The sequence below is a fragment of the Pseudovibrio flavus genome (assembly GCF_009711345.1).
GTDB lineage: Bacteria > Pseudomonadota > Alphaproteobacteria > Rhizobiales > Stappiaceae > Pseudovibrio > Pseudovibrio flavus.
Map to the genome: position 1 here is coordinate 1 of NZ_SMMA01000044.1, position 44,227 is coordinate 44,227.

A 44,227-nucleotide genomic window follows, 5' to 3' on the forward strand; every position below is an offset into this window, starting at 1 on the left:
GGATTTTATCGCTCCCCAGATCAACTTAGGGCCTTTTCACTCTTCCTAAGCTGACCGTAAACGGGTGCGGGGGATATTTTTAAAATGACAAAGACTTTTGAGAGCCCTGCAATCTCCATTGGCGAGGTGCAAGAGGCGCTAAAACGTATTCTTTCTTCCGACGGGTTCACACGCTCACCAAAGATTTCTCGGCTACTCACGTTTCTGGTTGAGGAGACACTTGCTGAACGCCACGAGGGCCTTAAGGAAATCACGATTGCAATCGAAGTCTTTGACCAGCCGACATCGTTTAACCCGCGCGTGAACCCGATTGTGCGGGTGAATGCCTCCCGCCTACGCAATATTTTGCGGCTCTACTACAGCGAAGCTGGCTCCAGCGACCCTGTTCAGATCAAGATGGCGGATGTTGGTTATGTTCCTGTCTTTCAAAGGAACATGCAGTTCATTCAAAATGATCTCAATGTCGCCGCAGAAACCCAGAGCCTGCAAGCAGCTCCAGCACAGCCGGAACAGGCTGCTTTGGCTGATACTGCAACCATAGCCGAGGCACAAACGCCAAGTGCCCCAACCGCCCAGCCTAACGAGCAAGGGGCACTTGCTAACGAAGTCGCTGATGCGATTGACCAAGCCGTAGCGCGCCACGCCCGCGCCGTTCCTCAGGCGCGAGGTCTCTCCGCGCCAGCTTCCGTTGCCGTGGTGCTTTCCTTCGGGCTTATCGTAGTGGTTGCACTTGCTTGGCAAAATATAACGAACCAAGGCGGTATCAACGTGCTGCAGCCGGGTATTCCGCATGTCTCAGCTGCTGGGACAGACTTTATGCTGCTCTCCTGCACACAGACAAATGAGGATGCAGAAGAGACCATCAAGCTGGAGTGCCATTCACTTGGTTTAAACGGGGCGAACTAAACGCCCCGCCACCTTTGCCTTGCCGCAGGTTTACGCGTTCAGCACCTCTGGTTTTTGCCCACCATAGACCCAGTCCAGCAGTTCAACAGTATGGATCACGGGTACATCCATTGCCGTTCCCAACTGTGTGATGCAGCCAATATTGCCTGTTGCTACCGCCTGCGGCTGGGTAGAGAGAATGTTCTTCGCCTTGCGGGCTTTCAACTGCTCGGCAATCTCCGGCTGCAAAATGTTATAGGTGCCTGCTGATCCGCAGCAAAGGTGCCCTTCTGGAACGTCTTTGACATTGAAGCCTGCCGCCTTCAGAAGCGACTTTGGTTCCTTGGTGATTTTTTGCCCATGCTGCATAGAACATGCGGAGTGGTAGGCAAGGGTCATATCCGGTTCAACTACAGGCTCACCAAGGTCAATCGAGCAAAGGAACTCGGAGATATCCTTAGCCAGCGCCGCTACCTGCTCAGCTTTTTTAGCATAAGCCGGATCATTCTTCAGCATGTGGCCATAGTCTTTTACCGTTGTTCCGCAGCCTGAAGCGGTAATCACAATGCCATCCAGCTTCTTGCCATCCTTCTCAGAAAGCCAAGCGTCGATATTCCGGCGGGCACTTTCCAGCGCGGCTTCTTCTTTGCCCATATGATGAACGAGCGCCCCGCAGCACTCCTCTGCTTTTGCAAAAACAACCTCATAGCCCTGACGGGTGAGAAGGCGAACAGTGGCATCATTGATTGACGGCGAGAGCACCTTTTGGGCGCAACCCTGCATCAGCAGAACGCGGCCCTTACTCTCCTGCAGGGGCGTAATCTCATGCTGATCAGCGTAAACGGAAGGTACCGGTACCTTTGACGGAGCAAGAGCCAGCATGGCTGACAAGCGACGGAACGGCCCACCAAGGGACTTAAGAGGACGCGCCAACGGCTTAGCGTAATGTGCCGCAATCAATGCCCAACGAAAGCGTTTTGGGTGCGGGAAAATGAACGCCAGTAATGCGCGTAAAACGCGATCATGTAGCGGGCGCTTGTAAGTCTTTTCGATATGCGCACGGGCATGATCCACCAGATGCATGTAATGCACGCCGGATGGACATGTGGTCATGCAGGCCAGACAGGATAGACAGCGATCTATGTGTTTGACCACGCGAGCGTCTGCCGGACGATCATTTTCCAACATATCCTTGATGAGATAGATGCGCCCTCGCGGGCTATCTAGCTCATCACCCAGTAGCGTGAAGGTTGGACAGGTTGCGGTACAAAACCCGCAATGAACGCACTTACGCAGAATTTGTTCAGCATCTGCAACACCGGGGTCTTCAAGCTGTTTTGCAGTAAAGTTCGTTTGCATTTCAAACCCCTACGTACATACGACCGGGATTGAGAATCCCTTTTGGATCAAGCTGTTTTTTCAAAGAGCGGGTAAGCAGTGCTAATGCTGGATCTTGCGGCTGAAAGACCTCTATCGAACCGCGATCCGAAGCCGATCCCCTAATAAGCGTTGCGTGGCCTCCGCCTGCTTGCGCAATGGCTTGGCGGATTTCCAAAGCAGGATTATCACCGCCATTAAACTCAGCGATCAACAGCCCCCCAGCCCAGTCGCGCAGCACTTTGGAAGCACCCAGTTGCTGTAAGCGTTGCACAACGCTTTCTGAGTGGGTTGGTGCAACAGATATGCGCCATAGCGGCGCTTCCCCGCCCTCTTCAAAAGCTTCAAGACGGCGAATGGAACGCCAAAGGGCCCGTGAGCCCTCGTTCTTTAAGACATCAATGCTTCCAAATGGCTTTAGCAAGGAGCGTAGTGTCTCGACACGGTAGTTGACGGACTTCTCAACACCTTCCAAACGAAGAACTGTCAGCGTCTTATCTATCGCGCCAAGTTCCGCAGAAAGCCGATCATCATACTGCAGTGGAAGGAAAGCAGCGGATGATACTTCCGCTGAAGAGCCCATTGCAGCGGACATTGCTTCACTCGCCTCAGCGCCGCTAAGTCCCTTAACCACGACAGTCTCTTCAAGAGCGGCAGCAGGCATCACCTTTAGTGTCAACTCACTGGCAACGCCCAGTGTTCCCCAAGATGAACAGAAGGCGCGAGCGATATCGTAGCCGGTCACGTTTTTCACCACACGGCCACCGGCTTTGAATATCTCGCCGCGTCCCGATACTCCGTGAATGCCCAGCACATGATCGCGAGCTGCACCAGCTTTCAAGCGGCGCGACCCTGCCAAGTTGGTGGCGCATACGCCTGCAAGCGTGCCCTTACCGTAGCCGGTTCCCAAAACACCGCCATAATCTACCGGTTCAAAGGCAAGCTCCTGTCCATGCTCAGAGAGTAGAGCTTCAATTTCAGCAATTGGAGTGCCTGCTTTTGCGGTTAGCACCAATTCCGCAGGCTCATAATCGACAATGCCGCTCAGGTTCTCTAGTGAGAGCGTATAGGCAACCTGCACTGGCCTGCCCAGCTGGCGCTTGGAACCAGAACCAATTATTTCCATTGGTGTTTCTTCAGCCGCCGCCCAGCTTAGAACCTTAGCCAGTTCATCTTGGGTTTCGGGTTTAAAGCAATCGCTCATGACGTCCGTTTGCCCCTAATTTCGTGCGCTTATGCGCTCATCTTGTTGTTCCCCAGCACTCTTCAATTCTAGAAGCGAGGAATATCCGGAAATGGCAAAGCGCCTTTGTGAACGTGCATTTTGCCCAGTTCTGCGCAGCGATGGAGGACTGGGAATACCTTGCCCGGATTGAGAAGATGCTTCTCGTCGAAGGCGCACTTAACGCGCTGCTGCAGCTTCAAATCATCTTCCGAGAACATCTCGCCCATGAGGTCTCGTTTCTCGATGCCAACGCCGTGCTCGCCTGTCAGAACGCCGCCAACCTCTACGCAAAGCTTGAGAATATCAGCACCAAAGTCCTCGGCAGCTTGTAGTTCGCCCGGCTTGTTCGCATCGTAAAGGATGAGCGGGTGCAGGTTTCCATCTCCAGCGTGAAAGACGTTGGCACATCTTAGGCCGTGCTTCAGCCCAAGTTCCTGCATGCGCCCCAGCACTTCTGGTAGAGCCTTGCGGGGAATTGTGCCATCCATACAAAGATAATCCGGTGAGATGCGACCAACTGCGGGGAAGGCTGACTTACGCCCAGCCCAGAAGGTTGCCCTCTCCTCCTCGCTATTGGAAACACGAAGGTAGGAGGACTGGTTTTCTTCTGCGATCTTGGCAACGGCTGCCAATAGGTCGTCAACTTCAGCTTCCGGTCCGTCCAGCTCGATAATCATCAAGGCTTCAACGTCCTTGGGGTATCCAGCATGAACGAAGTCTTCCGCTGCATCGATGGCAAGCTTATCCATAAGCTCCATACCGCCGGGAATGATGCCCGCCCCGATAATTTGGGCAACGCACTGACCGGCCGCTTCTGAAGAAGGAAAGCCTACTAGAGCCGCCCGCGCTGTTTCCGGCTTTTGCAAAATACGAACGGTGACTTCTGTAACAACGCCAAGCAGGCCTTCTGACCCCGTCATCAGTGCGAGGAAATCATAGCCTTCACTGTCTAGGTGCTTGCCGCCCAAGCGGATAACCTCGCCGGTGATCAGAACCATTTCCAGACCCAGAACATTGTTGGTCGTCAGGCCATACTTCAGAGAGTGAACGCCGCCAGAGTTTTCTGCGATGTTACCGCCGATGGAGCAAGCGATCTGCGAGGATGGGTCCGGAGCGTAGTAAAATCCTTCGTGCTCAACGGCCCGTGTAATGCCCAAGTTGGTTACACCCGGCTGCACCACAACTGCGCGATTGGCAAAGTCGATATCCAGCACGCGATTGAACTTCATCATGGAGATCAGTACGCCATCTTCCAAAGGCAAAGCTCCACCAGACAGCGAGGTTCCAGCTCCACGCGGCACGACCTTAACATCGTTGTCGTAACAGTATTTCAGCACTTTGGAGAGCTGCTCTACCGTTTCAGGAAGCACAACAACCAGAGGCATTTGCCGGTAGGCGGTTAGGGCATCAGTCTCGTAAGGGCGAAGCTCCGTGTCATCATGAATTACCCCTTCACCCGGCACGATCTCTTGCAGGGCGCGGATAATCGCAGCTCTGTTAGCGAGCGTCTCCTGTGAGGGTTTGGGCATTGCTATGCCTGACATAAAGCAGTCTCCCAGCTTCCTTATGCACTACGCACGCAATATGTACGCAGTTCTCCATTTGGATGATTTGACTATATGTGACACAACCGCTTACCAATCGAAATAGCAATAATGTTGTAGAACCTTTTCCGCCGAGGCAATAATGAGCCCAGTTACCGAAATGGAGATTTTCGCCCGAGTGGTGAGCGCAGGTGGCATGTCATCTGCAGCCCGTGAGCTTGGCATTTCTCCTGCGGTTGTTTCCAAGAAGATGCGACGACTTGAAGAGCGGCTTGGAACGAGGCTGTTGCAGCGAACAACGCGCCAAATTGCGCTCACAGAAGCTGGCCAAGGGTACTACGAGCGGGTTCGCACCATTTTATCCAGCATCGAGGAAGCAGAGGCATTTGTTGCTACGGGCTCCGCGCAGGTGAGCGGTACTTTGCGTGTTTCCGCGCCAACATCCTTTGCCCGCATGCACATTGCTCCGCATCTCACGCGCTTTATGGAGGAGCACCCGCTCGTCCACATCGATCTGGACCTTTCAGATACCTTTGTCGATATCGTTGGCGAGGGGTACGACCTTGCAATTCGCATTGGGCAACTGCCGGATTCCAGTCTGGTTGCCAAAAGACTTGCACCAATACACCGCGTTTTGTGCGCAACCTCCCAATATCTGGAAAGGCATGGACCGGTTCATTCCCTGCAAGATCTTTCTGAAAACCACGCGTGCCTCGCTGCACGTCAGCAAGATACATGGCACCTTGAAGGCCCGGACGGCGACATGACTTTTCAATGTGTTGGCAGGCTGAGAACAAACTCCAGCGAAGTGGTTCGTGAGGCCCTACTTGCTGGAATGGGTGTAGCGCTCCGTTCTACTTGGGATGTCGGCGATGAACTGCGCACCGGAAAGCTGCAAGTGGTGCTACCCGACTACAAAGCAACAAGCCGCACCGGCCTTTACGCCGTTTATCCTTCCCGCCACCTGACACCGCCAAAGCTGCGCGCGTTCGTTGACTTTCTTGCATCCACCTATGGATCTGAGCCGTATTGGGACAAAGACCTTGAAGCTCGAGACTGAGTACAGCTGCTGCGGTGCGACAGATTGTCCACACAAAAGTGTAGCAAATCCAAATACAAACCATAGAGTGTATATTATAGGTCTTATTACCTAAATTCCACGGAGGTCCGCCTCTGATGAGAAAAATGAAAGAGGGTCGCCATGAAACTTTTTAGCGCTGTTGCTGCAGTTGCGCTGCTTATGTCTGGTTCGGCTGCTTTAGCTGACGCAGACCTGAAAGCCGGTCAGAAGGTTTTCAAAAAATGTAAGGCCTGCCACGCTGTTGGTGAGAAGGCGAGAAACAAGGTCGGCCCTCAGCTGAACGGGGTAGTTGGCGCCGATTGGGGCCACATCCAAGGCTATAAATACTCCAAAGCGCTGAAAGCTGGCAAAGAAGAAGGCCGCGTCTGGGATGATGAGACACTTGCAGCATACTTGCGCAAGCCTAAGGACGTGATCCCTAAAGGCAAAATGGCATTTGCCGGCCTGCGTAAGGACAAGGATATCGTCAACGTGATTGCCTATCTTGAGCAGTTCAACGCAGACGGCACCAAGAAGTAAGGCACTGCCTACTTTTTGAAGAGTTTGAAGGAGCGACCAATGGTGGCTCCTTTTTCTATTAGAGCTGTTAGGTTTGGCCGAAGGCGCTTCCTGCGCTTTTTGATCTTGCCGATTATGGTCGCAGCGCTATAGATCAAAGATCGACTATTTACGTGAATGCTCTGTTTCTATGGCTTCCACTCCCCTTCCCCAGACAGTCGGCATTTTTTCAGGATGCTTGACCAGCCTTTACAGACCACAGGTGATAGAGGCTACGGCCCTGGCTCTCACCCGTTTGGGGTTTGATGTTGATGTTCCCATGGTTCAAAGCTGCTGCGGCCGAGTAGCTGCACAAAGCGGTGATACCGCAGAAGCCCTGCGCTTGTCGGAAGAGGTTATCGACCAGTTCTCGCGTTACGATGCGGTTGTTTCTCCCACCCCCTCCTGCGCTTTGACGATGACGGGCTACGCCGTTCAACAGCCAAGTAATTCCAGCTGGCAGCGTCGATGTAGAAAGCTGGCCCGCAAAACCTATGATCTAGCAAGTTTTTTGGAGCTAGCTCTTCGCAACCGTCCTGAGCAGGCATTTAGATACCATGGCCGCGTCGCCTTGCTGCAGCAACAGGCTGTGCCCTCATTACTTGGTAGCGACTCGCCGCTTCGCCGCTTGTTGGAAAAATCGAATGGCATTGAGGTTCTCCCGCTTCGGGACATGCTTCCTCACGCTGGTCTGACAGCTCATTCACAGGCAAATTCAATGACTTCGTTAACACCAAACCTCATAGAATCCATAAGAGAGTGTGGTGCAGGTCTGGTAACTGGTGATGAAATTGGCCTGCTGATTGAACTCAAAAGCGCCTTAAGGAGAGTTGGCTCCGGCGTGGAGGTTATGCATTTTTCCGAAATACTCTGAACCATTAAATCGATTTAACTACATAGTTCAAATGGATTTGACCAGAAATACTTTACTGAAGTTGCGCAAGGCGCCTCATTGGAAACATAGATTTCGCTGATACTTATCGATTCCAGAAATAAGCATGACAGCGTTGCTACGTATTATCTGAATTAACAACGTGTTCGCACAAAAGACACTTGTATTATTACGAGACAATAGGTTAGGCATCACCCAGATGCCAGAATACGGCACATAACCACCTTGGCAAAGTAGCAGCCGATTGGGGAATACACCCTCCGATGTGGCGCAGACTGAATATGGGAGCCCTGTAAACTAATGGTCAAGCTCAAACCTGGCGTTGTCTTCGGGGAAGATTATAAAGCACTGTTGGAAGCATGCCGCGATGGCAAATATGCCCTTCCAGCTGTCAACGTGGTTGGTACCAATTCTGTAAACGCTGTTATGGAAGCGGCTGCGGCCAACAAGACCGACATTATCATCCAGCTTTCTAACGGCGGTGCCCAGTTTTACGCGGGACAAGGCATGAGCGATAGCTTTGAAGCTAAAGTTCTTGGTGCCGTTTCCTGCGCCCAGCACGTACACCTTCTGGCAGAGCATTACGGCATTGCCGTTGTTCTCCATACCGACCATGCAAACCGCAAGCTCATTCCTTGGGTTGAAGCGCTGATCAAGCATGGCGAAGACTTCTACAAAAAGAACGGAAAGCCGCTATTCACGTCTCACATGCTCGACCTTTCCGAAGAGTCTCTTGAGGACAATCTCTCCGAGAGCGAGCGCATGCTTAAGCTGATGGCGCCGCTGCAGATGAGCCTCGAAATCGAGCTCGGCGTAACCGGTGGTGAAGAAGACGGCGTTGGTTCCGACGACGATATCTCTGCTGACAACGCGAAGCTCTACACGCAGCCGTCTGAGGTTCTTGAAGCGTACAAGCGCTTGAAAGATCTGGGACACTTCTCCGTTGCAGCATCCTTTGGCAACGTGCACGGCGTTTACAAGCCGGGCAACGTGAAGCTTCGCCCTGAAATCCTACGTGAGAGCCAGAAGCTGGTTGCTGAAACCTATGGCCTTGGCGAAAATCCTGTACCGCTCGTCTTCCACGGTGGCTCTGGTTCCGACAAGGACAAGATTGCAGAAAGCCTGAACTACGGCGTGTTCAAAATGAACATCGACACCGATACACAGTTCGCTTTTGCCGAGCCAATCGGCAAGTACGTTGACGACAACCCCGCCGCCTTTAAGCACCAGATCGACCCAACAACCGGCGCTCCTTACAAGAAGCTCTACGATCCGCGTAAATGGCTTCGTGCCGGCGAAGTTGGCATTCGTGAGCGTCTCGCTGAAGCCTGTCAGGATTTGCAGTGCACCGGCAAGACGCTGGTTGGCTAATCGCCTGCTCTTGAATTCAAAAAGCCCGACTTCGTTAGCCGGGCTTTTTTATTGTCCACTCTAAGCAGCTGTATCGTGGCTATTGCGTTTTAGATGCCGCTCTAGCCCTCGAACACAGAGCGATAAGCTCATCGTCATGGTTAGGTAGAGATAGGCGACCACATTGTAGGTCTCAAAAAACAGGAATGTAGAGGCCGAATAGATTTTGCCGAGCTGGGTAATATCTTGAACGCCCAAGACTGAAACCAGAGCACTATCTTTGATCATCGCAATGAAGTCATTGCCAAGCGGCGGCAGCACATTCTTGAGTGCTTGGGGCCAGACAACCAACCGGAACGTTTGCCATTTGGATAGCCCCAGCGCCATTGCACCTTCCACCTGTCCTCTCGGAATACTCTCGATACCGGCTCGAAAGATCTCTGCAATAAACGCTGAGTAGCAAAGGGTCAGCGCTAAGATCGCCCGCGCTGACATGGAAAAGTCGCGCACTCTGATTTTATCTAGCCAGCCAAGCTCGATCGCCCAGCTAAACACCAAATTGTAGAGAGCGACCAACTGTGGCGCGCCTACAAAAGCGATGTAGAACAGAACCACCAGAATAGGCAGACCGCGCATAACCTCTGTGTAGAAGCTTGCAAACTCTCTAAAAAGGCGCCTTTCGGATGTTCGGGCCAAAGCAATGCCTAGACCAAGAGCGCAGGCACAAAAAAACGAGACGAATGCCACGATCAAAGTGGTCCAGATGCCTCTGGAGAGGTTTAGGAAAATCTGGTGGTAGTCGCCGTCAACGGCAATAAACCAAGCAAAGAGGACTGCAATGACGCCCGCAGCTAGCAACCAGTATGGAAACTCTCTGCGCGCCTTTTGAGCTTGCCGCATTAAAAGTCCGTTCAAAATAATGGAAAAGGGGCGAGCTATAGCCCGCCCACTAGAAATTAGTTCTGGGATTTATATTCAAAGAACCACTTCTGGTTCAAAGCATCCAGAGTTCCGTCTTCACGCATCTGGTCCAGAGCAGCGTTTACAGGGCCAACGAGATTAGAACCCGGAGTGAAGATGAAGCCAAAGTCTTCCGAACCAAGCGGGCCGCCTACCACTTTGAAGCTATCAGGTGACGCCCCCATGTAGCCGCGTGCAGAGGTTGCGTCCATCAAAACGGTATCAACATCACCAGAGCGCAGAGCCATCACAGAAGCGCCAAAGGTTTCGAACAACTGGATGCGCTTATTGTTTTCATCTCCGTCCAGCATGTCATAGACAGCTACATAAAAATTCGTTGTACCCGGCTGCGCACCGACCAGCAGATCATCATCGCCCGCAAAGCTTTTAGCGTTGTCAAAGCGGTCTTCATCAGCGCGAACAAGCATGAACATTTCAGAGGTCATATACGGATTGGAGAAGTCAATCTGCTTGGCGCGCTCTTCATTGATGGTAATGCCGTCCATGCCCACTTCAAACTGGCCCTGACGCACAGCCTCAATCATGGTGTCCCAAGACGCAAGCTTCCAATCAACTTTGAAGTTCAGGCGTTTGGCGATTTCATTGAACGCATCGTATTCCCAGCCGATGCCCTCACCTGTTTTAGGATCAGCAAAGTTCAATGGGGTGTAGGCGTTTTCTGTAACGGCAACGACAGTACGTCCGCCCAGATCAGGTAGCTCGCTTGCACTTGCGATGTTCACCGTGGCAATAGCGGCAAGAAAAGACATGCCAAACTTAAATAACTTCATTGATCGGCCCTCGCTCTGATTCCGAAAATAAACTCTGATCTTAAAAAATAAGTCGCTGATTCAAATCGGGCGCATGTTGACAGCGCACACGCCAAGTAGCAATAGAAAGCCGAAACTGATTTAGCGAGGCCGACTTCTGGCCTAGAAAAAACAGGTAGCGCATACTCTACGAAAAGAGGTAAAACCTGCGCGATACATGCAACACGGTTTGGTCTAGCCTTTTCTCGAAGCATAAGAGAAGGCGATTGTCTTCTTGGTCTGACTAGCAACAACTGCGGAATAGCAATGAATTCTTACGACAACGGGAAATCAGAGGATGCGCTTGGCGTTGCCCTTTTGAATTGGGTTTCCGTTGCATTTCTTGCGTATCTTTTGTTCTGCGCAGTTGGGTTGATTGAAGTTGGGTTTGAAACGCTCTCCAGCACCAAGATCGACCTTATCATGCAGTTCGCGACCAATCCGGTCGCCGGTGTACTAGTTGGGGTTCTGGCAACTGCTCTTGTTCAAAGCTCTTCTGCAATTACCGCTGTGTTGGTTGGCATGGTTGCCGGTGGTCTTCCTCTTTCCATCGCTATTCCAGTTGTGATCGGTGCAAACTTTGGCACGACGATCACCAACAGCATTGTTAGCCTCGGCTTTGCCCGAAACAAAGCAGACCTCAAGAGAGCGTTTGCTGCTGCAACTGTTCACGACGCCTTCAACCTGCTGTGCCTCTTCATCTTCCTTGGACTGCAGATTTCCTTTGGCGTTTTGGAGAAGCTAACTGCTGTATTGGCCTATCAAATCGATAGCCTTGGCATCTACGGTGAAGCCTCTTTTATTCCGGGCGCATTGCAAGCTATTACGCATCCGTTTGTTGCCAAGATTCAGAAGCTAACATCCTCGTTTTCTCCAGAGGCTTCTGGCGCAATTTTATGTCTAATCGGTCTCGCGTTGATCGTCTTCAGCATGTCGATGATCGGTCAGTTGCTGCGTTCGCTCCTTGTCGGCAAAGCGCGCCGCGTAGCGCAGGCAATTGTTGGGAAGAACCTTTGGTCTGGCATTGGCTCCGGCCTCGGGGCCACTATGCTATTGCAGTCATCCTCTTCGACAACGTCCTTTGTCATCCCTCTGGCGGCCTCCGGCGCGGTAAGCACAAAGGGCATCTATCCGTTTACTATTGGCGCGAATATCGGCACCTGTATCACCGCCATACTTGCAGCGTTTGCAGTGGTTGGCGACCAGACCGAAGCCCTTGAACTCGCTCTGGTTCACCTTTCCTACAACGTCTTTGGCGCGCTCATTATTTTGGCTGTTTCGCCTCTGCGCTATTTACCTGTACGCCTTGCCGAGAAACTTGCCGATGTCATCGGCACCAATGTTTTCGCCATCATTGCCTACATCATCTGCGTATTCCTAGTAATTCCCGCAGCAGGAATCTGGATTTTCAGCAGCTAGGCACTACTCGGCCGCTTCTTGCACCTGACCCATATTGCCGATGGAGGCGATGATATGATCTGCCAATATCTGGTGGATCTTTTCAGAGGCAGCATCAGAACGGATCAACGTGATCTGGCAGTCTGGAAGTAGCGGCATTCCATCATTCACGCCTAGAATTCGGTGGTCGGTGCGCACTGCACTTTCCGGCAGAACACCAATGGCAAGATCAGCATGGATAGCGCCGGAAAGAGCTGTCGCGCTGGCGCTTGTATAGACAACTGTATGAGGGATTTTCGCCTTATCCAGAGCGTGGATAGCCTTTGCCCGCCAAGAGCAGGAGATATCGCCCGCAGCAACCCTGACAGGACGCTCCATATGCAGCGTGGTCATGCCCGAACCAACCCACAAAAGCTGTTCTTGCCGGATCACCTGCCCATCGACACCGGAACAATCACCTGATGTGACAATACCAAGGTCCAGCTCACCCTTTTTAATGCGCTTGCCGACAATGGCGCTGCTAGAGCATTCCACTTCCACGCTAATGAATGGATTGATGCGGTTAAATGAGGCCAAGACTTGCGGCAGGAGTTTTTCAGCATAGTCATCTGGTAGGCCGATGCGGACATTGCCAGCAATGTTGCCTTGTTCGAAGGCAGTCAGCGTTTCATCATTCAACGCAACGATACGGCCAGCGTATTCTCTCAGCTTCTGCCCTTCTTTGGTAAGGCGGGAGTTGCGCCCGTCCTTCACAAACAATGGCTGACCGACGCGCTCTTCCAATTTACGCATCTGCATGGAAACAGCGGACTGGGTTTTATGAACCACCTCGCCCGCACGGGTGAAGCTACCCATTTCCGAGATAGCCAGAAATGTTCTCAGCTGATCAATGTCCAATGAATGCGCCATCCGGTTCCCTCCCTGAGAGCGTCAATACATCACAGTCTTTGATTGATTTACATCAAAAACATTCGTTTGTGAAATTACTAACCTATAGGCATATTGGCTGCAAGCAAGCGAGAGCAAGATCTCTCCAAGTTACCCCATAACAATTAGCAGCAATCGTAGCGAGACGAGGTGCATCAATGGCCTGCGTGAACGAGATGAATGAAGTAACAATAAAAACAATCGCTGGAGCAACAAATAGCGCCGGTTTTTCAGATAGTTCTCCACTACGCCACATCTTGAGTGCGTTTAGAAAATGGAGAAATAGACGCGCAATTCAACGCCTTGCACGGCTCGATGATCGTATCCTGCACGACATTGGCGTAACCCGTGGTGACGTTATGAGCGCCCTTTCTACCAGCCGGAGCTGTGATGCTTCTCTGGACCTTGCAGCGCGTGCTGAAGAGCGCAAGCTGGCCCGCAAGGCAACACGATCCATTCGCGTTTGACCCTGTTAGATAAGGCGGTAGACGCCAATCTCGCTTTCGCGGCCGCGCAACTCGATGTCACCAACAAACTTGGCATTATGCCCCTCAGGTAGAGCATCCACCGTGTTCTGGCTTGCCAGCACGATAACCTTTGCCTGAGGGTCTACGACTTTGCCGAGGTCCTGCAAGCGCGCAGCTATGTTCACGCTATCGCCGATGCATGTATAGTTCATGCGCTCGGAAGAGCCGACATTGCCGACCACAGCAACGCCTGTATGCAACCCAATTCGGATGCGGAGCGGCGTACTATCATCTGATGCATCGCTGTGCTGGCTATTGATCTCTTCGGCAATTTTCTTGGCTGCCTCGAACGCCTTGAGAGCATGGTTAGCCACGGGCTCCGGTGCGCCCCAAAACGCCATCACTCCATCACCGATGAATTTATCGACAGTGCCGCCGCTTGCGATAATTGCCTTGGTCATATCCTCAAAGTGGTGATTGAGAAGCTGCGTTGTCTCCTCCGCGCTCAAGCGTGAGGCAACCTTGGTGAAGCCGACAATATCAGAGAAGAAAAACGTCATCTCTCTGAGCTCCGTGCTTTCCAAACCGCTAAACTCGCTTTCCAATAACACGCGCACAAGGTCCTTCGGGACATACCTTGAGAAGGCGGTCAGCGCAGAAGATGCCGCATTGAAGGCCTGATTGGTCTCGTCGATTTCGTAAAAGCGTGACCGGTCCAGATGTTGGGCACTGTCTAACTCCAGATTTCGGATTGCTTGGGCCTTGTCTGCAAGGTTCTTTATGGGACTGCCCATCTTGTGGCCCACGTAAGCAACCAGCATGGTTCCGGCGATCATGAAGATGAGCGCCCCGAGTGCAACGTGCTCGATCTCCAAAATGGGGGCGGAGAACTCCTCAACCGGCATATAGGTACCGACCACGAGTGGAAGAGCCTGCGGCGTTCTCAGCGGAGCATAGAGGAAGAGATACTCCTTCCCTTCGCTGATATCGAGGTGCGCTCCCTCATTGTGGTTTAGCTGATCAAACTCTTCTGTCTTCACCCAAATTGTTTGCAAGGGAGAGCCAATCATGCGCTCCAAGGAGGGCACGGGTTCGTCAGGCGTCGGCTTTATCTCATCGTATATTGGGGCAGTTGTTGCAAGAACCTGCTCTTTTTCAAAGAGGATGAACGGAACCTGCGTATCCTTCCAGACGATTTCATCTAGCAGCGCCTCCAGATCACCTACCGGATAGTCAATTGTTATGCGTACCGGCCAACCAACATCGGGTGCAGAAACATGAATGGTTAGCCGCATGAGCGACATGCCCATCTCTTCATCGTAGAATGGATGGCTCCAGACGGTGTAACCATGTTCGAAGGGCTCGTCTTGCGGTCGATCGAGCATTATTTCTGTTTCTGGATGATCAGGATGGGCGATATCAATAGCAACCTCTCGCCCTCCTGCATAATAGAGCGTTAGCCGCTTGATGTTGGTCTGTCGGGATAGAACGTTCTTTAGCTGCTGCTTAGCCTCTTCCGGCGCATCAACGACGTTCTCGGAGATGATTAGATCGGCAGCAAGCTTGCCGAGCTGTTCTTCATCACGAAAGAAGTCTTCCACCACATCAAGACCGCGCTCAAGCATCAGATCGCCGATCTCACGCATCATGAAGCGGGTCTGGGTTTCTGCTGTTCTGGTCATGGTCCAGAGCAAAGAACCAGCAAGAATGAGAAACAAAAGGCCAAAGCCCGCCCCGAGCGCTAAGCTGATGGGCAGGCGAAACCGTGCAGAGTGATGTTTTTTCTTCTTCGCAGTGGAAATAGCTTCAGCCTCCACGTGTATTTACGCAGAGGCTATCATGGGACTGGTTATGGGCTGATTAAAACCAATCGCCGAGCTTTGCCTGCACAACTGCCATGGCTGCAACTGCGGCTGTATCTGCACGCAGCACACGCGGGCCAAGCGGCATTGGCACAACGAAGTCTTGGGAACGTAGCAAAGCGCGCTCTTCTTCCGAGAACCCACCTTCAGGCCCAATCAACACTGCAAGCGGTCCGCGTTCTACCTTAGCCAGAGCCTCTAGCGGGTTTTGGGTTTCTTCGCCTTCATCACAAAAGATCAAGGTGCGGTTCGGATCGGTTTCTTTCCAGCGCGCCAGCACGTTCTTAAGCGGCTGCAACTCATCGACGGTTGGAATATGGATCACGCCGCACTGCTCGCAGGCTTCAAGCACGTTTGCTTCCACCTTGCTGATATTCAGCTTGGGAAACTGAGTGTGATGGGTTGTCACCGGGCGCAAGCGCCCTGCCCCCATCTCAACCGCCTTTTGAGCCATATAATCAAGGCGGTTGGTTTTAATCGGCGCAAAAAGATAATGCAGATCAGGAGTTTCCACCTGCTCGCGAATAAGCTCGGTCAACACAAGATCACAGGCCTTGCGCCCAGTGCTGTGAACCTCAGCGCGCCATTCACCATCGCGGCCATTAAACACCAGAAGCTCTTCGCCATCCTTCATGCGCAGTACGTTGAGCAAGTAGTTGGCTTGCGCGCGGTCTGCCTCGATCCGCATTCCCTCGGCCATAGCACTATCGAGATAGAGACGCTGCATACGGAACTCTGAACGGGGCATTGGGCTGGTTCTCCAGTCTGGTTGGCTTCGCTTTGTGAACACGTGGAAAAGAACCCCGTGTGCTGCTTGGTGTTTATGTCGGGATCACCTATACATAAAGTGCAATTTCTCTCAAAGCCTTTGAAAGTACACAAACCGTGGTCGATACCAGCAACGTTACAGAATTTACCGTTTCTGAAATCTCGTTTGCCATCAAACGCACGGTTGAAGATAATTTCGACTACATCCGTGTACGCGGTGAGTTGGGGCGAGTTTCCCGTCCGGGATCCGGTCACATCTATCTAGACCTAAAAGACGATAAATCCGTTATTTCCGGTGTCATCTGGCGCGGCAATGCCGTCCGCATGAAAGTACAGCCGGAACAAGGGCTTGAAGTGATCGCCACTGGCAAGATCACCACCTTCCCCGGCCAGTCCAAGTATCAGATGGTTATTGACGATATGGAGCCAGCCGGTGCTGGCGCGTTGATGGCTTTGCTGGAAGAGCGCAAGAAGAAACTCGGCGCTGAAGGACTGTTCGATCCGGACCGCAAGCGCCCCTTACCACGAATGCCACGGGTCGTTGGAGTTGTAACCTCACCAACCGGTGCTGTGATCCGCGATATTTTGCATCGCATCTCGGACCGTTTTCCGGTTCATGTGCTAGTGTGGCCTGTACGCGTTCAGGGTGAAACCTGCGGTAAGGAAGTTGCAGCCGGTATTCGCGGCTTCAATGCTCTGGCTCCTGATGGTGCAATTCCGCGCCCTGACGTGCTGATCGTCGCCCGTGGCGGTGGCAGCATTGAAGACCTTTGGGGCTTCAACGATGAAGACGTTGTTCGCGCAGCCGCAGAAAGTTCCATCCCGCTCATCTCCGCAGTTGGTCACGAAACCGACTGGACGCTTATCGACCTTGCCGCTGACGTACGCGCGCCGACGCCAACGGGCGCGGCAGAGTTTGCAGTTCCAGTTAAGGCAGAGCTGTCTGTTGCGCTTGATGATTTGAGCCGCCGCCTTTCTACCGGTCTACTGCGCACCATCCAGAGTAAGCGAACAGAACTACGCGCGGCCAGTGCAGCTATGCCAGCACCGCGTGATCTGCTCGCGCTTCCTCGCCAGCGTTTCGACATGGTGGCTGGACGCGTAGAACAGGGCCTGCGCGTTAACACCCAGTCCCACCGCAACCGTTATATCTCCGCTGTTTCCGGTCTGCGCCCAACCGTGCTGCAAAACCAGATCAGCCGTCATAAGGAGCGTCTTGTGGCGTTCTCTGAACGTGGAGAGAAGGCCTTTCTCACAAACATTGAACGGCAGAAGATGCGTCTTTCCAGCGCTACCCAAATGCTGAACTCGCTGAGCTATGAGCGTGTAATAGAGCGTGGATATGCTGTGGTTAGGGATGCATCCGGCAAGCCTGTTGCCAATGCCTCAGCCATTTCGCATGGCGATATGCTCTCCATTCAGATGCGCGGAGGTAGTGTGAACGCAGTTGCTGGCGATAGTCTGCCTGCTGAAGCCGCACCTCGCCCAAGTGTCCCCTCTTCTCTTGAAGAGCATTTGGAGCAGGCAAAGGCCAAGCAGGCGAAGAAGAAGCCAAAGAAGGCTGCTCAAAAGACAGATGAAAATCAGGGTAGCCTGTTTTAAAGAAACTACCCATTCCAAACGAAAAGGCCTTGGTTTTCACCAAGGCCTTTTCTTCATTCAATCCGCTATTCGCTTACATAAGCGATGGCAGGAATGTGATGATCGCTGGGAACGCTACCAGCACGCCAACCGTCAGAACGTCAGCGATGAAGAACGGCGTTGCACCGCGGAACACTTCCTGAACCGGAATGTCAGGACGCACGCCGGACACCACGAAGCAGTTCAATCCAATCGGCGGCGTGATAAGACAGAGCTCCGCCATTTTCACCACAATGATACCAAACCAGATCGCGCAGGCTGCACCAGACATGCCAAGAGCACTGTCTGCTGCGGTAACATCAGGACCACCATTCAGCGCGATAATCGCAGGGAACACCACTGGCAGGGTTAGAACCAACATGCCGATAGCATCCATAAACATGCCGAGTACCGCGTAGCCCAACAGAATGCAGATCACGATGCCAAGCGGTGCGAAATCAAGCGCAACGATAAAGTCACGGAATGCATCAGGCAGGCCAGCAAAGCCAAGGAAGCGAACGTAGACCAGAACACCCCAGATGAGCGTGAAGATCATCACGGTCAGCTTTGCGGTTTCGTGTAGAGCTTGGAAAAGCTGCTTGGTGCGCATTCCCTTATAGAATGCGGTGATGAGCACCACGAAAGCACCAAGGGAACCTGCTTCTGTTGGCGTTGCAAATCCGAAGTAAAGGCTTGAGAAGATGATACCAATCACACCGATAATCGGCAGTGTGCCCGGCACGGACTTGAAGCGTTCACCCCAAGTAAAGCCGCCGATTGCAGGCGCACCGCCCTGCCAGCGTGCCATCAGATAGATGATACCAGCATAGATAAGGACAGAAACAACACCCGGCAGGAAGCCTGCCATGAGCAGCTTACCGACGGATTCTTCTACCAGAATTGCGTAGATCACGAGGATCGCGGATGGTGGAATGAGCGAAGCGAGCGTACCACCTGCGGCGACAACTGCCGCTGCAAGGCGTTTGGAATAGCCAGCTTCCAGCATCTCAGGAATTGCAACACGGGCAAACACCGCAGACGTCGCAGTAGACGCGCCAGACACCGCAGCAAAGCCAGCTGTCGCGAACACAGTACCAATCGCCATACCGCCCGGCAGCCAACCAAGCCATTTCTTGGAAGCATCAAACAGCTGCTTGGTGAGACCAGCGTAATAAGCGAGGAAGCCTATCAGAATGAAGGTCGGCAGAACTGAAAGAGAATAGGTAACCGACTTGGAGTGCGGAATGGTTCCTGCCATTTTTAGCGCAACCATGAAGCCTCTTTCAAAGCCCATGCGCATTGAGAAAATAGCGATCATTCCGACGATACCGACAAATGCAGCAGCAAAAGCAACACGTACGCCGATCACAACGAGGATCAGCAACACGCCGGTCATAATGAGGCCAATGTCAAACGGGGTCATACGGCCTCTCCTTTTTTCTCGTCTTCTTCTAGGAAAGCTTCTTCTATTTCTGCCTGAGCATGCTCGGCAGCATCAAGGATATGCGGCAGGTCCAGAGTGGAAGCTTCTGGATTAAAAATCAGACGGGTATAGCCATAAAGCTGCAGTAATAGGCGCAACCACAAAACAGAAAGAGCTACCGGAATGATGAGCTTTGACGGCCAAGTCGGCAAACCCACGTCGATTGTACTGTCGCCCAGCGTCCATGAGCGATCAAAGTGCAAATAGGAGCCGTAAATCAGAACGGTAACAACCGCCAGAATGATCAGGACGCCCAAGAATTCAGCGATCCAAAGCGCCCGCCCCTTAAAAGTGCCGAGCAGCAATTCCATACGGATGTGACCACCCACGCGTTGACAGTACGCTACGCCTAAAAAAGCAAACACTGCCATTGCCTGTTCGGTAATATCGATAAAACCGGGAACCGGCTGGTTAAACACGTTGCGGCCAATAACCTGAACCACGGCCAAAAGCATCAAGACCAGAATGCTGGTCGCAGCTATAAGGTTGAACAGGTTCTCGATTTTGCCGAGCGGTCCATTAAAGCGAAGGTATGCCCGATCCTCCGCCGTAAAAACCGGGGTGGTTTGCGTCTGCATTACAGATTAGCCCCTCTGGTAATTATGATTGTTTCCCAAGGCTGAACATAGAAAGGGCCCGTGAACACAGGCCCTTCCCGTTGTTTTGCGCGTTAGTTTGCAATCGTGTCCTGAACGAGCTTCAGCAGCTCATCAGCAGGCAGACCCTTCGCGTTCATTTCTTCTTTCCAAGCTTCCCAAACAGGCTCACCAGCTGCTGCTTTGAATGCTGCCAGTTCTTCATCGGTGAAGGTAACCTGCTGGATGCCCTGAGCTTCAAGCTCTGGGTACCACTTGTCGTAGACCTTTGCGTAGGTGTCGAGGTAGTGCTGCATGGAAGGATCAACACTGTCCTGCAGAGCGGACTTGAAGTCTTCTGGAAGCATTTCATATGCTTCGATGCTCACGACTACCGGGCAGTTCACGGTGCCTGGATTGAGGTTCGTGGTCCACCAGTTACCAGCGTCAGTGGTCTTATAGGCAAGGTGTGCGTGAGGAGCGAAGGAAACGCCCTGCACGGTACCAGAATCAAGCGCCTGATATGCTTCAGAAGCGGTCACAGAAGTAGGCACTGCGCCGATGGTTTCCATTGCTTTACCAATGCCGCCGAGTGCACGAACACGCATGCCTTCAAAGTCGGAAACGGTAGATGGCGCATCGCCTTTACCCAGTACGTTGTACTGAGGCATTGGAGAGGACATCAGAAGCATTGCGTTCCAACGTGCAAGATCTTCTTTAACTGCTGGGTGCGCGTAAAGAGCCTGATCGACAGCTACCTGAGTTTCAAGATCAGGAACACCGAGGAACGGAAGTTCAGCTACGGTCAGGGTCGGGTTCTTATCTGCATGGTAAGAAGCGCAGAACTGTGCCATTTCGAAAGCGCCGAAGGAGATACCGTCAAGGTTCTCACGGGACTTGGACAGTGCGCCGCCGTAGTGCAGCTTGATTTCAAACTTGCCATCGGTGCGTGCAGCAACTTCTTCTGCCAGCTTTTCAATGTGCTCGGTGAATGCGCGGCGCTTACCCCAGAGGGATACATTCCAGGTAGTATCAGCTGCCAGTGCCTCACCAGTAAACGCGGCAGCCATAGTAACGGCGAGAATCGCTGTAGATGTCTTCAGCTTGTTCATTTCGGTCCTCCCAAATCTCCCAAAATCAATCACGTAGAATCCGCAGATCGACCTACGTGTTATCGCATAGGTTTAACAGATGGAGCCGAAATTGAAAGGTGTATGCAACCAATGTTTAAACTCTGGATTCGGGTGCCTTTGTCCACCGACCCTTGAGTTTTCGTTGTTTTTTTATCGCTGCGGGAAAAACCTTGATACCAATTGAGGAAAGGTGCCAGTAACGGCAGGTTTCTGCCAATACAACCTCAGGGTTTCATAAAATGGTCTGTTTCAAGTTACGATTCAGTCGCTATTCCTTGATATTGGTCAATGCAGTTCGCTCAGCGAGTCCTAGTATTTTCCCATAGGTCAAAGGAATGTTATTCTTTTGGCTCTGATACCCCAAAATTCAGTGTGGAGATCGCACATGGCAATCAAAGACATTCTTACGATCACCGACTATCAGGGTAAGCAACCCGCTGCTCAGGTGGCCGTAGAGATCGCACGCTTGACCGAAGCTCACGCTACTGGCGTCGGTTTGGCATTCGAACCGCTTCTTCCCGGCTTTGTTGCAGCTCCAATGCCTGCTGACTATCTACAGATGGCAAGAGAGCAGGCACTGAATTCTGCGAAGGACTCCTTAGAAGCCTATCAAAAGCTGATTGATCTAGCTGGCGTCAATGGCGAGACCCGCGTGGAGGAAATTCTCACAGGTGGATCATTAGAAGGCATTCTTAGCCAATGCCGTCTGACCGATCTGGTCGCTATCACACAGGATAATCCAGAGCAGTCCGAGCCTATGCGTTCGGTGATTATCGAAGCTCTGCTGTTTGATACCGGCGTTCCTCTTTTGGTGGTCCCTCACATCTTCGACGGCCAGTTCAAGCCTAAGAAGGCTGTGATTGCTTGGAACGGCAGCGCATCGGCAGCCCGCGCTGTTCATGCAGCTCTGCCTGTATTGAAGATGGTTGATGAAGTTAGTGTTCTCATAATCAACGAGTACGAGATTGATGACCGTGAGCCGGGTGCAGCTGTAGCTACCTATCTAGCTCGCCATGATCTTGAGGTCAGCGTTGATATTATCAACCATCCTCAGGTCTCTATCTCCAACACCATCCTCAACTACATTTCCGACAATGGGGCGGACCTGCTTGTAATGGGTGGTTACGGTCACAGCCGTATGAGAGAAATGCTGCTGGGCGGTGCAACACGCGAGATCCTCGCTAATATGACCGTTCCTGTCTTGATGACCCACTAAAACAGAGCGGGCGATGGACCGCTTAAGGGAATAGACAGTAATAAGCGATAGAAGAAAGCGCCAGAACCACAGGTATGGCGCTTTCTGTAATTGTAAGAGCACCTGCCATTTCGGGGTAAACGCGGAGCCCTGCAAAAATGACAATTCATAATCTTGAGGGCCTGCTCAGTCCTCAATCCATAGCTGTCATCGGCCCGAATACCCACGGACCGGTCTTATCTGAACGCCTATTTGCCCAAATAAACGCGAGCGGTTTCAAGGGCCCCAAGTACGTTACTTACTGGCGCGATGATGTTCCCAAGGGCTTCAAGAAAATAAGAAGCCTGCGCGATCTTAAGACGCCCGTTGATCTCGTCGTGCTTCTGGGCGACCCAGAGCACTGCATTGGTGCGATTGAGCGAGCAGGAAAATTTGGCTCGAAAGCTGCCATTATTCCCGCTAGCGGTTTTCATCGCTGGGAAGAAAAGAAGATAGCGCAGGCGCTAGAGACCGCCCGTCCTCATTCCCTTCGCATCCTCGGCCCCGGAAGCTTGGGCGTTGCAACACCTCACGCTAACCTCTCCGCCCTTCTTACAGCTGACAGCGCAGCAAGCGGCGATCTTGCTCTTATTTCCCGCTCAGGAACCATATTCAACGCCACATTAGCTTGGGCCAAGGAAAATGCTGTCGGCTTTTCCGGAGTTGTTTCATTGGGACGCCGCGCTGATGTAGACGTTTCAGACTTGTTGGATTGGTACGCTCAAGATTACAGAACCCGCGCTATTCTGGTGCACTTCGAAACCCTAGAGAACCCTCGTAAGTTCCTGTCTGCGGCTCGTGCTGCCGCTCGCTCCAAACCAGTCATTGTTATTCGTTCAGGGGCAAGCCGAGATAAAGAAACCATCGGCAGCACCCATGCAGGCCCGCCTCGCCTCCAATGACCTTGTCTATGATGCAGCACTGCAACGAGCAGGCGTTCTGCGCGTTGATGATCTGGACGAGATGTTTCATGCGGCAGAGACGGTTACCCGCGTAGCCCCGCCTTCAGGCCGACGCCTTGCCATTGTTGCGAACGGGCGAAGCCTTGCAACGCTTGCGGCTGATTGCCTTGAGCGAATGGGCGGCGAGATGGCGGAGGTTTCACCCGAGCTAAAAGAAGCCGTATGCAAGTTGACACGCGAGGATGCGAAAGCCAGCAACCCTCTTGTCCTTCAAGAAAATGCCAGCCCTAAAGAGTTTCGCGTTGGGATAGAAGCCTTTTTGGCAGACAAAAATTGCGACGGTGTTCTAGCTATCGCGGCCCCAACTGCCTTTAATAATCTTGCTGGTATTGCCGCCACGATTGCAGAGGTTGGCGAGAAAAACCGAAAGAAGACGGGCCGTAAGAAAGCACTGATTACAACGCTTGCAAGTGGTGCGCAGATTCCAAGAGCAGAGCTTGATGCTGCCAAGGTGCCGTGCTTTGCAAGCGCCAGCGAGGCTATTCGCGCATTTATGCACCTGGTGCGTTATCGCGAGGCCAAAGATCTTCTGATGGCCGCTCCTGATAGTCTGCCCTCTGACTTCACGCCTGATAAGCCGAGGGCGAAGAAGGCGATTAATGCAGCACTGGCCGCTGGAGAGCGCTGGCTTTCTCCAGATCAAGTTCTGGATGTGCTGTCTGCCTATCAAATCCCTCAGGTGCCAATGCGGTACGTGCAGACAGCCGTTGAAGCTGGTGAAGCTGCAAAGCCTTTCCTAAAGGATGGGCATGCCTGCGCACTGAAACTCATTAGCCCTGACTTTACATTCAAGTCCGATATTGATGGTGTCCTTCTGGACCTTGCAAGCCAAGAAGCTGTCCAAGAAGCTGCTGAAGCGCTCATTGAACGGCTGAACCGCGATTATCCAACTGCTCGCATTGATGGGTTTGAGATCCAGCCCATGGTCAAGCGGACCAATTCACTTGAGGTGTACGCTGGTCTTGCTGACAGCCCCATATTTGGCCCCGTCGTAGTCTTCGGGCGTGGCGGAACAGCGGTAGAGGTAACGGCAGACAGAGCAATAGAGCTGGTTCCGCTTGATATGAATTTGGCAGGGGCTCTCATTTCCCGCACCCATACTCATGCGTTGCTGCGGGGCTTTCGCAACAGGCCTGCTGCCAACATTCATGAGCTGGAACAGTTGCTCGTCAAACTCTCTCAGCTCGCAGTCGATTTTCCCGAGGTTCGGGAACTGGACCTCAACCCCGTTCTTGTAGACCGTGAAGGGTTGGAAGTTGTCGATGCCCGCATAGCCGTCGCTCCCGATACCTCCAATTCGGCAAGGCAGGGCAACACCCGCCTTGCCATTGCTCCATACCCTACGGAATGGGAGCATGAGGCACTGCTAAAGGACGGAACTGGTATTTTCCTGAGACCGATCCGGCCTGAGGATCAGGGGCTTCTGCGTGAGTTCTTCAATCACGTCACCACGGAAGATCTGAGGCTTCGTTTCTTTGCGCCGGTCAAGGAGTTCTCGCACTCGTTCCTCGCCCGCCTTGTGCAGCTCGACTATGCAAGAGCGATGGCCTTCGTTGCCATTAAGCCGGAAACAGAAGAAATCCTTGGCGTGGTCCGCCTACATACGGACGCGAACCATAATGTCGGTGAATACGCGGTACTCATACAAAGCGATATGAAGGGTAAAGGGCTGGGATGGATGCTGATGCAGCTTATCATCCGCTATGCCAAAGCTGATGGTATCGCGACCATCAAAGGTGAGGTTCTTCGGGAGAACCACACCATGATAGAAATGTGCCGGGCACTCGGTTTTACTACCACTCGCTCAGAGGATGATGATGCGCTCATCATCGCCACATTGGAGATTGATAAACAGGCTTGAAGATCAAGCCTGTTCCATTGCCGCTTTGCGAATATCGCTCAAGGAGCGCGCTGGCGTAATTGCTTCTGGGTCAAGGTGCAGATGCAACAAGGCAGGCTTGCCGCTTGCCTTTGCCTCTTTGAAGCGAAGCTCGAACTCTTCAGCATCGAACACTGATGCGGAATAGAAATCATAGGCCGCCGCGATTTCTGCAAAGCGTGGGTTTTTGAGTGTCGTCGCACTTACGCGGCCCGGATATTCCCGTTCCTGATGCATACGGATGGTGCCGTAGATACCGTTATCCACCAGCACCACGATAATGTTCGCACCGTCCTGTGCAGCCGTGCCGAGTTCCTGCATGGTCATCTGAAGGCAGCCATCGCCTGCAAAGCAAAGCACTTCGCGTTCTGGATGCTTAAGCTTGGCTGCAATGGCAGCAGGCAAACCGTAGCCCATTGAGCCGGAAAGAGGCGCAAGCTGACTGCCATAACGGCGGAAGCGGTGGAAACGATGTACCCAAGTGGCGTAGTTACCAGCGCCGTTGGTGAATATGGCGTCGTCTTTTAGCTCACTTTCCAAGAAGTCCATCACCTGCGCCATTTGTAGTTCGCCAGCCACCTGCGGACGTGCACCTGACCATTTCAGGTAATCAGCATGTACGGCTTCCACTCGGGCGGCTCTTATCGCACTAGCATTTGGCACTGACGTACGCTCAGCCAGTTTCTCGCAGATACCAATCGGCGATGCGTTGATTGCCAGCGTCGGTTGATACATACGGCCTAGCTCTTCTGGCGCTGGATGAATGTGGACCAACTTCTGATTTGGAACAGGAATAGACAGAAGCTCATAGGACTGGCTTGGCATTTCAGAGAGAATATCGCCAAGCATGATAACGAGGTCAGCTTCTTCGACATGTGCACGCAGGGCTGGATTGATGCCAATGCCAACATCACCTGCGTAGTTTGGATGCAAATGATCGAACAGCATTTGTCTGCGGAAGGAACATGCAACAGGAAGTCCTCTTGCGACTGCGAATTTCTCGAACTGTTGCCTTGCCTTGTCGTTCCAGCGAGAACCACCCAAAATAGCAATCGGGCGCTCCGCATCTGCTAGGAGCTGCTCCAGTTTGTTAAGCTGCTCGCTGGATGGATATGCCTCTACTGGCTCAATGAACGGAACCTGCTTGGACGGCGCTGTTTCAACCAAAACATCTTCCGGCAGAGCTAACACTACGGGACCAGGGCGGCCGGACATGGCAACAGAGTAAGCCCGTGCGACAAACTCAGGAATACGTTCTGCGTGATCAATTTCGGCGACCCATTTGGCGATGGAGCCAAACATTTGCCTGTAGTTGATTTCCTGAAACGCGTCGCGCTCGCGCATTCCTGTTTCGATCTGCCCGACAAACAGGATCATTGGCGTAGAATCCTGCTGCGCCACATGCACACCGGCGCTGGCATTGGTTGCGCCTGGCCCGCGTGTAACCATGCAAATGCCCGGGCGACCGGTCATCTTTCCGTAGGCTTCGGCCATCATGGCAGCGCCGCCCTCTTGCCTGCACAAGGTGACGGGTATGTTGGAATCGTGAAGCCCGTCCAGAACATCCAGATAGCTTTCACCCGGTACACAAAAAACCCGTTCTGCCCCTTGTTGCTCAAGGGCCTCTACAATCAAATGGCCGCCGCTTTTCATCATATCCTGCATTGTTTGCACTAACCAAAACCTGAGGATCACCCTAGCCGAGATCAGCTCAGCTTTTAAAAGGGCAAGAAGTGCTTGGTTTATTCCCAATTGGAATGAAGAGTTCAAAGTGTAGGCAGAAACAACGCAACCAGCAGTTTTTCTCCACAACTGGCCACGGGGAAGGTCCAAAACACCTCCAAAATCACGCGACAAAAGCGCCCGTATGCGATTCTACCACTGCAATTGCGAATGAATCTCATGTTGATGTTGTTCTAACGCTGCAACTGGCTCGCAGTTGCACACCTATCAGAAAACAGAGATCGCAAGAGACCGAGATGAATTCTCAAGCGCAGCCGAGCGAAAAAGCAGGAGCACCCCAAGCTCCACTCTTTTGTGAAACGCAGTTCACACCGCTTCCACTTGGAGAAGCGACCCTGAATAAGAAATATAAAGTCGTGAAGCTTGGCCATACCCCTTTGCAAAGCCAGCAACTGCGCGCACTGGGTCTAAGCGAGTTCCACCCGATTATCGTCATGGAAAAACCGGGCAGTTCTACCCGCCTTATCGCAAATGGCGGTGCTCGTGTTGCCCTCGACATTTCTATTGCAAACACCATCACAGTCCGGGAGGCGTGTAATGGCTAGTTGTAAATGCTCTTGCAGCAGCAAAGAAACACATGGCGATACCCAGAGCAAAGCACTCCTTCTTGGCAGCGCCAACGCAGGTAAGAGCACGCTCTTCAATCTGCTGACTGGTGGTAATCAGACCATCGGCAACTGGCCGGGTGTGACGGTAGACAAGAAAACCGGCATCGCAAGCCTTGCAGGCAACACCATCGAAGTCGTTGACCTTCCAGGTGTTATGTCCCTTTCCTCTCCAGAAAGCACACGTCTTGATGAGCGCGTAACACGCTCTGTGCTTTTGGAAGAAAAAGCTGACCAGCTGATCGTTGTTCTGGACCCAACCATTTTGGAACGTTCTGTTGCTCTGCTTGTTCAGGCGATGGAATACAACCTTCCTATTCTGGCCGTGTTTACCAAAGCCGATCTTTGGGCCAAGGGTGAACTGGCGAAACGGGCAGAGCTTGTCTCCAATCAGTTGGGCATTCCAGTCTTCGCGATCTCAACAGTCACCAAAGAGGGCGTTGATACGTTCCTTCGTGCCGTGGGTCAGGAAATCGCCACCAAGCCAGAACGACCAGCAAAGCCTGAAGCACTTGCAGCCGCAATTGCTGACCTTTCCCGTAATATCAAGGAAAGCAAGAAGATGTGCTGCTCTCGCGCACGCGTTCTTGCAACCCGTATTCTGGAAGGCGACAAGCTGGCTTCTGAAATGGTGCCGGAAAGCGCTGTTGCTTTTGCAAAGACCCTTTCTGAGAAGGTAGAAGCAGATACCGGCCTGCCAACAGCGCTGGTTTTGAGCGACGAGACCTATTCCCGCGCTATCGCCCTTTGTCAGGCAATGGAACTTCCAGAGCCGAAATCGGCTCGCGCTATCTCTGACAAGATCGACCGCTTTGCGCTTTCCCGCTACTGGGGCATCCCGATTTTCTTGGCAGCGCTTTATGCGATGTTCTTCGTCTCGATCAACTTCTCATCAAGCTTTATCGAGCTGTTTGACGGCATCGGCGCGGCTGTTTTCGTGGAGACACCGGTTCTGATCCTCCATGCAGTTGGGCTGGACTTCGAGTTCCTTACCCTGCTTGTCAGCTCCTTTGGTGGCGGTATCCAGACGGTTCTAACGTTCGTTCCTGTGGTGGGCTTCCTATTCCTCTGCCAAGCCATACTTGAGCAGAGCGGCTATATGGCTCGCGCAGCTGTCGTAACGGACCGCTTGATGCGCAAGCTAGGCTTGTCTGGACGTGCGTTCCTTCCGATGATCCTTGGCTTTGGCTGTACAGTTCCTGCAATTGCCAGCACCCGTTCACTCGCAACAGAGCGTGAGCGTATTGTCACCTCCATGATGACGCCGTTCATGTCTTGTGGTGCGCGTTTGCCGGTATATGCGCTGTTTGCTGCTGCGTTCTTCCCTGATAACGGCCAGAACGTCGTGTTCATGCTTTACCTTCTGGGTATTGCAGCAGCTATCTTTACCGGCTTGGTGCTGAGCAAATCCTACTATGCTGGCGCTTCTACTCCGCTGGCAATCGAGCTGCCAACTTACCAGCTGCCGCCAGTTGGTCAGGTTCTGCGCATCACGGGTTCCCGCTTGAAGGGCTTCATTGTTGGCGCAGGTAAAGTCATCGTTGTTGTTGTTGGTGTGCTGGCGGTTCTGAATGCCGTCGACTTCAAAGGCAATACCGGTAACGAAGGCAACGGCAACTCTGTTTTGGCAGTTGTTTCCAAGAGCGTTGCGCCTGTCTTTGAACCGCTGGGTATTGAAGAAGACAACTGGCCAGCAACCGTTGGTCTTGTCTCCGGTATCTTTGCAAAAGAAGCGCTGGTGGGCACTCTTCAGGCACTTTACAGCCCATCTATTGATGAAGCTGAGCTGCCTAACCCGCTGGAAACTCTTAGCGGCTCGGTAGAGGCGTTCACCGACACACTCGTAGGTCTCGGTGCTGCTGCTCTTGATCCTCTGGGCCTTGATGTTGGTTATGTTTCCAACGCTGAAGAATCTGCGTCCGAGTTGGAAGTAGAAGTCTCTCTCTTCTCCACCATGCGTGAGCACTTCGACGGCAAGGTGGGTGCACTGGCCTACATGATCCTCGTGTTGCTCTACATTCCATGTGCTGCGGCAGTGGGCGCTTTGTGGCGTGAGGTTGGTCGCAACTGGGCAATGTTTGCAGTGGGCTGGACGACTTTGCTTTCCTACTCCAGCGCGGTGATCTTCTATCAGGTTGGTACCTTTGCCCGCCATCCAGCGACCTCCGCCGCTTGGGTTGTGGTTCTGGTAGCAGCAATTGCAGCAGTCGTTATTGTGATGCGTAAGCGCGCAAACCATGACGATCAGGCACCTCTGGCAGCAAGCCTGCAGGCAAACTAATGCTGATCGATATACTAAAGCTCGTTGAAGAAAACGGTCAGGCGACGCCCCAAAGCGTCGCCATGACCCTAAATGTCTCGAGTGAATTTGCAGCGCAGATGCTAAAGACGCTAGAAGCGCATGGAAAAATTACCGCGTTTCGTTGCGGAGGCTGTACGGGCTGCGCAATAGCAAACGGGCCGATCTACATGCCCGCGTCGGCGCAGGAACAACCTCAGCCGACCACAGGCTGTAAGTCCTCTTCCGCTTTCAAACTATGAGACTTAAAAAAGGCGCTCCACAGAGCGCCTTTCATTTTATGGAAAGGCTAAACACAAGCTCCGCCTAGACCCAGCCCACCACCGCGTTATCCTGTCCTCTAAAAGCAACAGGAGGGGTAACCCCGTGACATTTGCCGAGGCGATACAGAGCGGATTTTCAAACTACGCCAACTTTTACGGAAGAGCCGCCCGCTCCGAGTTTTGGTGGTGGACCCTTTTTGTGATGCTCGTCATGGTGGGCGCACACCTCATTGACGGTTTTGTCATAGCGCCGCTCTTAGGCCTTCCCAGCTTTAGCCCTGCAGATGGTGCGCCGCTCTCTGCTATCCTATCCCTAGCGCTGCTTTTACCCGGTCTGGCAATGGCGGTACGTCGGCTACATGATACCGGCCGCTCTGGCTGGTGGGTCTTGATCGGGCTCATTCCTCTCTTGGGCGCCCTCGTTCTCATCTACTTTTATGTGCAGCCGAGTTCGGTTTCTGAGAATAAATATGCGACGTAGTTGGCTGATCCACGACAAACAGCATTTGAAGTACTTTGATTACCACGAGCAAATAAAGTCATAGCAAACCCTTAGCTTGAGACACTTCGAAGCAGACCATCTACTGATCTATTAACTTTAGATAGCGTAGAACAAGGCAAACAAATAAAGCCTAGACCATGCCCGAGGTACGCTTATGGATAGCTTGGCTGTCGATCTGGCTCGGTTCCAGTTCGCCTTTACTGTGTCGTTTCATATTATCTTCCCTGCCTTTTCTATCGGCTTGGCCAGTTATCTTGCCGTTTTGGAGGGTATGTGGCTATGGACGGGGAAAGACGTCTACATCCGCCTCTTCAAGTTCTGGCTAAAAATCTTCGCCGTCGCCTTCGGTATGGGTGTGGTTTCTGGCATTGTGCTCACTTACCAGTTCGGCACCAACTGGTCGGTCTTTTCGGACAAGACCGGTCCAGTACTCGGCCCTGTTATCGGATATGAGGTGCTGACCGCATTCTTCCTTGAAGCGGGCTTCCTCGGCATCATGCTGTTCGGCCTTAACCGTGTCGGCAAGCATTTGCACTTCATGGCAACGCTCATCGTGGCGTTCGGAACAGCCCTATCAGCCTTCTGGATCCTATCGGTGAACAGCTGGATGCAAACGCCAGTCGGGTTCTCTATGAACGAAGCCGGCCAGTTCATCCCTGAGGATTGGTGGGAAATCATCTTCAATCCGTCCTTCCCGTATCGCCTCGTGCATATGCTACTAGCAGCTTACCTGACCACCGCTTTCGTTATTGGAGCCGTGGGCGCTTATCACCTCCTGAAGGACTATGCCAATCGCGGTGCGCAGATCATGTTCTCCATGGCGTTGTGGCTAATCCTCTTTGTGACGCCGATCCAGATGTTTGCGGGTGACCTTCACGGTCTCAATACCCTTGAGCATCAACCAGCCAAAATCGCGGCCATGGAAGGGCATTTCGAAAACCAAGCTCCTGCTCCCCTTATCTTGTTCGGCTGGCCTGATATGGAAAAAGGCGAGACCCTTTACAAAATTGAAGTGCCGTACCTTTCGAGCATCATCCTCACGCATACTCTGGATGGCGAAGTGCCGGGCTTGAAGTCATTCCCTAGGGAAGACTGGCCCAATGCGACGATAGTCTTCATCTCGTTCAGAGTTATGGTAGGCATTGGCTTCCTCATGCTGCTTGTGGCTCTGTGGAGCGTCTACGAGCGCTATCGGGACAATCTCTATGATGCGAAAGGCCTTCAACGTGCCGTGCTGATAATGGGTCCGTCCGGCTTTGTAGCAGTACTTGCCGGTTGGATTACCACAGAGGTTGGGCGGCAGCCGTTCACCGTCTACGGCTTGCTGCGAACAGCAGATTCCGTGTCGCCGGTCGATGCACCTGCGGTAGCAACGTCACTTGCCGTGTTCATTATCGTGTACTTCGCCGTCTTTGGTGTAGGCGTCTTCTACATCCTAAGAGCGATGGGACAATCACCGGACGTCGGCGAAGGGCCGGAGGAAGGCATTCCAACCAGAACGGCAGGTATTACCCCTGTGCAGGCGCTACAAAACCAGAGTGGAGGCGAAAACGATGGTTCTTGATTATCCTCTGATCTGGGGTTTCCTGATCGCAGTTGCCATCTTCATTTATGTCGTACTCGATGGGTTTGACCTTGGTATCGGGATTTTGTACCCGACCACCAAAGACGATGAAGAACGTACCTTGATGATGAATACAGTTGCCCCTGTTTGGGATGGCAACGAGACTTGGCTCATCCTCGGTGGCGGTGGTCTGTTTGCCGTGTTCCCACTGGCATACTCGGTCATCATGCCCGCGCTTTATATGCCCATAATCATGATGTTGATCGGCCTGATCTTCCGAGGCGTTGCCTTTGAATATCGCTTCAAGGCATCAGCTGAGCGACGCTATATATGGGACTTTTCCTTCTTCGCAGGGTCAGTTCTGGCGGCGCTTTCGCAAGGCATCGCGCTTGGTGCGCTAATTGAAGGTATCACTGTTGAGGACCGTGCGTATGCAGGTGGCTGGTTTGACTGGCTCTCCCCGTTCTCGATTGCAACAGGTTTGGCTCTTATTTCCGGCTACGCACTTCTTGGGTCAACGTGGCTCATTATGAAGCTGGAAGGCAAACCACAACAGCACTTCCGCCGTGTGGCGCGCCCCTGCGCGCTCATCCTGCTCGGTTTCATTGTGCTTGTAAGCGTGTGGATGCCGTTCATTGACCCTGATGCAATGAAGCTCTATTTCACAGCGCCGTTTATCTACTACACGGTTCCGGTTCCTGTGCTTGTTGCTGCACTCGCCTTTGTTATCTGGCAGGGCATCAACAATCCCATCTCCCACGCCCGGGCGTTTGTTTCGACATTGCTTTTGTTCCTCGTGACCTACATCGGCTTGGGCATCAGCATCTACCCAGATGTCGTTCCGCATCGCTTTTCCATTTGGGAAGCAGCGGCACCAGATAGCAGCTTGAAGTTCCTTCTTGTTGGGGCCGTTGTTCTCATTCCCCTCATCCTTGCTTACACCGCCTACTCATATTGGGTCTTCCGCGGCAAGGTGCGTTCTGGCGAGGGGTACCATTGATGAGCAGTCAGAGCCTGAAGAAAGAGGCCGCTATGCCGAACCCGTTCTGGAAGCGTGCGCTTTGGTTTGGACTTTTATGGTGTGTGGGTGTGGCGTGCGTTGGCATCGTCTCCTACACCATCCGCTGGATGATCCTATAAACGCCCTTAGGGCAACCAAAGTCTTTGAAGATTAAGCAGTTTACACAGACTGTTGTATAGTCGGGTTTACCGATATGACTGGCGGTAGAACCAACCCTACCGTCCTGAGGCAAACCCGACTCTCCTTCCATCTGCCACAGGATCCGCTCTCACAAAGGTGGCAGAATGTCCTCCACGCCAGCGGCGTCAACCGGTCTGACGAAAACAGAACTTCTGGGAATCCTGCTCTCAGCCGTCGGTTATCTAGCTTTTTCTCTTAACGATGCTTTCGCTAAGTGGCTGCTGCAAGATTATGGTGTCGGCCAGCTTCTTGTTATCCGCAGTATCGCAGCCCTGCTGTTTATGAGCCCGCTCATTTACAGACGCGGTATCAAGCGCACCTTGATCGTTGAAAATCCAAAGTTGAACGCCCTCCGCGTTTTCTGCTGCACCATGGAAGTACTGCTGTTTTACGTGGCCGTTCTGTTCCTCACGCTTGCAAAAACGCTCACCTTCTACATGGCCGCTCCAATCTTCGCTGCACTTCTTTCCATTGCCGCCGGACACCGGCTTTCAATGATGCAGTGGGCGATCATTATCATCGGCTTTATTGGTGTTGTTATCGCGCTGGAGCCGGGCGGCGGCGTATTCGACCCAGCCTGCCTGATCGCGCTTGCCGGTAGCTTTATGCTAGCAGCAATGTTGCACATTACCCATCACCTCAAGCACGTGCCGGATCTATCCTTGATCTTCTGGCAGAACGTGGGTGCATTGGTGATGGCTTCGTTCATCGCCCCTATCGGCTGGGGCAGCGTTGATACCGTGAGCTTTATGCAGATCGCTCTGCTCGGCATTATTGCGATGTGTGCGCATATGATGCTGAACCGCTCTGTAAAGCTGGCTCAGCCACATATCGTGGCTCCGATCCAGTACACCCTCATTCTCTATGCGATCCTGTTCGGCTACCTGTTCTTCAATGATGTACCGACAAAATCCACGCTGGTAGGTGCAGCGCTCATTCTGGGTGCCAGCGCCATGTTGCCATGGGCGAAAAAAGCAGCACCGAAACCTGCTGTTAGTCCGCAGCCTGCAGAGTAAGAAAACACAAAAGCCAGCGTTTGATCCGCTGGCTTTTTCTTTTCTCAAACCTCTAAGGGTAAGCGTTACAGGTCATTGGCTTTCAAGAAGCCTTTGATGACACTACCCATTTTCTCAGGCTGCTCGATTGGGGACATGTGCGCAGCCGGAGAGATAACGTCAAACCGGCTACCGGGAATAAGATCGGCGAGCGACTTCACCAAGTCCACGTCAGTCGAGCCATCCTGATCCGCTGCAAAGACCTGCGTTGGCACGTCTATGCCCTTTACCGTTTCAGTTAGGTCGGTTTGGGAGATCGCCTCGCATGTGCCCATGTACCCCTCTGGTGAGCAGCGAGTGATCATGTTGTAAACGCCTGTTACTATTTCAGGGTTCTGCGCTTTGAAGTCTCCGGTAAACCAGCGGTCGATAATACCGCGAGCAAGTATGGCAATGCCGCCCTCATCAACGGCAGCAATTCTTGCGTCCCAATCAGCTTTAACACCGAGCTTTTGAGCCGTGTTGCAAAGGATCAACCCGCGGATAAGGTCTGGCCGTCTTCCGAACAGACATTGCGCAATCATTCCGCCAGCAGATAGCCCGCATACGACGGAAGATTTGATTTGGAGATGGTCCAGCAGTCCGGCAAGGTCATCTGCATGGCGTTCCATGGTGTACGGAACCTCGCCAATGCTTGAAAGGCCGTGACCCCGCTTATCGTAGAACAAAAGTGTATGGGTACTGTCGAGAACGGCTCTCATGCGCTTCCAGATACGAAGGTCAGCACCGAGGGCATTGGAGAACACGATGACCGGTTTTTCCGGTGCATTGGCCTGCAAATGGTAATGAAGAACGACGTCATCCACGCGGGCAAACTGCATGACAAACTTCCCTTTCCAGCTCGTTACGCTTGCGGCAGGTGAGTATGGGCACAAACGAAAAAGGGCCGCAACCGTAAAGCTGCGACCCTCGTTAAAACTCATAGAGCTGGTTTAGTAAACGTCACGCAGGTAACGCTTTTCCTTCTTTAGGCGGTTCACGTATTCGCGTGCGCCGTCTTCAGTAAGAGCGCCCTCTTTGGCTATAACGTTATGCAAAGCCTGATCTACGTCCTTCGCCATGCGGCTTGCATCACCACAGACGTAGAAGTGTCCGCCCTCTTCCAGTGCAGCGTATAGGTCTTTGGACTGCTCCATCATGCGGGTCTGGACGTAGATTTTCTCCGCCTGATCGCGGGAGAACGCCAGATCAAGGCGGGAAAGAATGCCGTCGCTCTGCATTGCTTCCAGTTCATCTTGGTAGATGAAGTCACAGGATGCATGCTGATCGCCGAAGAACAACCAGTTCATGCCCTTAGCGCCAAGCGCCTGACGTTCCTGCAAGAACGCGCGGAACGGTGCGATACCAGTGCCCGGACCAACCATGATCATTGGAACATCGTTGTCGGTTGGAACGCGGAAGGACTTGTTCGGCGATACAAACACTTTTACAGGCTGGCCAGCGGCAACGCGGTCAGCAAGGAAGGTGGAAGCCACACCGCCGTGTTTACGGCCATGGCTATCATAGCGTACAGCCGCAACAGTCAGGTGAACGCTGTCTGTATGCATCTTGGAAGAAGACGAAATGGAATACGCACGGTGCTGCAGTGGTTTGAAGACCGACAGCATATCCTCAAGGGTTACTTCCGCCTTTGGATAGAGTGTCACAAGATCCAGCGCGTCTTTCGACCATAGGAAGTTGTCGATGGTGTCTTTGTCGCCGTGCTCCCAGATATGGGAGAGATGCTCATCTTCTGCGCGTGCAGTGATGAGGCGCATCAGATCAGCGGATGGCGTGGAGATTTCCAGCTGAGTGCCCAGCACTTCGCCGATCGTTGCGTCAAAACCTGGAGCCTGATCGTCAAGCGAAACGCCCAGCTTCTGCGCCCATGCTTCCACGAGAGCAGGATCGTTCGCCGGAATTACACCAAGCGCGTCACCTGCTTCGTACTGAGGCCCGTCGTTGGACAGGTCAATTTCGAAGTGACGGATTTCTTTCGCAGAGCCCTCACCCGAAAGCAGACGGTTGACGCTGAGCGGTGCTTCAAACGGGTTCTTGCGGGTCCACTTGGACTTTTCTGCCTTTTTGGCAGGAGCAGCAGCAACAGCGCCAGCGACACCGCCCTGACCTTTAAACTCGGAAACCTTTTCCAGAACACCGGTTGTCCAGTTTTCTGCGGTTTCTTCAAAGTCCACATCACAGTCAAAGCGCGCATGCATGCGCTTTGCGCCAAGCTGCTCAAGGCGAAGGTCAAGCTGCTTACCAGCTTCACAGAAGCCGTCGTAACTGGTGTCACCCAGTGCAAGCACGGAGAAGTGCATGTGCTCAAGGCGCGGTGCGTCAGTTGCGGACAGCGCATCCCAGAAGAGCTGAGCGTTGTCTGGCATTTCACCTTCACCATAGGTGGAGATGACGATGAGTACGTGGTCAAGGTTCGCAAAGTCTTCCAGCTCGATATCATCGAGAGAAGCAAGCTGAGGAGCCATGCCGCCGGTGGTGAGTGCTGCGCAAATATCTTCTGCAACGGCCTCGGAGTTACCGGTTTGCGTACCATAGAAAACGTGAACCGGAAGCAGCGCTTCCTGTTCGCCAGCATTGGAGTTCTGCGCGATCTGCGTGTGGAGACCAGCGAAGAACCCTGCAAGCCAATTTTTCTGTTCCGGCGAGAACGGAGCGTTCTCGATCATTGGTGAAATCTTCATGAGTGCAGATCCATTTCCTGCAGTGTTCTAACCCGTAGCGAGAAGGAGATGGCGCCTTAAGACGCCATCTTGACCATTTCCAAGCTGCTTGCACGGGCGAACAGCTCCTCAAAATCTGGAATTTCTCCCATTGCCTGAGCGTTCAGGCGATCCTGCAGAATGATCCAGCCATGTGTACCGACGTTGTCCATGAGGCGAACGTTACGGTTGGACAGGGCTGTCTTGTAATCCTTCATGCGCTTGTCGGAGATGAGAACAGCAAGCTGAAGATCCGTGTAGCTTTCCAGTGCCTTACGAGCAAACGCCGCCAACTTGTTGGTCAGGGTGTAGTCCTCGGTCAGCACCAGCTTGCGGATACCAGCTTCAATCACCTCTTTGGTCAGCTCACTCTCGTTTTTGTAACGGGAGCGGACAACCTGCTCGGCCATATGCAGAACGGCATAGTTGTTAAGCAGGGTGTACATGAGCTTAGTGTCGGTTTCGCCATGCTGAGGCACAGCGCCGCCAGCAATTGGTGTACCATCACGGTAGGCAACCTTGAACTTGCGTGTCTGGTACGCGACCAGAGCGTTAGCAAGTTCTTCTACAAGGTCCTTACGGCTGGAAGCGTTCAGGATAGCCTCGTAGTTCTGGTAGGTTTCCAGAGCCATTGGGGTACAGAAGCGGAAGTTGCCGATTTCGTTCTGCCAGTTATCAAGAATGGCCTGCGCCTTCTTGGAACCGGTAAAGCGAACATGGCGTTCCAGAAGCTGTTCAACAGCCAGACGGTGGATCGCAGCGCGGTCGTTGTCGTCAGAAAGGTCATGCAGCTTTACAGAGTCAGCGCTGTACAGATCCTTCAGTTTTCCTTCCGGATCGTACTGGTACGCGACACCGCCGGACATACCGTTACAGAAGCCTTTGCCGAAGCGGCCAAGGTTCAAGATAGTACCGTTGGTCATGTATTCGCAGCAGAAGTCGCCCACGCCTTCAACAATTGCAGTTGCACCGGAGTTACGAACCGCAAAGCGGTCGCCCGCGCCACCTTCAACGTAGAGGGTGGAACCGTTCGCACCGAACAAGGCAAAGTTACCAATCAGGACGTTATCATCATCGCCACCACCAGGAGAGTGGATCGCGATGTTACCGCCAGATGCGCTCTTGCCCACGCCATCGTTACAGGTACCGATGTGGTGGAAGACCATACCGGAGTTACAGAACGCGCCGTAGCTCTGACCAGCAGAGCCGGTGGTGTTAATGGTCAGGGTTTCCGGCTTAACAAGGCGGCGACCACGGTCATCGGTGTAGACCATTGGCAGACACGCAACCTGCTTTTCGGAAAGCTCGTACTGCAACATGCGTTCGATATCGATGGCAAGCTGACCGCCAACAGTTTTGTGACGGTTGTTCAACTTGATATCGGTGCTCAAGACAGCAGTTTCCTGCTGGCGCTGAAGCACCTGCTTGCGGAACTCGATGAGCAGCTGGTCATCAATCTCGAAGTTGGCTTCCAGATACACCGGCTTTTTGATCTTCACTTCTGGCACGAAGGCCAGCATTTTGCGAAGGTCAAGCTGACCGATAATCTTCTCATGAGCCAGTAGGTGCAGGTAGTCGGAACGACCACGTGCTTCCTGCAGAGACTTGAAGCCAAGGCGTGCAAGGATCTCGCGAACCTCGTGCGCCATGTTCATGAGGTACTGAGCCAGTGCGCGCGGATCACCTTCAAACACTTCAGGGTTTGTGGTGATACCAGCCGGACACTTGATGTTACAGTTTTTCGCCATGACGCACTTGAGCATCATGAGAGCCGTTGTACCGAACTCGAAGCTGTCACCACCCAGAAGAGCGGACTTTACCACGTCCGTACCGGTCTGGTGTGCGCCGGAGCAGCGCAGGATAACCTTGTCGCGCAGACCATTGACGCAGAGCGCCTGATGGACTTCAGCAAGGCCGATTTCAGCCGCACGGCCGGTGTTCTTCAAGCTGGTCACAGCCGCTGCACCCGTACCGCCGGTGTTACCGGCCACGTTGATGACGTCCGCACCTGCTTTTGCAACACCAACTGCGATGGTGCCGATACCTTCAGAAGATACCAGCTTCACGATAACGCGAACGCGGGCAGCCTTAGCATCGTGGATCAGCTGTGCGAGGTCTTCGATGGAGTAAGTGTCATGGTGCGGTGGAGGGGAAACAAGTTCCACACCCGGTGTACCACCACGAGCTGCGGCGATCTCTACGTTCACCTTGGCTCCTGGAAGCTGACCACCTTCACCCGGCTTTGCACCCTGCGCGATCTTGATTTCCAGCTCTTCAAGGGATGGGTCGGCAAGGTAGCCGGTCCAAACGCCGAAGCGACCGGAAGCAAGCTGCTTGATGCGGCTAGCGCGGATGGTGCCATAGCGGGAATAGTGCTCGCCGCCTTCACCGGAGTTAGAGAAACCACCAACCATGTTGGTGCCGTGGGCAACAGCTTCATGCGCAGGGGCTACCAGCGCGCCGTGGCTCATTGCGCCTGCTGCAAAGGTCGGGGTGATGTCGCTTGCTGGCTGAACATCGTCCACGTCAATTGCGCTGGCAACCGGCTGCAGGTTGGAGAAGTAGTAGAGCGCCTGACCTTTTACGGTCACGGTCAGCTCGTTGTTTCCGGTTTTCTCAATTGCGATCTCATCACCGAACTTACGCGCAAGCGCTTCGCTCAAAGATGCAATGCGGTTCACCTTGGACATGTTGGAGAGCGAGAGAACATAAACGCCCTCGCCCTTCGCTTCGCAAGATAGACCCTGAACGAGGAACGAAGAGTTACCAATCAGATCATGTGCGAAGAGCTCTGCAAAGAACTCGTCTGCGGAGATTGTCCAGTTAACGTTTGCAGGGAAGCCCAGAACGTCACGCAGTGCTGCCGGACGTTTTGCGCGTTCCTGTTCCAGATCATAAGAGAAGCGACGGTAAGCTTCTGTCATGCAGAATTCGTCGATCTGCTCTGGAGTGCGGCGTTCAAAGCTGGTTGCGCGGTAAGCTTCTGCACCCTGACCGTAAGCATCGGTCAAACGGGACAGAGGAAGAAGGCGAAGGTTATCGTTGTCGATGGTTTCGTCTTCAGCCTTACCACGTTCTTGGAATGCAACCTTTTCCTCGGTCATCTCAACGAAGCCGCGAACAGCGGTGGTACCGTAGGAGTGACCAGCACCTTCTGCGCGTTCCTTAAACAGACCCAGAAGCGGGATTTCACCTTCAGCGCTGATCTCGCAGGCACGCTTGTGCCAATCCAGGGCGCTGCGGGCAATCGCTGCAAAGCCAACGCCGCCAACGGTGGAGATCATGTTCGGGAAGTAGCGCTTCAGAACCGCGTCATTGGTATCGAGGAAGTTCGGCTCGAAGAATTCACCGCAGATGTAACTTTCTGCAGTACACAGGCCGACTTTACCCATGGTCTTCATCAAAGACTTGTTTGCAGCCTTGATGTAGCGGGCAACGTTTGCCTTGTAGACGTCTTCCTTGCCCCCTGCTTTTTCCAGTGCGCGCATTTCAACGGCAATTGGCATTACAGCAGATGCGCCGAAGCCAAGAGCTGTCGCGACTTGGTGCGAGGAAGCAATCTGGCCGCTTTCCAGCACGATAGACGCACGGAAGCGCAGACCTTTTTCGATGAGACGCTGGTTAGCAGCAGAGACGATCAGCAGTAGCGGAAGCGGTGCGTGGTCTTTGTCCACCTTAGCGTCGGACAGGATGATGACGCCGCCCTGTTCGCGGGCAGCCTCTTCCACCTTGTCACAAGTCGCTTCAACAGCTGCGATGAGTGTTTTCTCAACCGCATCACCTTCAGCACCGTGGTCGATTGCGTAAAGGCTGGCAATCTCGGTGACAGGTACTTCGCTCTGGCTGCGGATTGCGCCCAATTCTTCAGCAGAGAGGATCGGCGTAGGAATGACGATCTGGCGGGTGCGGCCACAGTTGAAGTGAGGCTTTGCGCCGAGAGCCACGCGCAGGGTCATGCCATCCGCTTCACGGATACTGTCAAGCGGCGGGTTGGTCACCTGAGCAAAGCGCTGGGAGAAGTACTTCGCCATGCCGCCTTCCTGATCGGTCAGCGCATTGATAGCAACGCCATAACCCATCGCGGAGATTTTCTCGGCACCGTTCAGCATCATCGGGTCCATCAGGAACTTGTAGCTTTCCTGATTGAGCGAGTATGCAACAGAGCGCTGAGCGTCGGTGAAGTTTTCTGAAAGCGCAACACGGGCGTTATCTTTTGGCAGCTGATCAAGCGTGACACGCGCTTCAGCCAGAAGCTGCTTGTAATCACGCTTTTTGGCCAACATTTCCAGCGCATCTTCGCTGGTATAAGAGCGCTTTGTCTCGTGATCGAAGTAGAGCATACCGCCTGCTTCGATACGGCCGCGTCGGGTGACCGTATCCGGAGCGAAGTCGATCTGACCAGCTTCGGACATCACACAGAGATAATCGTCGGTTTCAACGGAGCGTAGCGGGCGCAGGCCAAGACGGTCGAGGCGTGCGCCAACAACAGTGCCATTACCAAAGATGAGTGCAGCAGGACCATCGTTCTTCTCTTCGTACAAAGAGAAGTACTCCAGCATCACGCGCACATCATCAGAAAGGCGCTTATCGTTTTCCCAAGCTGGCGGCATCATCGCCACAACTGCGGAGATGAGGTCTAGCTCATCTTCGATCAGGCGACGCTGAAGCGTCTGATCAAGACGCGCAGAGTCCGACTGGCCTTGCGGGGAGAAGATACGATTGTGCTTCATCTGCGCAATGGCAGCTTCACTCAAACGGTTCTTCTTATCCGTGTTCAGCTCACCATTGTGCGCCATCAAACGGAATGGCTGCGCCATGCTGGATTGCGGCTCGGTATTGGTCGAGAAACGCGTATGGAAGAACATAGAGTGGATCTTGTGATCATGGTCAGCAAGATCCTTGAAATAAGGAATGATCTCGTCTGAGTTCAGACGGCCCTTGTATACCTGCGTCTGGGCAGAGAGTGAGAGCGGATAAAGGCCCTTCAGTTCAACGCGGGTGTATGCCTCTTTTTCAATAGCAAGCAGCGCTTCATGAATAGACTTGTCAAACGCCTTTGCGTCTTCACTTTCCGGCTTTTTGAAGATGTACTGGCGGATCGGCAGCATATGCTTGACCGCAGCCGGACGGATAACACTGTTATCGACAGGAACATCGCGGGTGAGAACCAGCAGCAAGCCGTTGTCAGCCAGCGCTTTGTTGATCAACTCGTCCGCCTCGGCAACGAATGCTTCATCGTGAGGCAAGAAGAAGTTGCCTACACCGAACGCGCCTGTTGTGAGTGTCGTGTCGCCTGTTGTCTTACGGAAAAAGTCCAAGGAGAGGTCAATATTTACACCGGCACCATCGCCAACGCCTTCAGCGCTCATACCACCGCGATGGGGGATTGTGCACAGTGCTTCATGACCAAGTTCGAGGACTTCGTGGGTCTGCTCGCCTGTTTTGCGAGTAATAAAGCCCACACCACAGCTGCTCTTGTCCAAACCGTGATCATACAAACCGAAGTGCTTGTTTACCTGTTCCAAGGACGCGCCTCCAAAATAAGAAACAGTTACTCTCTGCCGTTTCTTTGGCGGGAGCTGCGCGCAGGACATTACACAGCGAGGTTTCCGATTACGGAAAATTCGCAGGATTTTAGCAACATCAGATTCTGGCTTAGGCTTTCCGGATCCCAAAGTCGTGCAATGATCTGCGTAATGAAGCAGAGCGGGATAGTCAAGTATGGCAGCGTTGTTGCCAGACTTTCGCTTATTGATATTTCTTCAACAGCTTATAAATGTGCCCAATACATATGGAGAGACCTGTATTCTTACTAGGTCTTGGGTAGAAATGATATTTCGCAGGACAATGGACCTAGGAAAATCATCCTTCAAACTATGAGTTTCCGAGTTGGGATTCCTTCGCTTCCTCCAAGATCCAGTTGCCGATGAGTGAGAGCGCCTTTTTCTGGCGATGGGATCTCGGATAGATGAGATGAAATCCCTTCTCATCAGGAAGTCTCTTTTCGAAAGGTGCGACCAAGCGTCCGGCTTTAACATCCTCTAGCACTAGCGGATCGCTACCAAGTGCAATGCCTTGGCCCGCAATCGCTGCATCAATCGCGAGCGATGCTTGAGAAAACGTCATTGTCCGTGCACTTGCGAAATTTTCCGCATGGCCTGCCTTCTCAAGGTATGTTCGCCAGAGGTCATGGGTATCTTGCAGCAGTGTGAACCGACCCAGATTCCCTAGAGCCGTCCGGCCCAACTCATCCGCTAGAGATGGTGAGCAGACAGGATAAACGTCTGCTGGAAAAAGATGATGGCAATCGAGTGTGGCTCTTCTAACCGGCGTGCATATCCGAACGGCGATGTCAGCTTCGTTGCGCTCAAAACTGGACACCTCTGTGGTCGCCAAAACCTTGAGCTCCACCTTTGGATACTGATTGGTAAACCGCCCTAATCGAGGTATTAGCCATTTCGCTGCAAACGAAGGCGGTACACTGAGTGAAATCCGCGACTTTGGAGACTGAATATCATCGAGAGCTTCGTCGATCATCGCCATCGCACGGGTAGCGGGTACCTTTAGTTTACGCCCAGCTTCCGAGAGCGATAACCCTTTGTGCTCACGATTGAATAGCGGGTGACCAAGGCTTGCTTCCAAGCTTCGGATTTGCTGAGCGACCGCGCCCTGCGTCAGCCCTAGTTCGTCAGCAGCCCCTTTAAAGCTTCCGTGCCTTGCCACCACAGTGAAGGTCTTGATCGCATTCATCGAGTATTTCAAAACTCACCTCAGACTTGGCAATAGATTATCTACTGCCACCTGACATGGAATAGCGTTCGACGACATCCCGCAAATCCAGATAGCATAGGACTAGTTCATAGTACGGAGATGACGTGAGATGCAAAAGGTAGCAATTGTTACAGCAGCCGGTAGTGGTATGGGCGCTGCAGCGGCCCGTAAACTAGCTGAAGAGGGATATGCAATCTCTGTTCTTTCCTCTTCCGGCAAAGGTGAGGCTTTAGCAAATGAATATGGCGGCTTAGGCGTAACGGGTTCAAACCAATCGAACGATGACCTGAAACGGTTAGTGAACCTCACAATGGAAAAGTGGGGCCGTATTGATGTTCTTGTAAACAGCGCCGGTCATGGTCCAAGAGCACCAATTTTAGGAATCACAGATGAAGACTGGCACAAGGGTTTGGATGTCTATCTTATGAATGTCATCCGCCCCACTCGTCTCGTCGCACCTATAATGAAACAACAGGGCGGCGGAGCTATCATCAATATCTCGACGTTCGCAGCGTTCGAACCAGATCCAGTCTTTCCAACCTCAGGCGTATTCCGCG

The 44,227-nt window shown here is 52.9% G+C and carries 36 protein-coding genes; 20 read left to right on the plus strand and 16 right to left on the minus strand.

The features are described 5' to 3' along the window. Positions 1 to 84 precede the first annotated feature (84 nt). Positions 85 to 906 (plus strand): hypothetical protein, encoded by an 822-nt coding sequence (locus E1162_RS01030; RefSeq protein ID WP_155125728.1) that lies wholly within the window; start codon positions 85 to 87, stop codon positions 904 to 906. A 30-nt stretch (positions 907 to 936) separates the two neighbouring features. Here E1162_RS01030 and glcF read toward each other — a convergent pair whose 3' ends face one another. The 3 genes from glcF to E1162_RS01045 all read right to left on the minus strand — a co-directional run bounded on the left by glcF (position 937) and on the right by E1162_RS01045 (position 5,031). Then, positions 937 to 2,244 (minus strand): glycolate oxidase subunit GlcF, encoded by a 1,308-nt coding sequence (gene glcF / locus E1162_RS01035; RefSeq protein WP_155125730.1) that lies wholly within the window; start codon positions 2,242 to 2,244, stop codon positions 937 to 939. A 1-nt stretch (position 2,245) separates the two neighbouring features. Further along, complete coding sequence (locus E1162_RS01040) at positions 2,246 to 3,466, minus strand: FAD-binding protein (RefSeq protein WP_155125732.1); 1,221 nt, start codon at positions 3,464 to 3,466, stop codon at positions 2,246 to 2,248. A gap of 68 nt (positions 3,467 to 3,534) precedes the next feature. After that, a complete protein-coding gene (locus E1162_RS01045) occupies positions 3,535 to 5,031 on the minus strand; it encodes an FAD-linked oxidase C-terminal domain-containing protein (protein ID WP_155125734.1) in 1,497 nt (498 codons plus the stop codon). A gap of 139 nt (positions 5,032 to 5,170) precedes the next feature. On the opposite strand from E1162_RS01045, the gene E1162_RS01050 reads away from it, so the two are divergent. From E1162_RS01050 to fbaA, 4 genes are all read left to right on the plus strand, one after another. Then, positions 5,171 to 6,091, plus strand: a complete 921-nt coding sequence (locus tag E1162_RS01050; RefSeq protein WP_371311756.1) for a LysR family transcriptional regulator — start codon at positions 5,171 to 5,173, stop codon at positions 6,089 to 6,091. A gap of 141 nt (positions 6,092 to 6,232) precedes the next feature. After that, positions 6,233 to 6,631, plus strand: a complete 399-nt coding sequence (locus tag E1162_RS01055; RefSeq protein ID WP_155125738.1) for a c-type cytochrome — start codon at positions 6,233 to 6,235, stop codon at positions 6,629 to 6,631. Between the two features lie 169 nt (positions 6,632 to 6,800). Further along, complete coding sequence (locus E1162_RS01060; protein ID WP_155125740.1) at positions 6,801 to 7,523, plus strand: heterodisulfide reductase-related iron-sulfur binding cluster; 723 nt, start codon at positions 6,801 to 6,803, stop codon at positions 7,521 to 7,523. A 318-nt stretch (positions 7,524 to 7,841) separates the two neighbouring features. Continuing rightward, positions 7,842 to 8,912 carry a class II fructose-bisphosphate aldolase gene (fbaA, locus tag E1162_RS01065; RefSeq protein WP_155125742.1) on the plus strand — a complete coding sequence of 357 codons (1,071 nt, stop codon included), beginning with the start codon at positions 7,842 to 7,844 and terminating at the stop codon, positions 8,910 to 8,912. A 60-nt stretch (positions 8,913 to 8,972) separates the two neighbouring features. Here the strand turns inward: fbaA and E1162_RS01070 are convergent, their stop codons facing one another. Then, positions 8,973 to 9,791: an amino acid ABC transporter permease gene (locus E1162_RS01070; RefSeq protein ID WP_155125744.1), complete on the minus strand. Its 819-nt coding sequence runs from the start codon at positions 9,789 to 9,791 to the stop codon at positions 8,973 to 8,975. 56 nt (positions 9,792 to 9,847) lie between these two features. Further along, positions 9,848 to 10,642: a transporter substrate-binding domain-containing protein gene (locus E1162_RS01075; protein ID WP_155125746.1), complete on the minus strand. Its 795-nt coding sequence runs from the start codon at positions 10,640 to 10,642 to the stop codon at positions 9,848 to 9,850. Between the two features lie 285 nt (positions 10,643 to 10,927). On the opposite strand from E1162_RS01075, the gene E1162_RS01080 reads away from it, so the two are divergent. Next, the gene (locus E1162_RS01080; RefSeq protein ID WP_155125748.1) at positions 10,928 to 12,079 is read left to right on the plus strand and encodes a Na/Pi symporter; all 1,152 of its coding nucleotides are present in this window, start codon (positions 10,928 to 10,930) and stop codon (positions 12,077 to 12,079) included. 3 nt (positions 12,080 to 12,082) lie between these two features. Here the strand turns inward: E1162_RS01080 and E1162_RS01085 are convergent, their stop codons facing one another. Beyond that, a complete protein-coding gene (locus E1162_RS01085) occupies positions 12,083 to 12,967 on the minus strand; it encodes a LysR family transcriptional regulator (RefSeq protein WP_155125750.1) in 885 nt (294 codons plus the stop codon). A gap of 194 nt (positions 12,968 to 13,161) precedes the next feature. On the opposite strand from E1162_RS01085, the gene E1162_RS01090 reads away from it, so the two are divergent. After that, on the plus strand, positions 13,162 to 13,452 hold the full coding sequence (locus E1162_RS01090) for a DUF1127 domain-containing protein (protein WP_257098548.1): 291 nt from the start codon (positions 13,162 to 13,164) through the stop codon (positions 13,450 to 13,452). A 5-nt stretch (positions 13,453 to 13,457) separates the two neighbouring features. Here the strand turns inward: E1162_RS01090 and E1162_RS19665 are convergent, their stop codons facing one another. After that, entirely contained in the window at positions 13,458 to 15,269 is a 1,812-nt protein-coding gene (locus E1162_RS19665; protein ID WP_371311753.1) for an adenylate/guanylate cyclase domain-containing protein, read from the minus strand. A gap of 43 nt (positions 15,270 to 15,312) precedes the next feature. Then, positions 15,313 to 16,062 carry a 16S rRNA (uracil(1498)-N(3))-methyltransferase gene (locus E1162_RS01100; protein ID WP_155125756.1) on the minus strand — a complete coding sequence of 250 codons (750 nt, stop codon included), beginning with the start codon at positions 16,060 to 16,062 and terminating at the stop codon, positions 15,313 to 15,315. Positions 16,063 to 16,199: 137 nt separating this feature from the next. Between E1162_RS01100 and xseA the strand changes: the two genes are divergently transcribed. Next, complete coding sequence (xseA, locus tag E1162_RS01105; RefSeq protein WP_371311754.1) at positions 16,200 to 17,684, plus strand: exodeoxyribonuclease VII large subunit; 1,485 nt, start codon at positions 16,200 to 16,202, stop codon at positions 17,682 to 17,684. Between the two features lie 73 nt (positions 17,685 to 17,757). Here xseA and E1162_RS01110 read toward each other — a convergent pair whose 3' ends face one another. The 3 genes from E1162_RS01110 to E1162_RS01120 form a co-directional block, all read right to left on the minus strand. Further along, complete coding sequence (locus tag E1162_RS01110) at positions 17,758 to 19,125, minus strand: TRAP transporter large permease (protein WP_155125758.1); 1,368 nt, start codon at positions 19,123 to 19,125, stop codon at positions 17,758 to 17,760. Beyond that, positions 19,122 to 19,763: a TRAP transporter small permease subunit gene (locus tag E1162_RS01115; RefSeq protein ID WP_155125760.1), complete on the minus strand. Its 642-nt coding sequence runs from the start codon at positions 19,761 to 19,763 to the stop codon at positions 19,122 to 19,124. The genes E1162_RS01110 and E1162_RS01115 overlap by 4 nt, the downstream gene beginning before the upstream one ends. Positions 19,764 to 19,855: 92 nt before the next feature. Then, positions 19,856 to 20,872: a C4-dicarboxylate TRAP transporter substrate-binding protein gene (locus E1162_RS01120; protein WP_155125762.1), complete on the minus strand. Its 1,017-nt coding sequence runs from the start codon at positions 20,870 to 20,872 to the stop codon at positions 19,856 to 19,858. A 406-nt stretch (positions 20,873 to 21,278) separates the two neighbouring features. On the opposite strand from E1162_RS01120, the gene E1162_RS01125 reads away from it, so the two are divergent. The 3 genes from E1162_RS01125 (at position 21,279) to E1162_RS01130 (ending at position 24,950) form a co-directional block, all read left to right on the plus strand. After that, complete coding sequence (locus E1162_RS01125; protein ID WP_155125764.1) at positions 21,279 to 22,109, plus strand: universal stress protein; 831 nt, start codon at positions 21,279 to 21,281, stop codon at positions 22,107 to 22,109. Positions 22,110 to 22,246: 137 nt separating this feature from the next. Beyond that, complete coding sequence (locus E1162_RS19375) at positions 22,247 to 23,029, plus strand: CoA-binding protein (RefSeq protein WP_257098549.1); 783 nt, start codon at positions 22,247 to 22,249, stop codon at positions 23,027 to 23,029. Beyond that, positions 23,004 to 24,950, plus strand: coding sequence for a bifunctional acetate--CoA ligase family protein/GNAT family N-acetyltransferase (locus E1162_RS01130; RefSeq protein WP_257098550.1), 1,947 nt, complete (start codon positions 23,004 to 23,006; stop codon positions 24,948 to 24,950). The genes E1162_RS19375 and E1162_RS01130 overlap by 26 nt, the downstream gene beginning before the upstream one ends. 3 nt (positions 24,951 to 24,953) lie before the next feature. Here the strand turns inward: E1162_RS01130 and E1162_RS01135 are convergent, their stop codons facing one another. Next, positions 24,954 to 26,621, minus strand: a complete 1,668-nt coding sequence (locus tag E1162_RS01135) for a thiamine pyrophosphate-binding protein (protein WP_155125791.1) — start codon at positions 26,619 to 26,621, stop codon at positions 24,954 to 24,956. A 326-nt stretch (positions 26,622 to 26,947) separates the two neighbouring features. Here E1162_RS01135 and E1162_RS19380 point away from each other — a divergent pair, with 326 nt between their 5' ends. The 8 genes from E1162_RS19380 (at position 26,948) to E1162_RS01175 (ending at position 34,161) form a co-directional block, all read left to right on the plus strand. Then, on the plus strand, positions 26,948 to 27,256 hold the full coding sequence (locus E1162_RS19380; RefSeq protein ID WP_257098551.1) for a ferrous iron transport protein A: 309 nt from the start codon (positions 26,948 to 26,950) through the stop codon (positions 27,254 to 27,256). Beyond that, on the plus strand, positions 27,249 to 29,597 hold the full coding sequence (feoB, locus tag E1162_RS01145; protein WP_155125768.1) for a ferrous iron transport protein B: 2,349 nt from the start codon (positions 27,249 to 27,251) through the stop codon (positions 29,595 to 29,597). Before E1162_RS19380 ends, feoB begins: the two co-directional genes overlap by 8 nt. Then, positions 29,597 to 29,857, plus strand: a complete 261-nt coding sequence (locus E1162_RS01150) for a helix-turn-helix domain-containing protein (protein WP_155125770.1) — start codon at positions 29,597 to 29,599, stop codon at positions 29,855 to 29,857. The genes feoB and E1162_RS01150 overlap by 1 nt, the downstream gene beginning before the upstream one ends. Positions 29,858 to 29,981: 124 nt before the next feature. Then, entirely contained in the window at positions 29,982 to 30,359 is a 378-nt protein-coding gene (locus E1162_RS01155; protein ID WP_371311755.1) for a DUF805 domain-containing protein, read from the plus strand. 175 nt (positions 30,360 to 30,534) lie between these two features. Then, the gene (locus E1162_RS01160) at positions 30,535 to 31,944 is read left to right on the plus strand and encodes a cytochrome ubiquinol oxidase subunit I (RefSeq protein WP_155125774.1); all 1,410 of its coding nucleotides are present in this window, start codon (positions 30,535 to 30,537) and stop codon (positions 31,942 to 31,944) included. Beyond that, a complete protein-coding gene (gene cydB / locus E1162_RS01165) occupies positions 31,934 to 32,944 on the plus strand; it encodes a cytochrome d ubiquinol oxidase subunit II (protein WP_155125777.1) in 1,011 nt (336 codons plus the stop codon). The genes E1162_RS01160 and cydB overlap by 11 nt, the downstream gene beginning before the upstream one ends. Then, entirely contained in the window at positions 32,944 to 33,084 is a 141-nt protein-coding gene (locus tag E1162_RS01170; protein WP_257098552.1) for a DUF2474 domain-containing protein, read from the plus strand. Before cydB ends, E1162_RS01170 begins: the two co-directional genes overlap by 1 nt. 165 nt (positions 33,085 to 33,249) lie before the next feature. After that, a complete protein-coding gene (locus tag E1162_RS01175; protein WP_155125779.1) occupies positions 33,250 to 34,161 on the plus strand; it encodes a DMT family transporter in 912 nt (303 codons plus the stop codon). Positions 34,162 to 34,226: 65 nt separating this feature from the next. On the opposite strand, the gene pcaD is transcribed toward E1162_RS01175, so the two are convergent. The 4 genes from pcaD to E1162_RS01195 form a co-directional block, all read right to left on the minus strand. Then, on the minus strand, positions 34,227 to 35,021 hold the full coding sequence (pcaD, locus tag E1162_RS01180; protein WP_155125781.1) for a 3-oxoadipate enol-lactonase: 795 nt from the start codon (positions 35,019 to 35,021) through the stop codon (positions 34,227 to 34,229). Between the two features lie 111 nt (positions 35,022 to 35,132). After that, complete coding sequence (locus E1162_RS01185; RefSeq protein ID WP_155125783.1) at positions 35,133 to 36,881, minus strand: sulfite reductase subunit alpha; 1,749 nt, start codon at positions 36,879 to 36,881, stop codon at positions 35,133 to 35,135. A 56-nt stretch (positions 36,882 to 36,937) separates the two neighbouring features. After that, positions 36,938 to 42,424 carry a glutamate synthase-related protein gene (locus E1162_RS01190; RefSeq protein WP_257098553.1) on the minus strand — a complete coding sequence of 1,829 codons (5,487 nt, stop codon included), beginning with the start codon at positions 42,422 to 42,424 and terminating at the stop codon, positions 36,938 to 36,940. Positions 42,425 to 42,773: 349 nt separating this feature from the next. Beyond that, on the minus strand, positions 42,774 to 43,649 hold the full coding sequence (locus E1162_RS01195) for a LysR substrate-binding domain-containing protein (protein ID WP_155125787.1): 876 nt from the start codon (positions 43,647 to 43,649) through the stop codon (positions 42,774 to 42,776). A 130-nt stretch (positions 43,650 to 43,779) separates the two neighbouring features. Here E1162_RS01195 and E1162_RS01200 point away from each other — a divergent pair. After that, positions 43,780 to 44,227: SDR family NAD(P)-dependent oxidoreductase (locus tag E1162_RS01200; RefSeq protein WP_155125789.1), on the plus strand; the 448-nt coding region annotated here is incomplete at its 3' end.

Coding starts and splice junctions, on each gene's coding strand:
- E1162_RS01175 (WP_155125779.1), top strand. CDS start 33,250: ATGTCCTCCACGCCAGCGGCGTCAACCGGTCTGACGAAAACAGAACTT.
- E1162_RS01120 (WP_155125762.1), bottom strand. CDS start 20,872: ATGAACAAGCTGAAGACATCTACAGCGATTCTCGCCGTTACTATGGCT.
- E1162_RS01170 (WP_257098552.1), top strand. CDS start 32,944: ATGAGCAGTCAGAGCCTGAAGAAAGAGGCCGCTATGCCGAACCCGTTC.
- pcaD (WP_155125781.1), bottom strand. CDS start 35,021: ATGCAGTTTGCCCGCGTGGATGACGTCGTTCTTCATTACCATTTGCAG.
- E1162_RS01085 (WP_155125750.1), bottom strand. CDS start 12,967: ATGGCGCATTCATTGGACATTGATCAGCTGAGAACATTTCTGGCTATC.
- feoB (WP_155125768.1), top strand. CDS start 27,249: ATGGCTAGTTGTAAATGCTCTTGCAGCAGCAAAGAAACACATGGCGAT.
- E1162_RS01055 (WP_155125738.1), top strand. CDS start 6,233: ATGAAACTTTTTAGCGCTGTTGCTGCAGTTGCGCTGCTTATGTCTGGT.
- E1162_RS01030 (WP_155125728.1), top strand. CDS start 85: ATGACAAAGACTTTTGAGAGCCCTGCAATCTCCATTGGCGAGGTGCAA.
- E1162_RS01125 (WP_155125764.1), top strand. CDS start 21,279: ATGGCAATCAAAGACATTCTTACGATCACCGACTATCAGGGTAAGCAA.
- E1162_RS01195 (WP_155125787.1), bottom strand. CDS start 43,649: ATGAATGCGATCAAGACCTTCACTGTGGTGGCAAGGCACGGAAGCTTT.
- E1162_RS01185 (WP_155125783.1), bottom strand. CDS start 36,881: ATGAAGATTTCACCAATGATCGAGAACGCTCCGTTCTCGCCGGAACAG.
- E1162_RS01130 (WP_257098550.1), top strand. CDS start 23,004: ATGCAGGCCCGCCTCGCCTCCAATGACCTTGTCTATGATGCAGCACTG.
- E1162_RS01150 (WP_155125770.1), top strand. CDS start 29,597: ATGCTGATCGATATACTAAAGCTCGTTGAAGAAAACGGTCAGGCGACG.
- glcF (WP_155125730.1), bottom strand. CDS start 2,244: ATGCAAACGAACTTTACTGCAAAACAGCTTGAAGACCCCGGTGTTGCA.
- E1162_RS01040 (WP_155125732.1), bottom strand. CDS start 3,466: ATGAGCGATTGCTTTAAACCCGAAACCCAAGATGAACTGGCTAAGGTT.
- E1162_RS01060 (WP_155125740.1), top strand. CDS start 6,801: ATGGCTTCCACTCCCCTTCCCCAGACAGTCGGCATTTTTTCAGGATGC.
- E1162_RS19380 (WP_257098551.1), top strand. CDS start 26,948: ATGAATTCTCAAGCGCAGCCGAGCGAAAAAGCAGGAGCACCCCAAGCT.
- E1162_RS01110 (WP_155125758.1), bottom strand. CDS start 19,125: ATGACCCCGTTTGACATTGGCCTCATTATGACCGGCGTGTTGCTGATC.
- E1162_RS01160 (WP_155125774.1), top strand. CDS start 30,535: ATGGATAGCTTGGCTGTCGATCTGGCTCGGTTCCAGTTCGCCTTTACT.
- fbaA (WP_155125742.1), top strand. CDS start 7,842: ATGGTCAAGCTCAAACCTGGCGTTGTCTTCGGGGAAGATTATAAAGCA.
- cydB (WP_155125777.1), top strand. CDS start 31,934: ATGGTTCTTGATTATCCTCTGATCTGGGGTTTCCTGATCGCAGTTGCC.
- E1162_RS01075 (WP_155125746.1), bottom strand. CDS start 10,642: ATGAAGTTATTTAAGTTTGGCATGTCTTTTCTTGCCGCTATTGCCACG.
- E1162_RS19375 (WP_257098549.1), top strand. CDS start 22,247: ATGACAATTCATAATCTTGAGGGCCTGCTCAGTCCTCAATCCATAGCT.
- E1162_RS01045 (WP_155125734.1), bottom strand. CDS start 5,031: ATGTCAGGCATAGCAATGCCCAAACCCTCACAGGAGACGCTCGCTAAC.
- E1162_RS01090 (WP_257098548.1), top strand. CDS start 13,162: ATGAATGAAGTAACAATAAAAACAATCGCTGGAGCAACAAATAGCGCC.
- E1162_RS01070 (WP_155125744.1), bottom strand. CDS start 9,791: ATGCGGCAAGCTCAAAAGGCGCGCAGAGAGTTTCCATACTGGTTGCTA.
- E1162_RS01080 (WP_155125748.1), top strand. CDS start 10,928: ATGAATTCTTACGACAACGGGAAATCAGAGGATGCGCTTGGCGTTGCC.
- E1162_RS01115 (WP_155125760.1), bottom strand. CDS start 19,763: ATGCAGACGCAAACCACCCCGGTTTTTACGGCGGAGGATCGGGCATAC.
- E1162_RS01135 (WP_155125791.1), bottom strand. CDS start 26,621: ATGAAAAGCGGCGGCCATTTGATTGTAGAGGCCCTTGAGCAACAAGGG.
- E1162_RS01100 (WP_155125756.1), bottom strand. CDS start 16,062: ATGCCCCGTTCAGAGTTCCGTATGCAGCGTCTCTATCTCGATAGTGCT.